This window comes from Nocardia sp. 852002-20019_SCH5090214 (assembly GCF_001665865.1).
In the GTDB taxonomy this organism is placed as follows: Bacteria; Actinomycetota; Actinomycetes; order Mycobacteriales; family Mycobacteriaceae; genus Nocardia; species Nocardia nova.
The window spans coordinates 1-56,709 of record NZ_LZMK01000368.1 but is presented as its reverse complement, the minus strand read 5'-3'; the positions used below and the strand labels follow the sequence as shown (position 1 = coordinate 56,709).

General features: G+C 65.6%; 55 protein-coding genes and 4 pseudogenes (1 of these 59 only partly in view). 25 read left to right on the top strand and 34 right to left on the bottom strand.

What is annotated here, in order from left to right:
- From A5780_RS28705 to dhaL, 5 genes are all read left to right on the top strand, one after another.
- On the top strand, positions 1-1,239 hold the 3' portion of the coding sequence (locus A5780_RS28705; protein ID WP_197521907.1) for an amino acid permease. The gene continues 174 nt to the left of window position 1, outside the view; only the last 1,239 of its 1,413 coding nucleotides appear in the window; its start codon lies off the left edge, out of view; the stop codon is at positions 1,237-1,239.
- Positions 1,240-1,264: 25 nt separating this feature from the next.
- Positions 1,265-1,750: a hypothetical protein gene (locus A5780_RS28700; protein WP_064910370.1), complete on the top strand. Its 486-nt coding sequence runs from the start codon at positions 1,265-1,267 to the stop codon at positions 1,748-1,750.
- A 19-nt stretch (positions 1,751-1,769) separates the two neighbouring features.
- Positions 1,770-2,885: a CHAP domain-containing protein gene (locus A5780_RS28695; protein ID WP_064910369.1), complete on the top strand. Its 1,116-nt coding sequence runs from the start codon at positions 1,770-1,772 to the stop codon at positions 2,883-2,885.
- A gap of 116 nt (positions 2,886-3,001) precedes the next feature.
- Positions 3,002-4,006 (top strand): dihydroxyacetone kinase subunit DhaK, encoded by a 1,005-nt coding sequence (locus A5780_RS28690; RefSeq protein ID WP_197521906.1) that lies wholly within the window; start codon positions 3,002-3,004, stop codon positions 4,004-4,006.
- The gene (gene dhaL, locus A5780_RS28685) at positions 4,003-4,671 is read left to right on the top strand and encodes a dihydroxyacetone kinase subunit DhaL (protein ID WP_082976786.1); all 669 of its coding nucleotides are present in this window, start codon (positions 4,003-4,005) and stop codon (positions 4,669-4,671) included. Before A5780_RS28690 ends, dhaL begins: the two co-directional genes overlap by 4 nt.
- A 163-nt stretch (positions 4,672-4,834) precedes the next feature.
- Here the strand turns inward: dhaL and A5780_RS39520 are convergent, their stop codons facing one another.
- Both A5780_RS39520 and A5780_RS28680 read right to left on the bottom strand, forming a co-directional pair.
- Positions 4,835-5,584, bottom strand: a complete 750-nt coding sequence (locus tag A5780_RS39520) for a nucleotidyl transferase AbiEii/AbiGii toxin family protein (RefSeq protein WP_082856803.1) — start codon at positions 5,582-5,584, stop codon at positions 4,835-4,837.
- The gene (locus A5780_RS28680) at positions 5,574-6,146 is read right to left on the bottom strand and encodes a type IV toxin-antitoxin system AbiEi family antitoxin (RefSeq protein WP_369817505.1); all 573 of its coding nucleotides are present in this window, start codon (positions 6,144-6,146) and stop codon (positions 5,574-5,576) included. Before A5780_RS28680 ends, A5780_RS39520 begins: the two co-directional genes overlap by 11 nt.
- A 464-nt stretch (positions 6,147-6,610) precedes the next feature.
- On the opposite strand from A5780_RS28680, the gene A5780_RS28675 reads away from it, so the two are divergent.
- The 4 genes from A5780_RS28675 (at position 6,611) to A5780_RS28660 (ending at position 11,855) form a co-directional block, all read left to right on the top strand.
- On the top strand, positions 6,611-8,128 hold the full coding sequence (locus A5780_RS28675) for a DHA2 family efflux MFS transporter permease subunit (RefSeq protein WP_064910365.1): 1,518 nt from the start codon (positions 6,611-6,613) through the stop codon (positions 8,126-8,128).
- A 250-nt stretch (positions 8,129-8,378) separates the two neighbouring features.
- Entirely contained in the window at positions 8,379-9,362 is a 984-nt protein-coding gene (locus A5780_RS41410; protein ID WP_197521905.1) for a GNAT family N-acetyltransferase, read from the top strand.
- A complete protein-coding gene (locus A5780_RS28665) occupies positions 9,359-10,135 on the top strand; it encodes a GNAT family N-acetyltransferase (protein WP_064902902.1) in 777 nt (258 codons plus the stop codon). The genes A5780_RS41410 and A5780_RS28665 overlap by 4 nt, the downstream gene beginning before the upstream one ends.
- A gap of 127 nt (positions 10,136-10,262) precedes the next feature.
- Positions 10,263-11,855, top strand: a complete 1,593-nt coding sequence (locus tag A5780_RS28660) for an HD domain-containing phosphohydrolase (protein ID WP_064910363.1) — start codon at positions 10,263-10,265, stop codon at positions 11,853-11,855.
- 218 nt (positions 11,856-12,073) lie between these two features.
- On the opposite strand, the gene A5780_RS28655 is transcribed toward A5780_RS28660, so the two are convergent.
- Positions 12,074-13,891, bottom strand: coding sequence for an ATP-binding cassette domain-containing protein (locus tag A5780_RS28655; RefSeq protein WP_064910361.1), 1,818 nt, complete (start codon positions 13,889-13,891; stop codon positions 12,074-12,076).
- A 479-nt stretch (positions 13,892-14,370) separates the two neighbouring features.
- On the opposite strand from A5780_RS28655, the pseudogene A5780_RS39515 reads away from it, so the two are divergent.
- Together A5780_RS39515 and A5780_RS41405 are read left to right on the top strand one after the other, a co-directional pair.
- Positions 14,371-14,637 (top strand): annotated as a pseudogene (locus tag A5780_RS39515) (IS21 family transposase); the annotation flags it as partial.
- Positions 14,629-14,843, top strand: a pseudogene (locus A5780_RS41405) (ATP-binding protein); the annotation flags it as partial. The pseudogenes A5780_RS39515 and A5780_RS41405, both read left to right, overlap by 9 nt.
- 74 nt (positions 14,844-14,917) lie before the next feature.
- Here the strand turns inward: A5780_RS41405 and A5780_RS28645 are convergent.
- The 8 genes from A5780_RS28645 to A5780_RS28610 form a co-directional block, all read right to left on the bottom strand.
- Entirely contained in the window at positions 14,918-16,129 is a 1,212-nt protein-coding gene (locus A5780_RS28645; protein WP_064910357.1) for a hypothetical protein, read from the bottom strand.
- 259 nt (positions 16,130-16,388) lie between these two features.
- Entirely contained in the window at positions 16,389-17,252 is an 864-nt protein-coding gene (locus tag A5780_RS28640) for a TIGR02391 family protein (RefSeq protein WP_064910355.1), read from the bottom strand.
- A gap of 341 nt (positions 17,253-17,593) precedes the next feature.
- Entirely contained in the window at positions 17,594-18,988 is a 1,395-nt protein-coding gene (gene xylB, locus A5780_RS28635) for a xylulokinase (protein WP_064910353.1), read from the bottom strand.
- Positions 18,989-19,969 carry a zinc-dependent alcohol dehydrogenase family protein gene (locus tag A5780_RS28630; RefSeq protein ID WP_064910351.1) on the bottom strand — a complete coding sequence of 327 codons (981 nt, stop codon included), beginning with the start codon at positions 19,967-19,969 and terminating at the stop codon, positions 18,989-18,991.
- Complete coding sequence (locus A5780_RS28625; protein ID WP_064902894.1) at positions 19,970-20,977, bottom strand: glycoside hydrolase family 172 protein; 1,008 nt, start codon at positions 20,975-20,977, stop codon at positions 19,970-19,972.
- Positions 20,970-22,451, bottom strand: coding sequence for an FGGY-family carbohydrate kinase (locus A5780_RS28620; RefSeq protein WP_064910350.1), 1,482 nt, complete (start codon positions 22,449-22,451; stop codon positions 20,970-20,972). The genes A5780_RS28625 and A5780_RS28620 overlap by 8 nt, the downstream gene beginning before the upstream one ends.
- Positions 22,452-22,453: 2 nt before the next feature.
- Positions 22,454-23,866, bottom strand: coding sequence for an L-fucose/L-arabinose isomerase family protein (locus A5780_RS28615; RefSeq protein WP_064902892.1), 1,413 nt, complete (start codon positions 23,864-23,866; stop codon positions 22,454-22,456).
- Positions 23,867-24,004: 138 nt separating this feature from the next.
- Positions 24,005-24,853 carry a family 43 glycosylhydrolase gene (locus tag A5780_RS28610; RefSeq protein WP_231983133.1) on the bottom strand — a complete coding sequence of 283 codons (849 nt, stop codon included), beginning with the start codon at positions 24,851-24,853 and terminating at the stop codon, positions 24,005-24,007.
- 375 nt (positions 24,854-25,228) lie between these two features.
- Between A5780_RS28610 and A5780_RS28605 the strand changes: the two genes are divergently transcribed.
- On the top strand, positions 25,229-26,020 hold the full coding sequence (locus A5780_RS28605; protein ID WP_169812383.1) for an alpha/beta fold hydrolase: 792 nt from the start codon (positions 25,229-25,231) through the stop codon (positions 26,018-26,020).
- A gap of 135 nt (positions 26,021-26,155) precedes the next feature.
- Here the strand turns inward: A5780_RS28605 and A5780_RS28600 are convergent, their stop codons facing one another.
- Positions 26,156-26,446 carry a DUF427 domain-containing protein gene (locus tag A5780_RS28600; RefSeq protein ID WP_063011656.1) on the bottom strand — a complete coding sequence of 97 codons (291 nt, stop codon included), beginning with the start codon at positions 26,444-26,446 and terminating at the stop codon, positions 26,156-26,158.
- 111 nt (positions 26,447-26,557) lie between these two features.
- On the opposite strand from A5780_RS28600, the gene A5780_RS28595 reads away from it, so the two are divergent.
- Positions 26,558-27,046 (top strand): hypothetical protein, encoded by a 489-nt coding sequence (locus A5780_RS28595; protein WP_227462872.1) that lies wholly within the window; start codon positions 26,558-26,560, stop codon positions 27,044-27,046.
- Positions 27,047-27,083: 37 nt separating this feature from the next.
- On the opposite strand, the gene A5780_RS28590 is transcribed toward A5780_RS28595, so the two are convergent.
- The 5 genes from A5780_RS28590 to A5780_RS28575 form a co-directional block, all read right to left on the bottom strand.
- Positions 27,084-27,560, bottom strand: a complete 477-nt coding sequence (locus tag A5780_RS28590; RefSeq protein ID WP_063011652.1) for a hypothetical protein — start codon at positions 27,558-27,560, stop codon at positions 27,084-27,086.
- 56 nt (positions 27,561-27,616) lie between these two features.
- On the bottom strand, positions 27,617-28,231 hold the full coding sequence (locus A5780_RS28585; protein ID WP_064910349.1) for a hypothetical protein: 615 nt from the start codon (positions 28,229-28,231) through the stop codon (positions 27,617-27,619).
- Positions 28,232-28,501: 270 nt separating this feature from the next.
- Complete coding sequence (locus A5780_RS28580; RefSeq protein ID WP_231983132.1) at positions 28,502-29,944, bottom strand: lipase family protein; 1,443 nt, start codon at positions 29,942-29,944, stop codon at positions 28,502-28,504.
- Positions 29,945-30,304: 360 nt separating this feature from the next.
- Entirely contained in the window at positions 30,305-30,802 is a 498-nt protein-coding gene (locus tag A5780_RS39510; RefSeq protein ID WP_082976783.1) for a hypothetical protein, read from the bottom strand.
- Between the two features lie 193 nt (positions 30,803-30,995).
- Positions 30,996-32,039, bottom strand: a complete 1,044-nt coding sequence (locus A5780_RS28575) for a YdcF family protein (protein WP_063011646.1) — start codon at positions 32,037-32,039, stop codon at positions 30,996-30,998.
- Between the two features lie 498 nt (positions 32,040-32,537).
- Between A5780_RS28575 and A5780_RS28570 the strand changes: the two genes are divergently transcribed.
- Positions 32,538-33,170 carry a hypothetical protein gene (locus tag A5780_RS28570; RefSeq protein WP_064910348.1) on the top strand — a complete coding sequence of 211 codons (633 nt, stop codon included), beginning with the start codon at positions 32,538-32,540 and terminating at the stop codon, positions 33,168-33,170.
- Between the two features lie 144 nt (positions 33,171-33,314).
- Positions 33,315-33,878, top strand: coding sequence for a dihydrofolate reductase family protein (locus A5780_RS28565; RefSeq protein WP_064910347.1), 564 nt, complete (start codon positions 33,315-33,317; stop codon positions 33,876-33,878).
- A gap of 49 nt (positions 33,879-33,927) precedes the next feature.
- Here the strand turns inward: A5780_RS28565 and A5780_RS28560 are convergent, their stop codons facing one another.
- Entirely contained in the window at positions 33,928-34,935 is a 1,008-nt protein-coding gene (locus tag A5780_RS28560) for an RNA polymerase subunit sigma-70 (protein ID WP_063011785.1), read from the bottom strand.
- Between the two features lie 603 nt (positions 34,936-35,538).
- Positions 35,539-36,522, bottom strand: coding sequence for a serine/threonine-protein kinase (locus tag A5780_RS28555; protein WP_064910346.1), 984 nt, complete (start codon positions 36,520-36,522; stop codon positions 35,539-35,541).
- 433 nt (positions 36,523-36,955) lie between these two features.
- Between A5780_RS28555 and A5780_RS28550 the strand changes: the two genes are divergently transcribed.
- Positions 36,956-37,324 (top strand): VOC family protein, encoded by a 369-nt coding sequence (locus tag A5780_RS28550; RefSeq protein WP_040830063.1) that lies wholly within the window; start codon positions 36,956-36,958, stop codon positions 37,322-37,324.
- A gap of 102 nt (positions 37,325-37,426) precedes the next feature.
- Here A5780_RS28550 and A5780_RS39505 read toward each other — a convergent pair whose 3' ends face one another.
- Entirely contained in the window at positions 37,427-37,561 is a 135-nt protein-coding gene (locus A5780_RS39505; protein ID WP_369829559.1) for an SDR family oxidoreductase, read from the bottom strand.
- A 276-nt stretch (positions 37,562-37,837) separates the two neighbouring features.
- Between A5780_RS39505 and A5780_RS28545 the strand changes: the two genes are divergently transcribed.
- On the top strand, positions 37,838-38,533 hold the full coding sequence (locus A5780_RS28545; protein WP_064910345.1) for an MBL fold metallo-hydrolase: 696 nt from the start codon (positions 37,838-37,840) through the stop codon (positions 38,531-38,533).
- A 122-nt stretch (positions 38,534-38,655) separates the two neighbouring features.
- Here A5780_RS28545 and A5780_RS28540 read toward each other — a convergent pair whose 3' ends face one another.
- Both A5780_RS28540 and A5780_RS28535 read right to left on the bottom strand, forming a co-directional pair.
- Positions 38,656-39,318: an HD domain-containing protein gene (locus tag A5780_RS28540; RefSeq protein WP_064902205.1), complete on the bottom strand. Its 663-nt coding sequence runs from the start codon at positions 39,316-39,318 to the stop codon at positions 38,656-38,658.
- A complete protein-coding gene (locus A5780_RS28535; RefSeq protein ID WP_063011634.1) occupies positions 39,315-39,959 on the bottom strand; it encodes an HD domain-containing protein in 645 nt (214 codons plus the stop codon). The genes A5780_RS28540 and A5780_RS28535 overlap by 4 nt, the downstream gene beginning before the upstream one ends.
- 113 nt (positions 39,960-40,072) lie before the next feature.
- Between A5780_RS28535 and A5780_RS28530 the strand changes: the two genes are divergently transcribed.
- Both A5780_RS28530 and A5780_RS28525 read left to right on the top strand, forming a co-directional pair.
- Entirely contained in the window at positions 40,073-41,056 is a 984-nt protein-coding gene (locus A5780_RS28530) for a GlxA family transcriptional regulator (RefSeq protein WP_231983131.1), read from the top strand.
- Between the two features lie 174 nt (positions 41,057-41,230).
- Positions 41,231-42,187, top strand: coding sequence for a glycoside hydrolase (locus A5780_RS28525; protein WP_231983130.1), 957 nt, complete (start codon positions 41,231-41,233; stop codon positions 42,185-42,187).
- 202 nt (positions 42,188-42,389) lie between these two features.
- Here the strand turns inward: A5780_RS28525 and A5780_RS28520 are convergent, their stop codons facing one another.
- Positions 42,390-43,070: a DUF4232 domain-containing protein gene (locus A5780_RS28520; RefSeq protein ID WP_156769704.1), complete on the bottom strand. Its 681-nt coding sequence runs from the start codon at positions 43,068-43,070 to the stop codon at positions 42,390-42,392.
- A 369-nt stretch (positions 43,071-43,439) separates the two neighbouring features.
- Entirely contained in the window at positions 43,440-43,877 is a 438-nt protein-coding gene (locus A5780_RS28515; RefSeq protein WP_064902500.1) for a nuclear transport factor 2 family protein, read from the bottom strand.
- A gap of 46 nt (positions 43,878-43,923) precedes the next feature.
- On the opposite strand from A5780_RS28515, the gene A5780_RS28510 reads away from it, so the two are divergent.
- Complete coding sequence (locus tag A5780_RS28510) at positions 43,924-44,439, top strand: helix-turn-helix domain-containing protein (RefSeq protein WP_064910341.1); 516 nt, start codon at positions 43,924-43,926, stop codon at positions 44,437-44,439.
- A 355-nt stretch (positions 44,440-44,794) separates the two neighbouring features.
- Here the strand turns inward: A5780_RS28510 and A5780_RS28505 are convergent, their stop codons facing one another.
- The 4 genes and pseudogenes from A5780_RS28505 to A5780_RS28490 form a co-directional block, all read right to left on the bottom strand.
- Entirely contained in the window at positions 44,795-45,406 is a 612-nt protein-coding gene (locus tag A5780_RS28505; protein WP_064910339.1) for a dihydrofolate reductase family protein, read from the bottom strand.
- 72 nt (positions 45,407-45,478) lie between these two features.
- Positions 45,479-45,874 carry a helix-turn-helix domain-containing protein gene (locus A5780_RS41400; RefSeq protein ID WP_197521901.1) on the bottom strand — a complete coding sequence of 132 codons (396 nt, stop codon included), beginning with the start codon at positions 45,872-45,874 and terminating at the stop codon, positions 45,479-45,481.
- A gap of 171 nt (positions 45,875-46,045) precedes the next feature.
- Positions 46,046-46,126, bottom strand: a pseudogene (locus A5780_RS43275) (hypothetical protein); the annotation flags it as partial.
- A 1,158-nt stretch (positions 46,127-47,284) separates the two neighbouring features.
- Positions 47,285-47,827, bottom strand: a complete 543-nt coding sequence (locus A5780_RS28490; RefSeq protein ID WP_030518910.1) for a TetR/AcrR family transcriptional regulator — start codon at positions 47,825-47,827, stop codon at positions 47,285-47,287.
- A gap of 129 nt (positions 47,828-47,956) precedes the next feature.
- Between A5780_RS28490 and A5780_RS28485 the strand changes: the two genes are divergently transcribed.
- Positions 47,957-48,883, top strand: a complete 927-nt coding sequence (locus tag A5780_RS28485; RefSeq protein ID WP_064910335.1) for a triacylglycerol lipase — start codon at positions 47,957-47,959, stop codon at positions 48,881-48,883.
- A gap of 626 nt (positions 48,884-49,509) precedes the next feature.
- Here A5780_RS28485 and A5780_RS28480 read toward each other — a convergent pair.
- A complete protein-coding gene (locus A5780_RS28480) occupies positions 49,510-50,115 on the bottom strand; it encodes a TetR/AcrR family transcriptional regulator (protein ID WP_064910333.1) in 606 nt (201 codons plus the stop codon).
- A gap of 100 nt (positions 50,116-50,215) precedes the next feature.
- Here A5780_RS28480 and A5780_RS28475 point away from each other — a divergent pair, with 100 nt between their 5' ends.
- The 3 genes from A5780_RS28475 to A5780_RS28465 are packed head-to-tail and all read left to right on the top strand — an operon-like array spanning position 50,216 to position 53,413.
- Positions 50,216-51,547: a S9 family peptidase gene (locus A5780_RS28475; protein WP_064910331.1), complete on the top strand. Its 1,332-nt coding sequence runs from the start codon at positions 50,216-50,218 to the stop codon at positions 51,545-51,547.
- The gene (locus A5780_RS28470) at positions 51,544-52,509 is read left to right on the top strand and encodes a fumarylacetoacetate hydrolase family protein (RefSeq protein ID WP_064910329.1); all 966 of its coding nucleotides are present in this window, start codon (positions 51,544-51,546) and stop codon (positions 52,507-52,509) included. The genes A5780_RS28475 and A5780_RS28470 overlap by 4 nt, the downstream gene beginning before the upstream one ends.
- A gap of 7 nt (positions 52,510-52,516) precedes the next feature.
- Positions 52,517-53,413, top strand: a complete 897-nt coding sequence (locus A5780_RS28465; RefSeq protein WP_064910327.1) for an MBL fold metallo-hydrolase — start codon at positions 52,517-52,519, stop codon at positions 53,411-53,413.
- 31 nt (positions 53,414-53,444) lie between these two features.
- On the opposite strand, the pseudogene A5780_RS39495 reads toward A5780_RS28465, so the two are convergent.
- From A5780_RS39495 to A5780_RS28455, 3 genes and pseudogenes are all read right to left on the bottom strand, one after another.
- Positions 53,445-53,561 (bottom strand): annotated as a pseudogene (locus A5780_RS39495) (transposase); the annotation flags it as partial.
- 50 nt (positions 53,562-53,611) lie between these two features.
- Positions 53,612-53,863, bottom strand: a complete 252-nt coding sequence (locus A5780_RS28460) for a hypothetical protein (protein WP_064910325.1) — start codon at positions 53,861-53,863, stop codon at positions 53,612-53,614.
- 557 nt (positions 53,864-54,420) lie between these two features.
- Entirely contained in the window at positions 54,421-54,675 is a 255-nt protein-coding gene (locus A5780_RS28455; RefSeq protein ID WP_064910323.1) for a hypothetical protein, read from the bottom strand.
- A 164-nt stretch (positions 54,676-54,839) separates the two neighbouring features.
- On the opposite strand from A5780_RS28455, the gene A5780_RS28450 reads away from it, so the two are divergent.
- Positions 54,840-55,451: a DUF2249 domain-containing protein gene (locus A5780_RS28450; RefSeq protein ID WP_064901853.1), complete on the top strand. Its 612-nt coding sequence runs from the start codon at positions 54,840-54,842 to the stop codon at positions 55,449-55,451.
- A 27-nt stretch (positions 55,452-55,478) separates the two neighbouring features.
- On the opposite strand, the gene A5780_RS28445 is transcribed toward A5780_RS28450, so the two are convergent.
- Positions 55,479-56,015 (bottom strand): universal stress protein, encoded by a 537-nt coding sequence (locus A5780_RS28445; protein ID WP_063017162.1) that lies wholly within the window; start codon positions 56,013-56,015, stop codon positions 55,479-55,481.
- A gap of 103 nt (positions 56,016-56,118) precedes the next feature.
- Entirely contained in the window at positions 56,119-56,553 is a 435-nt protein-coding gene (locus tag A5780_RS28440; RefSeq protein ID WP_064910321.1) for a hypothetical protein, read from the bottom strand.
- Positions 56,554-56,709: the final 156 nt, after the last annotated feature.

The window sequence follows — 56,709 nt, the reverse complement described above, 5'->3', positions numbered from 1 at the left end:
GTGGTGCTCGTCATGCGGATGCTCGCCGAACTCGCCACCGCCCACCCGGCCACGGGTTCGTTCTCCGCCTACGCCTCACGGGAGCTGGGTTCGTGGGCGGGCCTCGCCGTCGGATGGCTCTACGCCTACCACTGGTGTGTCACAGTGGCTTTCGAGGCGATCGCCGGCGCCGCGATCGCGCACCAGCTCGCGCCCGCGGTGCCCACCTGGCTCGCCGCCCTGGGCTTCATGACCGCCCTCACCGCGGTGAACTTGACCGCGGTCACCTCGTTCGCTCGGTTCGAGTTCTGGTTCGCGCTGATCAAGGTCACCGCGATCGTCTTGTTCATCGGTATCGGCGGTGCCGCGATTCTCGGGCTGCTGCCCCATCACAGCTCACCGGGCACCACGAACCTGCTCGGACACGGCGGATTGTTCCCTCGCGGCGGGGGCCCCGTACTGGTGGCCGTGCTGACGGTGTTCTTCTCCTATTTCGGCACCGAACTGGTCACCATCGCCGCCGGTGAGGCCGCCGATCCCGGCCGCGCGGTCAGGCGCAGCATGCGCAGTGTCGCTTGGCGTATCGTGATTTTCTACGTGGGTTCCGTGCTCGTCGTGGTCACGTTGCTGCCTTGGAATGCCGCCGTGGTCACCGAGAGTCCCTATACCGCGGTTCTTTCCACACTGGGGCTCCCCGGAGCGCGGACGGTGATGAATCTCATCGTGCTCACTTCCGTACTGTCGTGCCTCAATTCAGGCATCTACTCGTCCTCGCGGATGTTGTTCTCGCTGGCCCAGCGCGGGGAGGCGCCGGCGCTCCTCGGCCGCCCAGGAGCATCCGCCGTGCCCGTCGCGGCGGTGCTCGCCGCCGCCAGTGCGGGATTCGTCGCGGTCGGCGCCAACTACTTCCTGCCGACGGGCGCGGTGTTCACCTTCTTGTTGAACTCGTCGGGCTCGGTGGCCGTCGTGGTCTATCTCTGCATTTGCGCCACGCAAATCGTCTCTCGTCGCAACGCGCGAGCCGACGTCGATTTCGAACGCGGAGTTCGAATGTGGGGGCACCCTTACCTGTCGTATCTGGTGGCCGCGGCGCTGGTCACCATCGTGGCGGCCATGGCCTTCACCTCCGCGACGCGAAACTCCCTGGCACTGACCACAGTCGTGACCGCAGCGGCGATATGCGCGGGGTTGGTCCATCAACGACATCGCCGAACCACATCTGTCCCTTCCGCTACGCCCAGCCACACCGTCGGCGGGTGAGACCCGTATCCGAAAGGCCGACCGCATGCCCCGACACACCGACAAGGACCTGGCGGTCCGCCTGATGTCGGTAATCACCGACCGGATGGAGCACGGCGACATCGACTGGAACTGCGACAGTATCGATGAAATCGTTTCCGCCAGTAGCGATCCCACCGGCCCGCTCGCTGCGATGATCGAGGAACACGCACGCGATTCGGGCCGGCCGGTGGAACAGGTCATCCCCGAGATCCACGCGATCGTCGATCGCATGCTGGGCAGTCGGCTCACCTTCGGCCCCGACGACAACCCCGCCTACTACATCGGGACGATGCTCGACGGGTATATCGCGGCCGAAGCACCGCTGCTCGGCTGCGAGCAACCGGCGATATCGGAGGACGAGCTCAGATTCTCGATCACCGAACCCGCGCGATGCGGCACAGTTATCCTGTCGGGCAGCCAAGTCGACGCGCTGATCGCCGGGTTGCTCAGGTGGCGCGCCGCTCACCCCGACCGCCGACCCCGATCGTGACTCTCCCGCAGGTAACACGATGAGCCCGAGCACATTTCACCTCAGCGACATCACCCTGACTCCGCCGGCCGGAGCACACAAGGGCCTCATTGCCGTTCTCGACGCGGTGCAGACGGCGCTGCGCCGATCGATCGGTTTGCTGGCCTCGGGAAAGCCGTCCGAACAGCCCGACCTGCTGTACCAAATGGGCAAGCAAGGACTGCTCCACGACGGACTCGACGACAAACACGACTACGCCGCCCTGGTCGACAGCCACGCCGCGACGCTGGCGAAGATACGCGCCGCCAAGGTGGCGATCAGCGGCCACAACGACGACGTCCGTAAGGCCTACTACTCCACCTTCGACACCTCGAACGGGACCTTCACCGACTGCATGGCCAAGGTGCACCGCCTCCAGGGCACACTCGAATACGCGTCGAAGATGAACGAGAGCCATCAACCGTTGGCACCAGGTGACGAACTGCGCCTGATCACCGCCGCCCTCGACGCCGTCAGCTATGTGCACGGCAAGGTCGGGTCTGCCGCGAGGCAGATCCAGCACCAGAAGCGAACCATCGAGAATTCGGTCCCCACCTACCGCCCCACCGCGACATATCCGTCCGGCGGCACGCCGAGCGCCGGTGCGACGCCGTGGTCGACGCTCGGCACGCCGGTAGGGCCGGGAAGCATTGTCCCGCTTCCGTTGGCGCCCGGTGCCCCTGGCGCCATCCAGGCCGCCCTGAGCCAGCTCAACGTCCACGAAACAGGCGTCAACCACCTGCCGGGCAAGCCCTACAACATCGACGGGCCGTGGTGCGCGGCTTTCGCCACCTGGGCCTGGAAGCAGGCGCACATCCCGTTGAATTGGACCGCCACCGACAGTCACGGGCTGGCCGTCAGCGTGCCCACGATCTGGGCAGACGCACAACGCCACGGGCTCGCCGACAAAGCCTCCCGCGCCCAGGTGGGCGACCTCATCGTCCTGAACGGAGTCGGCCACATCGGCCTGGTCGAGAAGGTCGATGCCAACGGCACGATTCACACGATCGAGGGCAATTCGGGTGACGCGGTGCGTGAGCACACGTACTCGCCGGGCAGCAGCTACGTGAACGGGGTAATTCATCCACCGGCGCAGAACAATGGTGTCGAGGCGTAGTCCCAAGGCCGCTCGATTGCGGGCCTGTGGTCGGTCCGAGCGAACACCTGGGAACACGACTTCATCCGGCCCCGTGATACTGGACATCGCGCCGTCGATCGACGAGGAGGATGTCTGTGCCCGCACTGTTCCTACACGAACCAGGCCAGGGCCCCGAGGTTTCGCTGCAAGGTTTCGTGCGCCGAAACCCGTGGGTCCGGATAGCCACCGACCCACTGTTCGTGCACCACGATCGCGGTGCGCCGACACGGCGGGTCGCCCTCGTCTCCGGCGGCGGTTCCGGCCACGAGCCGATGCACGTCGGATTCGTGGGAATGGGGATGCTCGACGCGGCCGTACCGGGAAAGATCTTCGCCTCGCCGCACAACCGCCAGGTCTACGAGGCGAGCAAGGCCGTCGCTCGTGCCGGTGGGGTGCTGCACATCGTCAAGAACTACACCGGAGACAAGATCAATTTCGGCATCGCCGCCGAACGGCTCGCCGCCGACGGTATCGAGGTCGGCCGGGTCCTCGTCGACGACGACGTCGCCACCGAATCGAATGAGACGGCGACGGGACGACGCGGGACCGCCGCGACCATCGTTGTCGAAAAGATCCTCGGCGCCGCCGCGGACCGCGGTGACACGCTCACCTCGCTCACCTCGCTCGGCCGCGAGGTGGCCGAGCACAGCCGCAGTATCGCGGTGGCCACCGAGGCGCTCACGTCACCGAATACCGGGGCGCGCGCCTTCGAACTCGAACCGGATCAGCTCGAATACGGGGTCGGAATTCACGGCGAACGCGCCTCGACCTCGATTACCAGGCCACCACTCGGGGAACTTGTCGATCGGATGCTCACCGATATCCTCGCCTCACTGCCCGGTGATCCTCGAAAGCCGTTGTTACTGTTGATCAATGGGCTCGGTGCGACGACGGAACTCGAACTCTGCACAGTTCTCGAGCTCGCGGCGCGCACCCTCACTGCCCGAGGTCGCGAAATCTCGGCGGTCCAGGTCGGCACATTCGTCGCAGCACTGGACATGAGCGGCTTCTCGATCACCCTCACCCAACTCGCCGACGGCTGGCTCGATCTCTGGCACGCCCCGACCGGCGCACCCGCCTGGAAGGACACCGCACGATGACCAGCGAGGCACTGACGACGCTCGACAGCACCGTCGCCCGACTGCACGAGGTGTTCATCGCCGCCGAGCCCGCACTGACCACGCTGGACGAGATCACCGGCGACGGAGATTTCGGCGTCAATCTGCGCGAGGGCTTCGCCGAGGTCGCCGACCGCCTCGCCGCACCGGACTCCCCCGCACCGTGGAATACGCTGCGAGCGGTCTTCCTCGACGAGGTCGGAGGCACGAGCGGCCCGCTGTTCGGACTCCTGTTCCAATCACTCGGCGCCCGGGCGACACGCTCGGATTCCTATATCGACGCCCTCAGGATCGGTATCGAGGACGGTCTCGCCGCCATCCAGCGCGTCGGCGAGGCGGAAGTCGGCGATCGCACCATGGTCGACGCGCTCGCTCCCGCCGCCGAGGCGCTGAATGGCGATGCCGATATCGCCGCGATGGTGAGCGCCGCAGTGGACGGAGCCCTGTCCACGGCGACCCTGCGGGCACGTCGCGGTCGCGCGAGTTACCTCGGCGAACGCGCCGTCGGCCACCCCGACCCGGGCGCGGTAGGCGTGGCGCTGCTGCTGTGTGTGCTCGCGGAGCCGGTATCCGGAACAGAGATATCGGACGGGGAGCGCGAGCGTCTGCTCGAAGCGATATCCGTGCCGGCACCAGGCAATCATTGAAGCACAGCCATTTTCGAATTCCCGAGCCTATTCGGGCGGCAACGGAAACCCTGACGCGAGCGGCCGAACGATGTATGCGCAAGTCGGACTCCGGACGGGCGGCTGCCACTTCATCCGCGGTCGGACGACGGGCGAGATGGCTCGGAGAACCGATGCTTCCGAGTCACTTCGCAATACGAGCCCAGGCATCTCGCACCGTATGCAGTGCCGTCTCAGCGCTGATCGCCAACCGAGTCTGCCCCGCCAGTTGTGCATTCCAGTCGTCTTCGCCTGGTGCACGATCGAACAGGTGCGAACTAGGGAGCCGACCAGTCGGACCCCACCTCCGGTACAAGTCTCCCGCAACGCTATCGATAGCGCCGGCGTCGCTCAGCGCCCAGAGATCCCATAGGTCACGCGCAGCGCGTCGATCGTGCCATGTTGCCGTCTTACCGGCGGCGAAGGCAGGCAAGGTGGGCACGAGCAGCTCCGCAGGTGGCGCATCGCTGTATCGCTGCTCGAGGCTGCGAAGCTCGGTCGGCCACACCGCTCGTCCGCGTGGCGACAGCAACTGGATCTTGACGGATATGCCGGACGCGGAGCGAAGATTGGCCGCACCAGTATCCGGGACATTGCTCAGCGGCGGTACCCATTCGAGCCGTCCATAGGTCCGCGCCACTGATCGCGGCAAAGCGGCGTCGAGTTCCGCCGCCAGTGCGGTTCGGTTGTCCAACGCAACCAGATCTATGTCTTCGCTGAGTCTGCCGTTCACCAGATGGGTACGAGCCAGAGCGGTACCGCCGATGAAATGTAGCCGATCACCGAATCCTCGGCTGATCGCCGCCAGCAGATGAGAGATCAGGTGGTCGCGCTCGACCTGCTCCGGGGAGACGCCGAATTGAACTGCGACACTTTCAAGTTCGTCATTTACCATTCCCCACCCAACCCTCCACACGTCGAAGCGCAGCACCGAGACGCTGGTCCGCAGCCAGCTGTGTAAGTATCGCCGAATCACTACGGCGGTAGAGCGTCTCGATCGCCGAACGAACCTCCCCCTCGGCATTACCCAGCCGCGGCCGGCGGGCGAGGTCGAGCACAGTCTGTTCCGGCGTTGTAACCAGCGCCGGGCCCAGCGATGTGTCGATGCGCTCGGCGTCGAGTACGTCGGTGTCACGGCAGACGAACCGGACGTGAGCCGAACGGTCGGTCAACGAGATAGGCCGATGCTGGCTGGGAACCGCGACAACCGCAGTCGCCAACGCACGCGGCACGGCGCCCAGCATGCGAGCCGCGCTGACACCCATGACAATGGCCCGATCTGCGCCGTAAATCGATGACGCGATCCCCGCGGCAGCCGGCTCGAGGCCGGGCAGCCAGGCTCTGCCGACGTACTCCGGCGGGACGACGATGTAGTAGCCGTGCGCGACGCGGTGCAGTACGCCCCGATCCACGAGCCGCGCGATCTCAGGACGCGGCTGAGCATAGATACCGGTCAAGTCCTGCGGCCGGAGTGTTCGCAGCGGGACGCGCCAGAGCTCACTCGGCAGTACAGGGCTGCGGGCCCCAGTCATCAGCACCACCTCAGAGATTATGCATATAGTTGGCTATAACCCAACTAATTGCATAGTAACACCGCATACGTCGACAGGAAATCGAGGTCGGGGGCACAGCAGTGGGAAAACGACCTCGGCTTCCCGACCCTGAGCCACCTGAACCGGCCGACTCGTTCCAGACATCTCCATCCGTCGACCTCCGGCATTCTCATGCCACCGAAAGACCGTGTACATGTGTCGTGGGTCGGCGGAGGTATCACCCACCCCGGCTCGTCCGATCTCCCCCTCGGCGATGAGGTCTGTGACAACCTGCGGAATGACAGCGCCGCAATAATCGGCCACACGACGGGTAGTCGCCGGGTGTTGTCGCCCGGTCGAGTCCTGGCGCCTTCAACGAGGGAGCTGATATGGAAGCCACCACCGCGCAGCAGTCGGGCAAGCTCGACCGCAGCGTTATCGTCACAGGACTCGTCATCGTGTCCGGCATGATCATGGTGGTTCTCGACACCACCATCGTGAACGTCGCCCTGAAGTCGTTGAGCACCGAACTCGGCGCGACCCTGTCCACGACGCAGTGGGTGGTGACCGGTTACCTGCTGGCGGTGGCGCTGGCCATCCCGGTCACCGGGTGGGCGATGGATCGGTTCGGTTCCAGACCGGTCTGGCTCACCGCGGTAAGTCTGTTCGTCGCGGGCTCGGCTCTGTGCGCGACCGCCTGGTCCATCGAAAGCCTGATCGGCTTTCGCATCCTGCAGGGACTCGGCGGCGGCATGCTGCTGCCCGCCGGGCAGGCGATCATCACCCGAGCCGCGGGCGCGCAACGCCTCGGCAGGGCCATGGCCATCCTCGGTGTCCCCATGCTGCTGGGACCGGTATTCGGCCCGGTGATCGGCGGCCTGCTGGTGCAGTACACGAGCTGGCACTGGATCTTCCTCGTCAACGTCCCCGTCGGCGCCCTCGCCCTCGCGCTCGCCGTCTGGAAGCTTCCGCACGGCGACACCCTGCCCGAGCACGGCCGTCTCGACCTGCGGGGGCTGATCCTGCTCTCCGGTAGCCTCGTCTGCCTGCTCTACGGACTTTCCGAGGCCAGCTCACACGGTGGTTTCACCGAGTGGGGCGTGCTCGGCTGGCTCATCGGCGGCGTCGCGGGCTTGGCCCTCTACACCTGGCACAGCCTGCACAAGGGAGCCGACTCGATCGTCGACGTCCGTCTGCTCACCAACCGGCTCTTCGCCGGCGGAACCATCGCGGTCTTTCTCGTCGCCATCGGATTGTTCGGCGGCATGCTGCTGCTTCCGCTGTACTACCAGACCGTGCGCGGGCAAGGCCCGCTCAACGCCGGCCTGCTCCTCGCACCCCAGGGATTGGGCGCGGTCGTGGCGATGGTGATCGGCGGCCGGCTCACCGACCGCATCGGCGCCGGCTATGTCGTTCCCGTCGGCGTCGTCCTCGCCCTGATCGGCACCCTCCCGTTCACGCACGTCGGCACCGACACCTCGTACGGCTGGCTCTGCGTGGCCCTGTTCGTCCGCGGTATGGGCCTCGGTTCGGTGATGATGCCGACCATCGCCGCCGCTTACACGGAACTGGGCAAGGACGCCCTGACACGCGCCGCACCCACACTCTCGGCCATTCAGCAGGTCGGTGCGTCGCTCGGCAGCGCCCTGCTGGTGACAGCGCTGACGCAACACCTCTCCGGAAAGCTGACCGAACACGGAATGCCTTCCGGCAGTGGTGGTTCCGGACAGATCAGCTCGATCCCGCCTCAACTGATGCCGGTCGTCGGACCATTGCTCGCCGACTCCTTCGGCTTCGCGTTCTGGGTGGCGTTCGGCCTCACGGCGGTGATCATCGTCCCGGCCATGTTCCTGCCCCGCCACGCGGCGCGTGATCGTGACGAGACACCGGTAGCGGCCGGTATCTGACCGATTCCGATCGCGAAACTTGCACCACCACAAGCTTTCCGGCCGCGTGCAGATCGGCCAGTGCGTCGCGTTCGTGGGTACGGCGCTCGGGCCGGCTCAGCCGACGATGCGCGGCGACGAGCAACTGCTCCGCAGCTCGAGGGGCCCGAGCGCGTCGCGGAAGCCATTTGACGCCTGGGTTCCGATCCCGGACCGTGATCACAGAACCACGGTCGGCACGACGGCTGGGACGACAGAAAGAGGTTCCGCCATGGACCCGTCTCGATGGCCTTCCGACCTCCCCGCACGCGCCATCCGGTTCGCCCGGGGCACCTGGCTGCTGTCGGAGTCGAGCAGGTTCTACCGGGAGATTGTCGGCCTGCCGGTGCTTGCCGAGTTCCATGATCACGACGGCTACGACGGCGTGGCCTTCGCCCTGCCGGACAGCTCCACGCAATTGGAACTCGTGACACCGCCGCGCCCCGCCGCATCGTCGGAGCAACCCGACCGGGAGCATGCCATGGTCGTCTACCTCGCCGAGCCATCCGCGGCGGAGACGATCCGCAGCCGTCTGTGTTCCTCCGCCCTGCACCCCTTCGTACCCGAGAACCCCTACTGGACCCGGCGAGGTGCGTTCGGTGTGCTCGATCCCGACGGCTGGCCGGTCATCTTCGTGCCCCCAGGGGACGAGCAGGACCGGCCGAGTGTCGGACCGGCAACGGAGGTGCGGGTCGGACCCCCGAATCCGGCGCGGGACGCCGCCGACGTCGAAATCGTCGAATACGAAGGGCCGCATCGGGATTTGATCGATCTGTTCCGCCTCGCCGAGGACTCCCCGACCGTCCTGGACGGATATATCGACCTCGGAACAGTATGGGTCGCACGAGATGTCGACGGCGCCATCGTCGGACACCTGCACAGCGTCGTCCGGGATGGTGGGCAGGTCTGCGAGGTCGTCAACACCGCCGTGGTCCCGGCCTGGCGCGGGCGAGGGGTCGGCCGCCGCCTCCTGGAACACGCCATCGCACAGGCATGTGGTGCGGGGGCATCCCGCGTGGAACTGGCCACAGCCGCCGCCGATATCGGGAACCTCCGTTTCTACCAGCGGTGCGGTTTCCGGATGAGCCGTGTGGTGCGGGACGCGTTCGTTCCGGCGACCGGGTACCACGAGCCGATTCGGATCGACGGCATCCCACTGCGGGACCAGCTCTGGTTCACCCTCGACCTCTCCGACGACGACCGAGAGCGATCATGACCACCACCACGAGTGATGCGGAGCTGTTCCGCCGCGGCATGCGGACCCTGGTCGCCTCCTGGGAGGCGAACGCGCTCGGCGCGGCCGATGCCGCGGTTCACCATCTCGACGGGGTTGTCGCCGCGGTGTTCCCGTCCGGTCCGGAACGTGACGTCTACAACAACGCTGTTCTGGGCCAAGGTCTTTCGAAGGCGGGTCGCGCCGAGGCGATCGAGGCCATGGAGTCGCACTACCACCGGGCCGGGGTGGATCGCTTCGCTGCCTGGGTGTGCGAGGACGACACCTGGATGCGTGAGGATCTGGAGCGCCGCGGCTACATCGTCAGCGAGACCACCCGGGCCATGGGCCTGGATCTCGATCGGCTGGTCTCGCCCAGGCCGCGGGTCGATGCGGCGCCGCCGGCCTGGTCGGACTACCAGCGGCTATTTCTGCCGGACCGGCTGCTCGCCGGCCTGGATCCCGCCACCTATCGGGTGGCCCTGGCCCGGCTCGGCAACGACATCGTGGCCGCCGCGATCTGCCTGGACGTGGGCGGGGACTGCGGGATCTACAACGTGGAGACCCTGGAGCCGGCCCGGCGACGGGGGCTGGCCACGTCCCTGACCCTGCTCCAGGTGTACGACGCGCGGGACCGGGGCTGCACGACAGCGAGCCTGCAGTCGACGCCGATGGCGGAACGGGTGTACGCGGCGATCGGGTTCCGTGGCCTCGGCCGCATCATCGAATACGTTCCCCGCTCCGGTCGACTCGCCACTGGTCCGCCATCGCTCTAGTCGAAGGAAGCCGATCTCCAGGGTGCAGTTTCCCCGAGATGTGTGCGCTGGTGCTCATGCGGTTCATGAGGCCGGTGGTCTCGTCTTCGCGTCGACATGGCCCTTGTTCGAGGTGAACAATGGGAAAATGCACCCGCACGGGACGCTGCCGGGCTCGGCAAAGGGTCTGAGCAGAGCCGAACTGCTGGCCGCGATATCGCTTGCGATCGACCTCGGTCTGGGTCAGCCGATGGAACACATGCTTCGGTCGTCCTTGATCGCGACACGGATCGCCGAGCGGATGGGCCTCGACCTCCAACAGCGAGCGACGGTGTACTACGCCAATCTGGTCGGGTGGATCGGTTGTCACGCCGACTCCCACGAACTCTCGGCGCTCTTCGGCGACGACATCGCCTTCCGGGCCGACACCTACGCGGTGGATATGACCGGCCTGCCGTTTCTGCGGCTGATTATGAGTCATGTTCGACGCGGATCGCCCGGCTGGGAGCGCGGCATGCGTGCCACCGCCTTTCTGGTCACGGCTCGCAGCCAGGTCGCCACACTGATCCAATCGCATTGCAGTTCCGCCGGGGTTCTCTCCGATCGGATGGGCTTGGACGGGCAGGTCGGAAAGGCGCTGGCCTACGTCTTCGAGCGCTGGGACGGCCGGGGGTTGCCCAACGGTACTCGTGGAGAGGATATCCCGGTCGAGATCCACATCGCTCACGTGGCAGACGTCGTCGAGGTGCACTTGCGGACGGGCGGGCTCGAGTACGCGAAAAATGTTCTCCGTTCTCGGTGCGGCAGTCAGTTCAGCCCGGCCGTGGCGGCGGTGTTCGATCGTGACGCGGCGGCGATTGTGGACGGGTTGCTCGAAATGGACGTCTGGGCAGTGGCGTTGGCCCAAGCACCGGATCGTGACCGAACCCTGACGGACGAGGAGAGCGACGAGTTACTCGAGGCCATGGCTGATTTCGTCGATCTCAAATCTCCGTTCACCCTGGGGCATTCGCGTGGCGTCGCGAATCTGGTGGCCGGGGCAGCCCGATGCCTGGGCATGTCGCCGTCGGACATCAAGCATCTCTACCGTGCCGGCCTCGTGCACAGCCTCGGCAAAATGGGAGTGTCCAACCAGATCTGGGAGAAGAAGGGGCCGCTCACTACGGCTGAATGGGAACGGGTACGGATGTATCCGGATCTGACCGGCCGGATACTGAGCCGAGTTAACGGCTTGGAGTCGGTGGTGTCCGTCGCGATGAAGCACCGGGAACGGATCGACGGGTCCGGTTTTCCCCGAGGTATTGCCGGCGCGGAGCTGACCACGCAGGACCGGTTGCTTGCCACGGCGGAGGCTTATCAGCGACTGCTCGAGCCACGTGCACACCGGCCGGCGCTCGATCCTCGCGGCGCTGCCGATCAGTTGCGAGAGGAGGCGCGCGCCGGCCGCCTCGACGCCAAGTCGGCGGCGGCCGTGCTTGCAGCGGCCGGGCAGCGTGTATCGCGGCGGACGCCCTGGCCGGCCGGGCTGACCGACCGCGAGGTCGAGATCCTGCGACTCGTCGCGCAGGGCCGGTCGAACCGAGAAATCGCCGCCGAGCTGTTCATCGCCGAGAAAACGGCCCGCAACCATGTCGAACGTATCTACGCCAAGCTCGGCGTCAACAACCGCACGCAGGCCAGTCTCGCCGCGATCGATCGGGGTCTGATGAGCTTCCCGGTCACTGCGGCCGGGGGAAATTGAAACATTCGCTGCGCCAGGTACTTCAGCTCGGCAACCACCAATGATGCTGCCCGGTGCGAGATTGACGTCACATGGCTCAGTGGGTGGTCGACGCGCGTCCGGGTGGACGGGCCGTCTGAACGTCAGGCTGTGCGCTCGGAAGGCCGAACATCGTTGGTGCCGCACGCCGGCCCGCCGATATCTGTTCAGACATCTGGCGGACCGACTGTGCGGGGTTGTCATCGCCGGGATGCGCCGGGCCGGGACCGCCGGTCCAAGACCCACACCGTGGCCAGCATGAGGCCAACGGCAAACGAGGCGAGCGCGATGAGACTGGCGCCGGTGCCTCCGTGGAAGGTGTCGCGGTAGGCGGACATGGCCGGCAGCGTGGCGGTGTACCGGTCGAGATCCAGGTCGCGACCCAGTGCTTCGAATGCGTGACGGTTGGATAGGCCGAGGCTCATCAGGCGCCCCGGGAGGGCCATCTTGTCAACGGGGACTATGGCGCCACCGAACAGAACCTGAGGGAAGCAGAGCATCGGCAGGGCGAGGGCGGCCTGCGCGGCGTTGGAGACCACGGCCGAGGCGAGCAATCCGAGGGCCAGTGCCGAGGTCGCCTCGATCACAATCGTCACGAAGAGGGAGGCGAACGCGTCCCATCCAACGGCGGGGAGCCGACCTAGCACCCGCAGCACACCGAGGAGCACCGCGCTCACTCCAGCCAGCACCGGAAGCAGCGCTGTCATCTTTGATGCCACGTAGGCGCCCACGCTGAGCCCGGCCAGGCGCTCCCGCCGGAAGACGGCCATCTCTCCGACGATCTGGAGCAGGCCATAGGTAAGGCCGAAGAAGAAGCCTGCGAACGCGATCCAGAACACGATCTGAGCCGGGCCGAGGTCGGCTGCGCTACGTGGATCGAACGCGCCGCGCTTGAACAACGTCGCCATCATCGCAGTGACCAGTACCGGTGAGCCGAGCAGGACCGCGAGGGTCAGCCGGTTGCGAAGGAGAACATCAACATTGCGTCGTGTAAGTAGCCACCATTGCCGGACCATGCCCGTGCGCTCGACGTCTGAACGGGTGGCTGGGATGGGGGGCAGTAGAGCCGAGCCAGGCCGGGCTTTCGACTTCCCACCGCTGTCCGCGAATCGCTCCGCCCAGATCTGAGGGGTGTGCTCACGAGCCAGTCGGTCGTACACCTCGGCGATATCCTCCACGCCGAAGTAGCATCGAGCCTCGGTCGGGCTGCCGATGAAGGCCAGGTGGCCGTCGCGCGCCAGGAATACCACCCGGTCACACTGGTCGATGCCGGCTGGCTCATGTGTCGTGAGAACGACTGTGACCCCGCGCTGGCTGAGTCGGCGCAGCAGGCGCATCACGTCGGCTGCGGTCGACGGATCGAGCCCAGAGGTGGGTTCGTCGAGGAAGAAAAGGTGTGGCCGGGTCAGTAGTTCCACGGCGATACTGGCCCGCTTGCGCTGGCCGCCGGACAGCGCACGGACCGGCACTTCGGCCCGATCAGCCAGGTCGAGGTCATGCATGGTCTCCTCGACTACCCGGTCCGCCTCGGCCGCCGATGTGCCTGCGGGCAGCCGTAGCCGCGCCGCGTAGCGCAGCGTGCGGCGCAGAGGCATCTCGAGGTGGATGATGTCATTCTGAGGCACGTAGCCGATACGGGAATCGGCGCTGACTCGGCCCCCGCGAACGACGCCGTCATGCCGAACCTCCCCGATAGACGGTGGTCGCAGTCCCGCGAGGATCTCCAGCAGTGTGCTCTTTCCTGCTCCACTGCCGCCGGCGATGGCGACCAACTCGCCTGGTTCGACCGACAGCGACAACTCCTGGAGAATCTGCCGCGCCCCGACGTGCTGGCCCACGTTGACGGCATCGACCCGCCCGCCGCCCGGCACTTCGTGTGGGTGATCTGAAGTGCGCGTACCGAACCGCTCGACGGTCGGTGGTTCGAATGTCGAATCGGTCATGACCGATGATCTTCGTGATTCCTGAACTCGCTGTGTCATGCCCTGATCATCGGTCCGTCGCCTCCGTGGTCGCATGAGGCGTTTGCCTCAAATCGCACCCACCAGGAAGCAGGGATCGTCTGACCAGCCTGTGGGGTGTTATGTGCGTTCGGGCGCGGTGGGGTGGCGTGGGTGCTCTTCGGCCGCTACGAGACAGGTCTACGGGCGACGGCCCTCCGGCCGGAGTCTGCGGCACACCAGCAAGGCCAATTCGACACCCAGACGGTTGGGTCGCTTTTTTGGGAACGACCACTGGGATCAACACATCCTCAACAGCCTTGATCGCAAGGTCCCAAGCATCCGAGGGATCGCCGTTTCTTCCGTACGCGTTCGTCCAGGCTTCTCTAAACCCTCCCGTTCACGCACGTCGGCACCGACACCTCGTACGTCTGGCTCTGTGTGGCCCTGTTCGTCCGCGGTATGGGCCTCGGTTCGGTGATGATGCCGACCATTTCGGCTGCTTACACGGAACTGGGCAGGGACGCCGTGACACGCGCGGCGCCCACACTCTCGGACTCACCGCGGAATGCCAGGCCTTCCGGGGAACGCTGGGCACGAAAGTGCTCGTCTGCAAACCAGCTGATCCGGAAGCCAAAGGCATGATCGAACGGGCCCATGACTATCTCGAGCGCTCCTTCCTGCCAGGTCGAACATTCAGCAGCCCAACCGATTTCAACACTCAACTCGATGATTGGCTCGCGTTGGTCAATGCCCGACGGCGGCGGGCGCTGGGTTGCGCGCCGACCGATCGGATCACCGCGGACAGCCAAGCGATCGTCTCGTCCCGTTACGAACGCGCCTCACTGATCGTGACCAGCAACAAAGTCTTCGGCCAGGGGCCGAGGTCTTCGGCGACGACGTCGTCGCTGCGGCCATGATCGACCGCCTCGTCCACCACGCCGAGGTCATCGCGCTGAAAGGCGACAGCTACCTGCTCAAAGACCGCGACCTCGGCCGCGTCCCCACCGCCGGCACAACTGAAGAGTGAAACCACCAACCGACCCGATGGTCCAAATTGACCTTCGTCAAATGGTCCAGATTCGCGTTCCGCTGACAGCGCAATTACCACTCAAAGTTGACCGCTTGGTCGTATCGAAATTCCTCCTGAGCGATATGCATTGCTACGGTTCCATCCCGCAAATGTCGAAGCGCAGTCGCTACTGCTCGACCCTCAAAGCTGACCGGAAGCCCGCGTTCGATCCACGGAAAGTATGGCAGCGAGTTGAACCAGGATTCGATCCTATCGATCCGCACCAGTATGTCCCTAGCTTCATGAGACGTTACCGCCGGCTGCCATAGCATGAACTGATCGGTGAACTCCCCGCGCTCAGTTACGATCGAGTGATAACCAGGAGCCCACTCGACGATAATTCCATCCGAGAGCCTCCCGCCTCCACCATGGAGAAGGGAGTTCCGATAAGTCTTCGCCAAATAGGATAAGTCGCTCCGCGCGACTTTATCATCCTCAGCCCCTCGACCCTTCATGGCGGCGTCGAACTGTTCTGCCCACTTCGATCTCTCAAGCAATTCGTCGACGGAGAAGTCGTCATCGAGCACTCTTGGGGAGAATCCGGTTAGCAGGATCAAACGATGTTGAATCATCGAGAAATAGCCCGCCAGTAGAGCAGTTGCGAGATATGCAATTTCATGTGCACGTTCAATATCTCGATGGACCCCACTCAGCACGTTCTCCAGATCGTGCACAAGGTCTCCACCTCCCAAAGAAGGGGAGACTTCAATTCGAAACGGCTCCGGCTCTGACAATTCCGCCCCATCAATAGCTCCTTCGAGCTTCTTTCTGAAGTAAAGTACTAGCCCCTGGTATCGGCTATGTTGATTTACAATTTCCACATTATTGACTCTTCTCTGCTGGACAATCTGCGGCTCCACAACTCGTTCTTGCATATTCCTCACCGCACTACGAAGCCGATCGACTAATTCCTCACTCAAAGAAGTTACGGGCACCTCTGGGCCGCCAGCAATTTGCGACTGCAATTTGACGCCGAACTTAGTATGCATGAGGGTGAAGGGCACCGATTTATAGGTGAACTCTACCTCCCACAGGGTCTTCTCAATGATCGGCATATCACGGGCGCCCCTGCTCAGCAGAGCAATGCGGAGAAGGTCGCTCATAGTCGCGAAGGTGCTGTCCAGACGGGATTCAAAAATCGTCCCGGAGCCTTCTTCTGTCTCGTGCAGCGGCGCTCCAAAGTCTCGCAGTTGCCGTATGGCTAAGTACTCCAACGTTTTCGCAAGATCGTCAATGGGGTTCACTAGCTCACCGCCTTTCTGGCTGTAATTCGTCGCACCGACCGTGCCAGATCAGTGGGTTATGGGTTCATGCCTGCAAGTAGTGGCTCCAGTCACGACCTGCGATTCTGCTCCAGCGCGCTCGCGGAGAACGGTGCTGTCGTCCAGTTTCCGCGGAGGACGTACCGCAACCTTGTGGAAATGGAGATCGAGAGCATTTCGACCTTCGGACCACTCTGACCTAGAGTCATCGCAACGGACCAACCGGGAGGCAGATCCCTCGCTAGGTATCTGATTCATCGTCTGCACGGCGGATCTCACACTGGTCGAGGAGCCTTGCAAGATAGCTGTATGCCGCCAGCCTCTCCAGAGCTTCCTGCTCGGATAGTTCTTGACGAGTGTGCGTCGCAACGTTGCGAACAGTCAGATTTAGCCCCGTTGCCAGGTCATTGAGCGCGCGTGCCATCGGTTCGAGTCCGCCGCGCATGTTGCGGACCGTTTTGTCGGTGCGATCGCCAGGCCAGTGCAGTTTCGGGCGCTCAGGGGACGGCTCCCCAGGGGAGAGAGATTGTTGCCAGAACTCGGTGCCGCCAACATCGTTGCGGCCGAGTTTGGTCTTCCAATGGATCGTCAGCCCCTCAGCGGCTTCGACCACCGCGGCACGATATTGATGTGACGTCCAGTGATCAGCTGCGGATGACCAGATCATGGGATGCAGTTGAGAGGGCACGAACCCCGGAAGACCCGACTCCGACGCAGATTCGGCTTCAGCGATCAGCATATCGAGCCGCCCGCGAGTGGTGGCTGCAGTCATGCGAATATCTTTAGGGCTGAGCGGGGCCTTCGGGCTCGCCATCATGAACCAGTTGGCAATCGGGTCGATGACTCCGATCCCCGCTACGGCAATGTAGGTTCCCGTCACAGCTACAGCCTTTGCCGCGGCTCCGGCGGTTTCCGCGACCTTGAGCTCAAGGCTGATAACCTCGGCGGGGTCCTGCCGGTCCTTCACCCAGACCGTGGGGAACAGGCCCCGCGCCGACATGTGATCGGACTCGACCTGAGTTTGCATCCACGCTTCGAAGGCGCTGCCGAATTCAGTCACCGCATCGCGCAGTCGCTGAAGGTAGTCGCTGCTGTAGTTGGCCACGGCTCATCTTCGCAGGACCATCTTTTGCGAAACACCGAATTTCGATGGACTGCCCCCGATCTCAGGTCTGAACCGTCCCTGGTTGTGGGCACTTCCTTCTCAAGGACAATGCTTCCCATCATGTCGATGCGTTGTCCAGCCGAAGTTTGTGACTACGCCGCGTGTGCCCGCTATTCCGTGAGCGGCCGCCCGTCGTGCGCTCGCATGACAGCCGAACACGGTCGGTGAGGCATGGATTGAACCATCCTGATGGGTGCGCCTATGCCGGTTCTCTACGCGTTCGCGCAGAAGAAGTTCGTCCGCGGCATCGCCTGTCCGGACTCGGTGACCAGCGATACGACTCAGTTGCCGTACAAAGCTTCTCGTGCCTGCGCATAGGCGCTGCGAATAACCAAGCCAACGGCACCGTTGTCAGGCGCCGGAATCTCGACGGTCGCGACCGCAGGCCACCGCTGCGGTTCGGCGCTGCCGCGCAATGCCCACACGGCCTGCCGGGCGGCACCGAGCGCGACGTACTCCTCCGGCTCCGGCACGGTCACCGCCGCACCAAAAATCTGCGCGGCGGTCTCTGCGACGAACTCCGAACGCGAACCGCCGCCGATCAGCAGCACTCGCCGGGGTGTTGCGCCGGCCGCACGGAGCCGGTCGAGCGCGTCGGCCATGTTGCACAGCATTCCTTCGACTGCGGCGCGAGCCAGGTATGCGGGGCGCATTGTCTCCGCTCGCAATCCGTGCAGGCTGCCCGTGGCGTGTGGCAGGTTCGGGGTGCGCTCGCCAGACAGGTACGGCAGCAGGACGAGACCGTCCGCGCCTGGTGGTGCCTGTCGCGCCAGCGCATCGAGTTCGCCGATGCCGATTCCCAGGGCGGTGGCCGTTGCCTCGAGCACTCGGGCGGCGTTGAGTGTGCATACCAGCGGAAGGAGTTGCCCTGTCGCGTCGGCGAATCCATTGACGGCTGGATCGGTGTGCAGCTGCGAGGTGCGCGCGAACGCCGTCCCGCTGGTGCCCAGCGAGATCACCACATCGCCGTCTCCGATCCCGAGTCCGAGCGCCGCTGCCGCGTTGTCCCCCGCGCCCGCGGCGACCAGTGCGCCCGATGCGGTGCGTCCGGCGCTCTCGGACGGTTCCAGCACCCTCGGAAGTTGCGGGGACCGGTCACGGAAGGCCAAGGCCAGCAGGTCTTCTCGATACCGGCCCTCCACCGCGGACCAGTATCCGGTGCCCGAGGCATCGCTGCGATCGGTGGTGGGTGCGGCATCACCACCACCAAGCAATCGCCAGGTGAGGTAGTCGTGCGGCAGCATCACCCGGGTGACCCGGTCTGCTAGTTCGGGCTCGTGATCGGCCATCCAGCGCAACTTCGCGGCGGTGAAGGCGGCGACCGGGACGCTGCCGACTGCGTCCAGCCACGCCTGCGGTCCGCCCAGCTCCGCGACGAGGTCGTCGGCTGCGTCGGCGGAGCGGACGTCGTTCCACAGCAGGGCATCTCGCACCGGGCGGTGTGAGTCGTCGAGTGCCACCAGGCCGTGCTGCTGGCTGGCGATCGACACCGCGTCGACGTTGTCGAGCAGCCCCTCCCCCGCCTGTTGCAGCGCGGTCCACCATGCCTCGGGCGGGACCTCGGTTCCGTCGGGGTGCGGCGCGGATCCCCGTGCCAACACCTCACCGGTGTCCGCGTCGCACACCACGACCTTGCACGATTGGGTGGAGCTGTCCACTCCGGCGACGCTTGCCATCTATCCGCGCGGGGCGATCTGGATCTTGCGGCCGATGCCGTCGCGGAAGGCTTGCAGCGCTTCCGAGAACTGGTCGAGTCCGAAGGTGTGGGTAATCATGGTGTCGGCATCGATCGCGCCCTTGCACATGAGGTCGACGGCGCGGCCGAAGCTGTGGACCACTGCCATCGAGCCGACGACGGTGATTTCGTCGTTGTAGATGCGGAAGGGTGAGAAGGAGGCGGTCGCCTCGCCGGGGGCGACGCCGAACTGCTGGTAGGTGCCGCCGCGGCGGACGCGGGTGAGGCCGTCTTCGATCGCCGGGATCGCGCCGGTGCAGTCGATGACGACTTCCCAGCCGTGCGGGCGGTCGAGCTCGTCGGCGTTCGTGGCCACCGCGTCGGCGCCGAGTGTGCGGGCTACCTGCAGGCGGTCGGTGTTGAGGTCCACCACCGATACCGAGGTCGCGCCTGCGGTCACGGCGAGTTGTAGCATCATCAGGCCCATGGTGCCCGCGCCGTAGATCAGGTAGTGCGCACCCAATGTGCGTGGTAATCCGTCGAATCCGTGCACCGCGCACGACAGCGGTTCCACCAGCGCGCCGTGTGCGGCGGGCAGATCGGCCGGCAGTAGATAGCAGTTGGCCTCCGGCACCGCGACGTATTCGGCCATCGCGCCGTTCACCGTGTCGCCGATCGCGCCCCAGCGTTCGCAGAGATTGCCGCGGCCGATGCGGCAGTAGTGGCAGGCGCCGCAGAACAGCGACGGGTCCACGGCCACCTTCTCGCCGGACCGCGGACCGTCGACGATCTCACCGCAGAACTCGTGGCCGGGGACGATGGGATAGGGCGTGGGTGGGAATTCGCCTTCGACGATGTGGATGTCGGTGCCGCAGATTCCTACCGCGGCCACCTCGACGACCACCTCTCCGGGGCCGGGGGTCGGGTCGGGAATTGTCTGGACCGAGTACTCACCGGGCTTTTCGATCACCAAGGCACGCATTCACCGTCCCCTTTCCTGGTACCACCATGCGGTGGTGGCGATATCGGCGTCGGCCAACGGCAGATACCGCCCGCCGTCCTGCCATCCCAGTGCTTGCAGCGTGACGCGCAGTTCCTCGTGGAAGCGGATCGGGTCGCGCACATGCCAGCGGTACATGCCGAATCGTTGTTGCGGCGTGTAGATCTCGTCGTGCGGAAGTACCTGGTGCAGGCCGAGATACGGGCTGGAGTAGTCGCGGTAGGCGCCGTCGAGGTCGAAGTTCCAGGCGCCGCCGAAATAATCCTCGGTGCCGGTGCCGCAGATCGTCGGGAACTCGTCGTCTCCGTCGAGATGGAATTTGATCTCGCCCTCGCCCCACCAGCCCGGGGCGTTGGGGGCGATCGCCAGATAGGTGCCGACATAGCGTCCGCGGCCCCGAATACCGTCGACGATGGTGTGTACCGCCGGAGTGCCCAGCGGATTACTGTGTCGCCGTTGGCAATGCAGGTAGCCGGCGTCCTCGCCTACCTCGGTCTCGTCGTAGGTGAGCTGATAGTAGACCGGCACCGGACGTTCGGTCGGATTATGCAGGGTGACACGGACCCGCTCGCGAAAAGGCATGGGCCAGTAGCTGTTCAGGCCACCGGCGGGTGCGACCACGACCATTTCCGAACTCACCAGTGCCAGTTCGTCCCAGCCGTTGCAGAAGAAGTCGCCCAGCGGCACGTCGATCGACGGATGTGGGTCGTCGTCCCAGGTGAAAGTCAGCCTCAATCGGCGCAGCAGTGTGCGGTCGGTGGTCAGCCAGAAGTGCCGGATGACACCCGGTCCGGATACGTCGGCCAGCGTCGCGGTGGATCCGGCCACGAGGTCGATCGACGGGGACACCTTCCACCCCACACCGAGATCGCGTGCCGCGCCCGCGCCGGTGCCGGTCTCCGCCCGTGCGCCCGCGCCCGGCGCGCCGGTCGGGTTCTCGGGGCTGATCGAGCGTGTCCGCGCGCGATCGAGTCGCCAGAGCTCAGCCATTATTCGCCGCCCGATGTTGTTCGGTAGCAAGGAAATGCGCGATATCCGCAGTCGATTCGTAGAGTTCGCGGTAGCGCCGGTAGTACTGGTCGTAGACCGCCTGCCGTTCGGCGTCCGGCTCGACGATCGACGTCACCGGGTTCCAGCCGGAGGTGTCGACGCCGGACGCCTCCGCGGCGAGCATGGCGTCGCCGAGACACGCACCGACGGTTTCCGCCGGCAATTCCTGCGGCAGACCGGTCACGTCGGACACGATCCGGGTCCACAGCCCGCCCTTCGTTCCACCCCCGACCGCGACGAGACGTCGAGCGCGGCCGCCGGCGTGGGCCATCGCGTCCAGGTTGTGCCGCACCCCGTATGCGGTTCCTTCCAGCGCGGCGCGGTACAGCTCGCCGCGGCCGTGGCTCGTGGTGAGACCGGCGACCATGCCACGAGCGTCGGGATCGAACAGGGGCGTTCGTTCGCCGGCGAAATACGGCAGCATCAGCAGTCCCCGACTGCCCGCCGGAACCTTGCCGGCCTCCGTGACCAGGTCGCCGAAATCTCCGCCGACCAGACGGCGCAGCCAATCGGTCACCACGCCCGAGGTCGCCATTCCCGCTGCGAGCGAATAGGTTTCGGGCCAAGCACCGCAGGTGCCCCACAGACCGGGATGCGGACGCGGCTCGGTGAGGATCTGGACCAGGAACATCGTCGTGCCGTACATGACCATCGCATCGCCGGGAGCGCGCACGCCGACGCTGGCGGCTTCGGCCCACGCGTCGACGGTGCCGGTGGTGACCGGTAACCCCTCCGGAAGACCGGTCGCGGCAGCACCTTCCGCAGTCACGCGGCCGACTATCTCTGTGGGCCAGGCGAGTTCGGGCAACGGCAAGCCCGGAGCACAATGCTCGGCCCAATCGCTCGCCCATTCTCGTTTGCGCAGGTCGTACATGGGCACGCACTGGCTCGCGGACTGATGGTCGAGCACGTATCGCCCCGTCAACCGATGCACGAGAAAGGAACTCGCCATGAGCAGCATGCGCGTGCGCTCGTACACGTGCGGCTCGTGCCGCGCCAGCCACCGCAGCTTCGGTCCGACAGCCTGACTGGTCAGCGGCGACCCCGCCCGTTCGAGCACGGCCGCAGCGCCCAATTCCTTTGCCAGCTCGGCGATTTCGACTCCAGACCGGGTGTCGACGCCGTACAGGATGGCCGGCCGCAGCGGATTGCCCTGCGCATCGGCCGGCAGCAGACACGGGCCGATACCGCTGATCCCGAGCCCCTCCAGCCGAGCACCGGCGGCGGCATCGACCAGTTCGCGAGCGATGGCGACGAAATCCGCCCACCACACGGTTTCCGCGTCGTGCTCGACCCAGCCCGGTCGCGGCATCGACACCTCGTGCGGACGCTCGGCACGGGCGAGGACCTTGCCGTCGGCGTCGGTCAGCACGCCCTTGGAACCCGATGTGCCGATGTCGATTCCGAGGAACATGGTCACCGAGTGAATTCGTCCACGGTGACACCGAGCAGATCACACGCGGCGCGCACGGTCCCGCGATGGTCACCGGGCACGGCGTGGATGTGGTTGGCGCCGAACCGGGACAGAAAATCCTCGGCACGAGCGTCCAGCCGCGCGAACGCGTGCGGCCATTCGCGGGTCGACTGGCGCATCAATTCGTCGTTGGTGGCCTCGTCGTAGGTCTCGAAGTCGCCGAGCATCAACTGCATTCGATAGTTGCCGTCGTTGCGCGTGAGCCGGGCCAGCGTCATCTGCCCCGGGGCCGCGAGATGATGGACGGACGCCCCGCCGGCGGGGAAGAAGAACACCTCGGGGAACAGATGCACGCGGGACAGGTTCTCCGCCGGATCGTCGCTGCGCGCTGCGAACCAGGTGGCGTGCTGGCCGGAGTTGCACAGATCCCAGATGTCGCGGTCCGCGTGGTAGTGGCGGACGTCGGCGAACAACACCGGCGTCCCCGAGATCTGTTTCAGCAGTTGCATGGTCAGCGCGCCGTCCATATCGGCTTCGGTCGCGCACACGTGCGTCGGTTTCGGACCGTTCCAGTCGTACGGGTCGTTGAGGAACGCCTCCGTGACGTCCATCGTGGCGAAGTACTGGGTGAGCTCGGGCTGCCCCTTGATGCCGGAGAAGTCGATATTCCATTCGTCGATCAGCTCGCGCACCGCGAGGTAGGACCGGATCTGGCGCTCCAGCAACTCCGGCGTGAGTTTGTCACCGTCGTAGTGCACGCCCGCGGTGGTCTCCTCCAGCCAAGTCCGGGCCTTGGAGACCTCCGCGGCATCAGCCAGCTCGGCGCGGCGCACGATCTCCCACTGGTCGATCTCCTCGACGTCGACACCGAAGATGCGTTGCCACTGATCGGTATTCGCGACAGCGGTGTTCATCCCCATCGGCCGGCCGCCGAACCGTCCGAACGTCGAGCCGCGCAAGCTCGACACCGCCGACGCCGCCACCGCCTGCACACCGATCTTCTCGATCAGGTCCGGGTCGGCCGGGTCGCCCCACAGCCGGGTGTGCGTGCGGCCGATCTGATCCAGCGCTCCCCCGGCCGCCAGCATCCCGACCATTCCGGGCTGGACCGGGTCGATATTGGACAGCAGCAGCAACGCTCCCGGCGTGGCTCCCTGGACGAGCATCGTGAAGTGCGGGAACGCCCACACCGCGTAGTGCAGAACGGTCAGATCCACTCCGGCCGAGGCGACTTCGCGAGCCACCGAGACGGCGAGAGTGTTGGTACTGACCGGCGCGGAGCCGCGCACCACCTCGTGTCCGGCGGAGGTCAGTTCGGCGACGAGCCGGTCCTCGTTGGTACGGATGAACTCGGCTATGCCGTCGTGCACATAGTCGCGTCCGTCGGAAATGCTGATCACACCGATACGTGCCACGCCGGATCCCTTCCAGAGACGAACGGTCGGACTACTCGCTGCTGTGCCCGATGGTGGTCCGCACGGTCCTCGGTGGTAACGCAGGCTGCCGCCTCCGGGCCGCGCTCGCACCACTAGAGATATCACTCGGGGGACGGTCTACGGTGCGGTTCTGCCGATCTCGAGGGAAGCCAGCGACACTCCGCCCTGACCCCAGCCGCAACTGGTGATCCACAGATCGCCGTCGTCGATCACCTCGGCGGCATGCACGGCGATGTGGCCGACACGGTCGTCGATCCGGAAGTGGTAGGGACTGTCGCCGCGGAACACGTCGGTGCCGACGTAATCGGGTCGCGGGCCGATGAACAGATACCAGGATCCGTTGTGGGACAACACGAACGGTGATTCGGTATTGCCGGCCTCGGTGCCCGACGTGGGGTCGGTGAACGCGATGTGCCGCTCGCTCCAGGTGCGCAGGTCGGTACTCGTGCGGTATGCGACCACGTAGTTGCCGCCCGTCGGCGAACTCGTCGCGGCGTAATACATCACCCAGCAGTCGTCGATCCACACGACCATCGGATCGCGGGCGTCGTACCCGTCGCGAAACACCGGCCCGGTCGGTTCGCGGGTCCACTCGAACAGGTCGTCGGAGGTGGCCACGCAGATCGCCGCCGCGGTGCGGTCGTCACCACCGCCCGCGTAGAACATGTGGTAGCGGCCGTCGGCGCGGATCACGTACGGCGCCCACAGGTGCGTCTCGCCGTAGTCGCGGTCCACCACCAGAGCCGACGGGTGTTTGGTCCACGGGCCCTGCAGATCGTCGGCACTGGCGTGGGCGAATTCGATCTCGTCGAACGGATCCGCCGGTTCGGGATGGGTGATGCCGAACAGGTGCCAGCGGCCCGATTCGTCGCGAATGATGGTGTGGTCGTTGATGTACCACCGCTGCGACTCGCCGGCGCTCGGGTCGTAGATCGTGTGGAAACGCCCGGCTCGAACGCTCACCATCCGGCGTGCCGATCGCCCCGGACGAGCAGGCTCGGTGACGGTCCTTCTCGACATTCGATCTCGGTCATCTGCCACCGCTCTCCTCCGTCGCGTTCGCCGTACCGGGTGTGACGCTGCCGGGGACGCCTACTGCGGATCGGCTCGCAGGCCGGTGAACGACCGTCTCGGCATCCCATGACACGGTAGATGACACCGCGATGGAGAGCGGCCACATCGCGCTGCACTGCGCCGGCAAGATTCACCACCCACTCGCAGCCGGCCTCACCCCGATCACCCGGCGTCGGCCACGAATCCCTGCGTGTAGCGGAATCGGCGACACCATTCCCATCGGTGGAGACAATCTCGGTATCGCCGCTTCCGAATAGACTGCGCCGCATGCGGACAGCGATGACGCTCGACAGCGGCCAAGTCGTCAGTTATGTCGACCACGGCGGTTCCGGCCCCGCCGTACTGCTGTTGCACAGCTACCTGATGGACGCGGACATGTTCGCCCCGCAGGTACGTTCGCTCGGCCAGTCCTACCGGTTGATCGCCATGGATGAGCGCGGCCACGGCGAAACGCCCGCCGACGGCCCCTTCACCTATTGGGACGTGGCCCGCGACGCACTCGGATTGCTCGACCACCTCGGAATCGCCCGGTGCGCGGTGCTGGGTACGAGTCAGGGCGGATTCATCGGTTTGCGGATGGCCCTCCTGGCACCGGACCGGGTGGCCGCGCTCGTGTTGCTCGGAACGTCGGGCGCCGCCGAGGACCCGCAGGTCGCCGACGCCTACCGGCAGGCCGCTGCGGCATGGCGGGAACTCGGTCCGACGCAGGACCTGCTCGACATGAACGCCGCCATCTGCCTGGGCCGGCACGACGCAACCGAGTGGCAGGCCAAGTGGCGCAAGCTTTCCGGAGATCACATCGACCGCGTCCTGACCCCACTGGTCGAGCGGGACAGCATCCTCGACCGAGCTTCCGAGATCGACTGCCCCGCCCTGGTCCTGCACGGGTCGGCGGACGCCGCTTATCCGGTCGATCGGGCCGTCGAGTTGGCCGCGGCATTGCCCGACGCCGGACCGCCGGTGATCGTCGACGGCGGCGCGCACTTCCTCTCGCTCACCGATGCGGACGCCGTGGAACCGCACCTGCTGGAATTCCTGTCGAAGTCGCTACCCGGGTGATCCCGAGCCTCCGTTGACCCGCGCAGCAGCCGGCGCGACCGGTTGCGTTGCCGATCATGGACCTGTCTCGCCTACCGGCCCCGGAAGCGACTCTCTGCGCGTCCCCGCAACATCAGTGCCGGCGGACGAGGTGGATCACTCGTGGATGGAGACCTTGTTCTTGTAGAAGGCGACGTGACCTTCTATGTTGGCCGCCGCCCGTTTCGCCTCGGGGTAGTACCACGCGGCGTCGACGAGGGGATTTCCGTCACCGACATCCACGGTGTAATAGCTCGCACGACCCTTCCACGGGCAGATGGTGTGCGTCTCGGTGGGCGTGAAGTACTCCTTCTTGATCGCTTCCGGCGGGAAGTAGATATTGCCCTCCACTGTTTCGTAGTGGTCGGACTCCGCGATGGTGACACCGTTGACCGTTGCCTTTGCCATGCGTCTATTCTGCCTCGATCGGCGAGCGGGTCCCAGCGGCGACCAGCTGCGGGAGGAGATCGTGGTAGCCCCGTCGAGCCGGGCCCCGGCGGCGTCGACAATACGAACTCGGTGTTCGCGGAGACCGATGCCGATGGAACGACCACGCTGTCGGCGAAGGACGACCGGCGGTACAGGGGCGGCGCGGGACCGTCCACCACGCGGCGAGGCCAATTCTGTTGGCGCACTCTACGATCGGCCGGTGACGCTTTCCCCGCCGATCTGATCGGCTATGTCGACGGTGGCCTCGATGCCGATCTGGGCCGCTGGTTCCCCGACGCCGAACCCGTCGTGGTGCCGGATCGAACCCGTTCGGTCACATCGTTTCTCGCGCGCCTGGCCCCGACGGACGGGGCCGCGCTCGCCGCGCTGGATGCCCGGGTGCGCTCGGGGGTGATGCCACCGTTCCTCGACATGTTCGTCTGGTCGTTCCTGCGCTACCGCGCGGTGCGCGCGGGCCGCCGCGATGTCGACGCCGTGGAGGCCGATTTCCGTGCCCTCGGCCAGGACGGCGCACTGGAACCGCAGCTCGGCCTGTTGCGCCTCATGTCGCGATCGTGATTCGACGCGGTCGAGTAGCTGCCCGGGGCCGTGCCGGTTACGGCCGTGCGGTGTGGTCCGGACGCCCGCGGGTGCGACGCTGTTCCTTCATCTCCGCTTCGAAGACGTGGCGCCGGCCTTCGACTAGCTGATCGCGCACCGTGCGTTCCATGTCGGCGAATGCCGCGTAATACCCGTCGTCGTATTCCTCCACGATCTGAAATGTCCATCGGCCCGATAGCACGTTGCGACCGATCAACTCGCTTCGCACCCGCTCCGCCAAGTCCGGGCGGCCCGCGGCGACGAGCTGATCGGCAGCGCTGTCCAACAGCAGATCGGCACGACCGGTTAGGCGGTGAAACGCGTACAAATTCCCACGCGCCTGTTCGATCGTCTCCAGCGCTTCGGACAAGGTCCCGGCCGCCCGGACCGCGTCGTCGCCGGCATCACCGGGACGACGATGCCGGGCCGCGGGCTGCTCCTCGGTGGCCAGGCCGCTGTCCGCGACCTCTTTCGTGTCGGTGTCGTTGGTCATGTAGTGGCTGTACCCATGCGCCCCGCTTCGATGCACAATCGATGCATCGATCTCCGTCACGGCTCGAGTTCGCGTTCGCCCAGGACATCCTGGAATCGCCTCGCGTACGCTTCGCGAAGCGGCTGCGACGCCGCCAGCAGTGCACCGAGGCGGTCGGGGCCGATCGGCTCAACTAGGCCGTCCACCGCTCGCAGGTCGCTGATCTGTCTCGCAGTCTCGAGCTCGGCGAGCTCCCATGAGCTAGGGGTCCGGGGATCGTCTTGCAGCATTCCTGCCAGGGAGTAGCAGGCGACCAGGACGTCGAAGCATCGCGAATCGCCGGCATCCGGCTCGTTCCACATCCTCACGACGTAATCCGCTATCGAGACCACATCGATGTACCAGGCCGCGACACCGTCGGGCTCCTCGAAAGGCAGATCATCAGGGCCGAGAATGTCGCGGAATCGCGTGGCCAGAAGCTCCGGGCCGATCCGCGGTGGGGCACCGACCGCGCGAGCGCGACAGTATTCGAGCGAGTCGTCGATGAGCCGGCAGAGTCCGGCGACCTCGCGGTCGGCCCGATCGGTGGCGGCGAGAACGGCCGCTCGATTCAGGCACAGGGTAGCGACCAGCGCGCGCTGGAACGCATCGGCCCGCTCCACCGAATCTCGCACGAGATCGTCGTCGAACATGCCAAACATCTCCCACGCTTGTCCGATCGTTCCCGCACCCGGATCCGATCTACGACGCCGCCCCGAGGGCACCCGCAAAGATACTCGGCCACAGCGAATTTCGTGAGCCCGTAGACGAGGATCAAAGTGCCGAACAGCACGACACTCATGCACCACGCCTGCAGCAGGTGGTTGTCCCGGCTGAACCACCGTTTTTCCCGGCGGGGCAAGCGTTCTCGTTCCACGGTGAGTGCCGAGCGGAAGCCGCCCAGAGCGCTGCGAGGCAGGAATCTACCTCCCGGGGCATTCACTCGGTGCCGGTTCGCCGCGCAGCCGGCCGTCTATCCATTCGCTGAGTCCCGGATAGCTGGTGACGTAACTGCTCAGGTGTTCGCCGGGCACTGTGCGGAAAACGGCCGGAACGCCGCGGCTGCATTGTTCGCCGTACATACGCTGAGCGTCCTCCAGGGGAATCCAGGGATCCCACGCACCGTGATAGATATACAGCGGCACACCCGACGTCCGGTCGGACAAATCCAGTTGGCGAAACAGATTGTCGGCCATCGGACTGTCGAGTGGGTTGCTGATATTCGTCGCCACATCCATCGGAATACCGACGACGCCGAGCGGTCCATCGGCGTCACCACACAGATCCCGCGTCGGGGATGTCGTCACCCACTGCGCGAGATGATTCATGTACTGGAGCACCTCCGGATGCTCACGCGCTATCGCCGTCGACACCGACAACAGAATGCCGGAGGCGATCCCGCCGTTGAAACGGTGGGCGATATCGCGGTAGTCGGCCGCCAGTCCCCCCGAGGCCACGCCCACCAGAACGTCCGACAGATCCGGCGCGTACTCACTCTGCAACATCGCGGTGGCATACGCGGCGATCGCTCCGCCCGAGTAGCCCTCGACCACATAACGACTGTTACCGAACTCCGGCAGGGCATTACGCACGGCGCGAATCGAATCGAGCATCATGTGCCCGGCCACATTCGTCTCGCCGTACGCCATCAGCGGGCCCTCATGGTCGGGCAGGAGAACCGCGTGCCCTTTGTTCAGGGCCGACCAGATAGCCGGCAGAAACCAGACCAGATCCGTGTTGGTCCGATCGAGTATGCCGTGCGACAACTGATAGCCCGGCGTGCAGTGCAACCCGAGTGCGTTGATCGGCATCGCGTCCACCTCCACCGGACGGGGCCCCGGACCGTTCCACGACGCCGCCGGGACGATCAATGTAGCGGTGCCGAAGGAGGGCGTGCCCGTCGCCGAGGTCGAGCGAAACTTCAACAGCACCGCCCGCTCGATCGGCGCCGCCATGTGCTGCGCTGTCGTCGCCGTCACGTCACGCGACTCGAAGATCTGCCCCGGCTCCAGCGCGGCCAGATTCGCAGGCCAGGCATCGAAGGTCTGATCCCCGGTCGGCGACGACAAAATCGCCCGCCACAACGCCGCCTGCTGATCAGCGGCGGACTGCTCGGGGCCGGCGGTCAACTGCGGCGGTTTTATGTTCTGGTCGATCCAGTTCTGCATTGGGGAGGGCGGATTTCCGGGCGATGACTGCGTGATCGGCCCGATGGGCGGGCCTTCGTCCGCCCGAGCAGACTGTTCGCCCAAACACGCACTGGCGACGAGAACAGTGACCACAGCTGCCAGAAACCCTCTCACAAGCGACATCCTTTGTTCGGACGAAACTGCCGGGAGTCTCCCCTGCCGGGGGGGTTGCGCCAAGCGACTTTAGCAAGCGTCTGCGATCCTGACCACGAAAGCGGGTTGCGAAATCGACACATAATTCGTGGTCGCGCAAATATCGGTGCTTTGTGCGCGAAACGGTGGCTGAAGTGCAACGGAACTACTCGACGGCGGCTGATGAGTGGCAGCGCCGACGGTTGTGAAAAATCTCGATGTCGTCGAGGATTGCGTTCACGAATCGAGGCGAATCGTGCATTTCTGGCGGTCGAGTAGTTCGATATGCGTCGAAAAACATAACGATTCCGTCATCGCGTCCGGACCGTCGCCAACGATGCCGACCAAACGCGGCAGAGGGCTCCTCGCCGACAACCCGCGAGGTGAACCGACTCGCCGTAGCGATTATTGCGGCCGTGATTCCCGAGGCTGGTCCTCGGCTCTGCGCACGCCGCCGTGATGTCCTCCCTCGGCCCCTTCGTCGGCGCCCTCGGTTTCGGGTGCCTGCGATGCGGGTTGCTCCTCGGCCGGGGAGGCGGTGGCCCCGCCGGAAGTCTGGCCAGGCGCAGAGGATTTGAAATTCGGGTCGGTCACCGGACGTGTCGCGCCGGCTGTCCTGGCGCCGCTCCCCGCTCCGCCGGTGCCGGTTACCTCTTCCGCGCTCGTCCGGCGGCCCTCATAGGGCGGCACGGCCGGTTCAGCGTCGCCGGGTGGACGCGTCCCGGTCGTGGCGACGTCGTCTTCGGACTGGTTCTGATCACGGGCTGACGTGACTTCTTCTTGGTCGAACGTGCCGGCCGGGCGATCGGTCGGGCCGCCGCCCGGCACATCCGACCCGGTATCTCGCGAGCCTTTGGCTCCCCGCTGCGATTGAGGCTCTTCGGACAGATGTTCGCTGGACATAGCTCCATCGTCTCCTCGAGTGAGCGCTGGATTATATACTCTGCGTTCAAGCCTGGTGCCCGATTCCACTGCAGTCAAGCAAACTCGTGGGCCGCATCACTCACGAACAGCAGCAAACGCACAGGTCACACCGGTTCACCGGGCAGAACTGGCCAGTCATCTCACCCGTCCGGCGTGAAGCACGGCCCGATGTTCAGGGCAGGACCATCACGGCCAGCAGGACGACCAGAAGCGAGACCGCGACCGTGATGTGGCTGCGTCGGTAATGGGTCGCCAATACCGCGACGAATTCGCGCAAGAAGGCGGCGGGCAGAAAATAGGCGGCGGTCCGAGACCCCAGGACCTGGGCATCGATGCCGAGGCGGCGGGTCAGCCCGGCCGTCCGGAGAACGTGAAAGTTACTGGTTACCACCGTGATTCGGAGCTGCTCCGGATCGATACCGCGCCGGTTCAGTTCGCGCAGGCAGTTACGCAGATTCTCGGCGGTATTGCGCGAGTGCCGTTCTCGGACGATGGCGTGTCCGCTGACGCCGCGGGCGGTGAGGTAGCGCGCCATCGCGTCGGCTTCGGTCGTCGCCTCGTCGGGCCCCTGTCCACCGCAGGTGACCAGGACCGGCTGGCGTCCGGACCGCAGCGCTGTGCGGTAGGCGTCGATACCGCGGTCCAGTCGCGCGGCCAGCAGCGGCGTGACCGATCTGCGATTCAGGCCGCAACCGAGAATCACGACCGCATCGGCTTCGGGGCGAGCCGCCAGGCTGCCGTAGATCAGTGCGTAGCCGCCGAACGCGATCAGATGCGCCACGAAATAGACCGCGACCGCGGCGACCAGAACGATGGACTGAATGGCCCAGCCCGGCATCGCCGGACCGGACGCGACCGTGACGACCGCGGCCACCGCGCCGATCAAGCCGGCCCCGAGCACGACCGGCAACGCGGTGGTCGCGGCGATCCCCTCCCGTGACATCAGCTCGATTCCGTTGACCAGCAACGCGATACCGGCCACGGCGAACGGAGCCGTGAGTACTACGACCACCCCGAACGACGAAGGCGCGTCGGGGCCGAGTCCGACGACCGCGGTCGCGCCGCCGACGCCCAGCAGCGTGACCGCCGCCAGCAGGACGAATCCCGTCGAGAGCCGGCGGGGCTCCAAGGCCACGCGGATCGCCGCGATGAATGCCAGGACCGCCCCACTCGCCACCAGAAGCCCGCCGATCGACAGGTACGTCGCCGTCTGCATCCGCCCGAGACTCCTTCCGGCCCCTGCCGGGCCGCCGCGCCGAAGACACTACGAAGTCGTCGGCGCGACGAGAAATTCGCGGCGACCGGTCGACGTACCGACGATTTCCCATTCCGGAGCGCCGGAAACAGACCAGTGGCGCGGCCCCTTCCCCGCCACTCCGCCGACATCGAGATACGGGCGAGTTGGCTTGTGGACCATGGGTTTCCGCGTGTACACGACAGGTGCCCCACACTTTCGAATCGCGCTGGCCGATCTGGCCCGCGGAGCGGCGACGCACTGGATGGCTGCCTCGCGCGGAAACAAGAACCGCTACGCGACAGCCCACGCGTTGGACCGGCTGTGTAGACGAATCGACACAAAGCAAAATAGGCGGAATCGCGAAATAGGCGGCGCGGGTGGATGTTCGCCGAGGAAGAGGAGTCTGTCTTTGGCAGTGCGGCATGGAATTATCCGCGATGGATCGACAAGCTATGAAACACGGATAGGCCGAACTCGATGACGCTGACACGCAATGACGCATTGGCGCTACTCACAGACTCGCTCTCGACGCGACGACGACGCGGCGCAAAACGGCTGCGCGCGCTCGCAGACCCGACAGCAGCGGCTCGAATCCGCACCGCGCTCGAACACGAAGTGCTGGACAAACGCACCTGGGAGACGCAGTACCAATTGATCATGGCACTGGGTACGACCGGCAGCGGCGCGGATGTCGAGCTATTGAAAAAGCTGGCGCTGCAACCACGATCGGCAACCACGGTCAACGCTGCGCTCAACGACGCCATCGTCCGCCTGGGCCGCGACGCCGACAACGACCCTGCTCCCGCCCTGTGGTGCCTGCAACAAGATGTCGAGCTTCTCGCCGACGGCGCGCTGCGCGCGGTCGCGATGCTCCGACTGAAATTCCCCGACTCCGCGGTCGACGCCGTCCTCGACTACGCCGAGGCCAATTTCCACGATCTCAACCACAAGTTCCTGGCGTACTGGCCGGCGGTCGCGGCAGCCGGTTGGTCCGGGCCTCGTGTGCGGATGTTTCTGACCCGATGTTCGCAAGACAGCCGCGAGATCATCGCCGCAGCCGCAACGGACGCCCTGAACGGTTGTTACGGAAACTATATGAGCGTGCTGTAACCGGCGTGGTGCTCGAGCTCAACGGAGTGCGTCGGCTGAGTCGGTTATGCGAGGACCACATGCGGTCGCAGATCGAGCGCAGATTAGGTTTTCGCGGCGCGGCAGTCTGTACGTGTGAGATCGACTCACGAGAGGCTGGCAACAATGCGGAAAATAGTCTTCGGCATGAACGTGACACTGGACGGCTACATCGCCGCGCCTGGCGACGACATCGGCTGGAGCGAGCCGAGCGACGAACGGTTCCAGTGGTGGCTCGGCCAGGAGCGAGCGCACGAGGTGTCGCTGTACGGGCGCAAGCTGTGGGAGACCATGAGCTCCTACTGGCCGACCGGTGACCAGCAGCCCGACGCCACCCCGGCGCAGATCGAGTTCGCGCGGAACTGGCGGGACACGCCGAAGGTGGTGTTCTCCTCGACGATCGACAAAGTCGACTGGAACACCCGCCTGGTCACCGGCGACACGGTCGCCGAAATCACCCGGCTCAAGGCCGAGGGCGGCGGCACGATGGGCATCGGCGGCGCGACGCTCGCCGAGGCGGCCATGCGTGCCGGGCTGATCGACGAGTACGCGATCGTCACCCATCCGGTCCTGGTGGGCGGCGGCACATCGTTCTTCCCGGCGCTGGACAGCTGGGTGAACCTGAATCTGGTGGAAACGCGGACGTTTCCCGGCGGCGTGGTGCTGACCCGATACGAGACGAGGCGATGAGTACGGGCCAGAGTGAGGTATTGACCGACTCGCTGGAGATACCTCGGGATCACAGTGTCGGGGGCAGGCCCAGCCATGGTTTGTCGGTGGCGTCGAATCCGGTGAGCGCAGCGATCTTCCCGTCGGCGATGTGCAGGACCGCGATGTTCAACAGCCGGTACTCCGGGTCGTCGGGGGTGCGGAGGTAAAGCACGGCGGCAGGCATTCGATTGACTGTCGTGGCGATACAGCGCCAGTCGTCGTAGCCGCGCTGGAAAAGCCCACCGGAGACCCAGCCGTCCACCGCGTCCTGAGCCCCGATGATCACGGTGCCCGGATCGGGCAGCATCGCGAAGCGCAGGTCGTCGCGCAGCAGGGACATCAATCCGTCGAGGTCGTTGCGCTCATGGGCATCGATGTAGGACTTCACCACGCCCCGCTCGTCATCCGACAGCTCGTGAGTGGCAGGGCTCCGCCAATCGAGGCGGCGGCCGGGCAGTTGCTCGCGCATCGTCACACGCGCCCGCTGCAGTGCACTGGTCACCGATGCGACGGTCAGCTCGAGGGCTTCGGCGGCCTTCGGCGCCGGCAATCCGAGGACGTCGCGCAGGATGAACACCGCTCGCTGCCGCGGCGGCAGGTGCTGCACGGCGACGATGAACGCCAGCTCGATCGTCTCGCGCGCCACGACCGAATCCTGCGGGTCGTCGGGAAGCATCCGGTCGGGGTACGGCTGCAGGTACAGCACCTCGGAGCCGGGGTCCGACAGCCCGTACGGTACGGGTGTCCGGTCGTTGCGCTTCTCCAGGAAGTCGAGGCAGGCGTTGGTCGCGATCCGGTACAACCAGGTCCGCAGCGTGGCGTGGCCTTGGAACGACTCCCGCTTGTTCCACGCTCGCAGAAACGTCTCCTGCGTCAAGTCCCGGGCGTCCTCGTAGTTCGCGAGCATCCGGTAGCAGTGCACCTGCAGCTCACGCCGGTGGCGCTCGGTGATGTCCGCGAACCGCGCCGTGTCGCCCGAGCGGGCCGCCTCGATGAACGTGGCCTCATCGGCGCCCAGCGCTCCGGCGTCGGTCATGGTCATCAATCCTTCCACTGTTGCGAGGGGCTACCAGAGCTGACGACGTAGCGGAGGATTTCTGATCGGTGACGTGGTGTTTGCGTGTGTGTCGGGCGTGCGTGCGGTGCGGCGGAGCCGCCATGTCGGCAGGTCCGCTACCCAGCCGGCAGTGGTGTCGGCGAAGGGGTGGTGGACACGATGGATACTGGAAGCCACAGCGGCAGTGAGGTTTTCGTGTCAAATTGCCGAAGAGCTTCTTCGGTGATGGCGCCCACAATTCGAAACTGCCGGGATCGTGCGGAGGCGTCGAACACCTCGTGCAATACGACTGCGACGGCGGCGAGACTGGTGGCGATGCGGCGCACCGCCGTCTGGGTTCACCGATCGGGCGCCTGCCGGAACGGCGAAATCACGGATCCGCAGGTCACGCCGCTTCGCCGGACAAAACCACGTCGCCGTGAGCAAGCGCTGGCTCACTTTCCAGTGGCGCCCGGGGCTCTGAGAGCAGAATGCACAAGCCGATATAGCTGCCCGTGATCCAGATGTCGATGAGCACCGCGATGCCGATCGGACCGCCGCCGGTATGCGTGAGGGAGGCGTCGAATCGCCGGCGCGGCGGGATCAGAGGTACCCCGACCTACCGCTATGCAGCCCCGGAACCGGCTTGGCGCCCGGTCGCCTTTCCTTTGTCCGTCCGAGTGTGGAGTTCAGCAGGTGCGGTCGGGTGAGTGCGGCTTTCAGACGGTTCAGGGCGGGAGCGAGGGGACGGGGATCGATGTGCTGGAGTACTTCGGTAAGCAGGTGTATGGGTTCGCTGCACGAGTCATAACGGGCGCCGGGATCCTTGTCGAGTGACCGGTGCAGGATCGGGTCGACTTCGGGCGGGATCCAGGGTTGACGTTCGGAAATCTCCGGCGGTGGTTCGCGCAGTTGCGCCTGGGCGGTGGCTATGAGGTTCTCGCGAGGGAACGGCGGACGGCCGGTGAGCAACTCGATGGCCGAGCAGATCAGGGCGTACTGGTCGGTCGCTGGGGATATCGCGTCCGCCCGCAGCAGTTCGGGTGCGGCATACGGTACCGACACGACGACGAAACCATTGGTGGCCAGGGGCGGTTCGGGCCGGTGCAGCCACCGGCCCTGATCGAAGTCGGAGATTTTCACGGTAGCTGCGCCGAACAGCACGTTCGCCGGTTTCACGTCGAGATGGACCACCCCCTCGGCGTGCGCATAATCCAATCCAGCGGCCACGTTTGCCAGCACGTGCAGCACCCGCCGCAGATCCGGGCGTTGGTGCGGCATCCGAACCAGCTTCGCCACGGTCGCGCCGCGAACGTACTCGCGGGCGGACCAGAGCTTGCCGTCGATTTCACCGTGTCGATACATCCGCACGATGTTCGGGTGCCGCAGGGCGGACAGAATTTCGAACTCGTGCACGAATCGTGCCCGTGCCTCGGGCGACCGGCTGTCGTCCGGTCCCAGAATCTTCAGTGACACAGGCCGCGATGCTTCCGGATCCTCGGCCAGATACACCGCGCTGCTGCCGCCGTGCCCGAGCCGGGCTTTCACAACGAATCCCGCGAACTGGTCACCTGGCGCGAGCGGCATCGTCCCACGATAAGCGCTCTCCCTTGGGGCGTTGTTCTCACCGATGCGGAGCCGGCGTCGTGATACGGACGCTACATGGTGAAGGCTCCGAGAGCGGAAACGGCCACGGCACGGGCCTCGAGCGGGGTCAATTGCATTCCCGCGCGGTGAGATTCGCGGGTCGCTGTAACCGGCCGCAGAACCGGCATGCCGACAGCGACATGAAGACACAACCGCGCTTGTCGCTGTCACGAAAAGCGGCTACGGGTTGAACCGTTTCTTCGCTGGCGGATGTCGCGAAGGATCCGGCATACGCGGTCAGTACACGGGCGTCGGCGGACCGCTTGCGGCCGCCGCCGATCCCGGGCGCGGCCAGTGTCGCGTTTTTGCAATCGCCTTCGGCGCCGGTATTGCAGTCTGACTGACAGTAATTTTGTTGCGGAGAGGAAACCCCATGGCCGTTGCCACGTTGAAAATGCTCACCCTGGACAGTGCCGACGCACGGCGAGACGCCGAGTTCTGGGCCGCGGCGCTCGGTTGGAAGATCGCGCACGCGCAGGACGAGTACGCCATGCTCACAGGCCCCGATCACGCGCTCGGATTCGGCACAATCCCCGACTATCAGGCGCCGACCTGGCCGAACGAGAACGGCACCAAGCAGTTCCATCTGGATTTGGCGGTCGAAGACCTCGAGATCGCCAGTAAGCAACTGGTCGAACTGGGCGCCACGGTGCCGGAGTTTCAGCCCGGTGAGAGCTGGCGCGTACTGCTCGATCCGAGCGGCCACCCGTTCTGCCTCACCCTGGCTGCCAACTGGGGGTAGTCCACGGCCGCGCAGTTCGGGCGCGGCCCTGTGTCAGGTGCGGCGGCCTGTGCGGAGCGGGTTGTGAAGTGCGTTGTGCGGCTTCATCAGTGGATGGCGAGCTCAGTGCGCGGTCCATCCACCGTCGACCGGTAGTACAGCGCCGGTGAGGTAGGAGGCCGCAGGACTTGCGAGCAAGACTGCCGCACCGACGAGTTCCTCCGGGTCAGCCCACCTGCGCATCATCTTCGCCGGCACCGCGCGGGTAGGCACCCTCGCGTCCCCAGTCTCGATCGACCCTGGCGCGCATGGCAGTTGGGCCGCCGATGTCCCGCATGTGTATCAAGCGCTCGACGAAGATGTCGAAGCCTTACTGCTCGTCTGTTGTCCACGATGAGAGGCGTCGGTGCGGCGGCCCATCGAAAGCGCCGATATGGTCCGCGCGAATGCGGCGCGGTACTCGAGATGCTCGATATCTCTGCCCAGAGCAGATCAGGTGTGAACGCTCCACCGACTCTCGATAGGGTCCCGCCCATGGAGATCATATCCGTGCTGCCGCAGTTGACGGCGTTGCGGTTTTCCCAGCCCAACGACGTGAATGTTTACGTGTGGAGCGATCCCGAGGGGGTGACTCTGATCGACAGCGGTCTGCCAGGCGCCGCCGGGGAGATCGAAAGAGGCCTTCGCGCTCGGGGATTGACCCGCGACGACGTGCAGCGGGTAATTCTCACCCATGCCCACGACGACCACATCGGTTCGGCGGCCGACCTCGCGGAGTGGGGAGCCGAAATCTGGGTGCACCACGCCGACGCCGACATCGTGCGAGGCGAACGTCCGCAACCGGCTCCGGTCCTGCGTGAGTGGGAACACCCGATCGCCGAGGCTCTCGAACCGGGCACACCCCCGCGCCCGGCTCCGGTACACCGCGAGCTACGCGACGGCGAAGTGCTCGATTTCGGCGGCGGCGCAGAGGTTCTGGCAGTTCCCGGCCACACCGCGGGCAGTCTGGCGCTCCATATGTCGCAACACCGTGTGCTGTTCACCGGCGACACGCTCGCCAATGTGCGCGGTGTCACCATGCCGGGTGTGTTCAACCTTGACAGCACCGCCGTCGACGCAGCCGCCCGCCGCCTGGCCGAACTCGACGTGGATGTCGTCTGCGTCGGCCACGGTGATGCGCTTACCGGCGCACCCCTGCTCACATGGCGAGGCCACGGATCGGACGGCTGACGCACGCCCGCATCGGCGGGTCGCTCCTTGCGGCGGATGCCGTCGGGTGAGAACGCGAGAATTTCAATGCTGTCCTCGCGGGGCTGCACAAAGGGGCTGCGGCATAGTGCGGCGCTTCACCGTCACCCCCGCGTTGTAGTTGTCTGCTTCTGGGCGTGGGGGTGGTGGTGTTCGAGTCGGTTGGTGATCAAACGAGTGGCGAGGCCGTTCGCCAACGCGGTGGCCGCGCTGGTGTGGGGCTTGCGAGCGGCTTGATCCCGGAAACAGTTCGTGAACTCCTCAGCCAGCCTTAGTCGCGGCCAGCGCGCCAGGATTTCGCCACGTAGTTCGGTTGTGAGAGTGTCGATCTCGCGACCGGAGATGTCGATGCCGGTGGAACGCTCGAGTAGGTGCCCCTCCGGGTCTGCGTCCGACTCGACACTGGGCCACATGTGACGCACGATGATCTCGTGCAAGCGGGTGCGGCGCTGAGGTGACCATCCGAGCCCGGCGGCGAACACCTTCGCCAGATGCCCGCCCGCCTCCTCGAATGCCAGACGGTGGTTGTCGAACGCTTCGACCAGCCCCACATCGTGGAACATCGCTGCGACCCACAGTAATTCGGGATCGAACTCGATCCGCTCCTGACGTGCAAGTGCCGCAGCCCAGAGGTAGGCACGAACCGAGTGATGCAACAGAGCCGGCGAGGTGTATTCCGCGGCGATCTCGTACGCGCGGACGGTGGCGGTGGACTCGGGAATCGCCAGCTGCCCCGTGTTGGTGACTCTGAAAGCGGCGCTGTTCATTGTGCCCACGCAGAGTTCTTGATTACCTCGACGAAGTCGCCGCGCTCGAACCCGGGCACGTAGTGCGCCAGCACGTCGGCCTTGACGTTGCCGAAAGTGGTGTCGGGTCGGTGCGCGATGCCGTCGGTGAAAGCGGCCAGAATGCGGTTTTTGAAATCGGGACGCGGGTGCGCGGCCACGATCTGCTCGCGCTGGGCGTCGCTGATCGTGTCGTAGCCGATACCGAGTACGTCGAGTTCGACCCCGCGAGTCACCAGTGCGATCTCCGCATCCATGTGCAAAGGGATCTGCGGGGTGGTGTGCAGGGCGATCGCGGTCCACACCCGTTGCGCCGCAGTGGTATCGACACCGTGCCGCAACAGGAACCGGCGCGCTTCGTCAGCACCGTCGATCTCGAATCGCTGGTCATCACGCCGGAAGGTTTCGGTCAGTCCGAGGTCGTGGAACATCGCCCCCACGTACAGCAGCTCGGGATCGAAATCCACACCCAGCTCGGCTCCGCGCAGCGCCGCGAACAGGAACACCCGCCGGGAATGGTCGTAGACCAAAGGTGTCGCGGCCTCCCGCACCAGCTGGTCGGCCTCGCGCGCCATCGCGCTGTCGGGGATCGCTACCCCCGCGATCGTGGTGACGGTCGTCATCGGATCATCGCTCCTTCCGGGTGTTTGCTTGTCTGTGCTTGTCCACTCTGACGCGCGGCGATACCCTGACGCCATGTCCAATACGACAAAAGAACCACAGATACGGACATGAGGTGAGCGGCGAGACAACGGCTCATCGAATAGCGATCCTGGTGTTCGACGGAGTGACGCTGCTGGATATGAGCGGACCGGGCGAAGTGCTGCACGAAGCGACCGCGCTGGGCCACCCCTACGAGGTCGATATCGTCTCTCCTGCCGGGGGAATGGTCACGACGTCGGCAGGTGTGCGGCTCTCGAGCACCGCGGCAGCCGATGCCGCGACACCGGAGACGCTCATCGTCGCCGGCGGCGCGCTCACCGACGGGGCGCTCGACTCCGCCCTGCTCACCGCCGCAGCCCGGCTCGCCGACAGCGCCCAGCGGGTGGCCTCGGTCTGCACGGGAGCGTTCGTGCTCGCCGAGCTGGGACTACTCGATGGTCACCGCGCCACCACCCACTGGCGCCACACCGGCACCCTCGCACGCCGGTTCCCGCGCATCCAGGTCGAGACCGACGCTTTGCACGTGCACGATGGCCGCTATCTCACCTCCGCGGGTATCAGTGCCGGTATCGACATGACTCTCGCGCTGCTCGAGCACGACCACGGAGCCGGCGTGGCCCGGACCGTGGCACAGGAATTGGTCATGTTCATGCAGCGGCCCGGGGGCCAGTCGCAGTTCTCCCACGCCCTGTCCACCCCGCCCGTGCGCACCGAGCCCCTGCGTGCGGCCATCGACTCCGTACTCACCGACCCCGCCGGTGCGCACACCACCGCCACCATGGCCGCGGTCGCAGGCGTGAGCCCGCGACATCTCACGCGACTCTTCCACGCCGACATCGGTTCCACACCCGCGCGCTGGCTCGAACGCGTGCGTGTGGAGCACGCCCAGCAACTGTTGCTGCAGGGATACACCGTCACCGCCACCGCGCACCGCAGCGGGCTGGGCACCGACGAAACCCTCCGTCGCGCCTTCGCCCGCCACCTCGGGTTGACCCCCACCGACTACAAGCACCGCTTCATCACCACCGCACCAACGAACACAACCCTTGCGCCCTGACGCACCAGAGGTAGACGGCCCACTCGGCCGTTCTTTCGCATATCGACCTACTCACCACGCGCGGTGTGTCAGCAATCATTCAGCGTTCACGGGCTGAATAATCCGTATATGACGTCGATCGGGCTGTCCCGCAGAGCGATGCTCGCCCTGGCAGCGAGCGTACCGTTGAGCGCTGTGGCATCCCGACGCGCCGTGGCCGCCGCCCCGCCGATCCGATACACGATGACGGCGTTCACCAACGCCAGCCAGACCGACATGTGGGTCTACGAATCCACCGACGCAACGAATTTCCGGCTCGTCCAGGCCGACGCCTACCGTCCGCCGGACGCCGACCCCGCCGACACCCCGGCAGCGGCGGCCACCACCAAGAAGGGCTTGTGCCGCGACCCCAGCGTCTTTCGTCACATCGACGGCGAGTACTACGTGACGTACACGACCGCATGGGACGGCAACACCATCGGGTTCGCGCGCAGCCGCGACCGGATCAACTGGGAGTTCCTGTACGAGTACACAATTCCGTTCGATGGTGTCACCCATACCTGGGCGCCGGAATGGTTCGTCGACCGTGACGGCACGGTCAGCGTCCTGGTGAACATCAACGACGGCACGGTTTTCCGGCCCTGCGTCATGACCGCGACCACCTCATCGCTGAGCCGGCTGCATTGGACCACGCCCATACCGCTGGCAGGCGTCATTCCCGCACCGGGCGGCCTCGGCTACATCGACACCACGGTCAAGTTGTCGCAGGGACGCTACTACGCGTTCGTCAAGAACGAATCGACCAAGAACGTCGAGGTCGCGGTGGCCGACCGCCTGGTCGGCCCGTACACGTTCGCGCGAACCGGGAACTGGGCGCGCTGGGGCGGACCGGGCCCGGGACAACCGCGCGAGGGACAGTGCGTGATCCCGCTCCCCGACGGCCGATGGCGGATCTACCTGGATGCCTACGACCTCGACGAACCCACGCACGGTCACTATCTCTACAGCGACACCGTCACCGGCGACCTGCTCGGCGAGTGGACCACACCCAAGGACCTGCCCGTCCTGTCCGGTTTCGTCCGCCACTTCACCGTGTTACCCGAACAGCTGAACACCGGCCCGCAACCGGGCCCGAAGCCCGTCACGCGGTGAGGACGATCGGGCCGCGGCCGGTCTGCGGGCCAGACCAGACCGATCTCGCGAAAAGCGCACGGGTGCAACGGCTTGCCGTCCCGACATCACCTTCCGGTTGCCGCACCGGCGATCGCTGTGGGCACCGCCTGCGACCTTCCCGCACAGGCAACGGGAAGGCCGGGATCCCATCGTGGGAGGAAGGACCTATCAGCAGCAGCGCCTACAGCGGCGTGATCGCGCGGACGACGAGCATGCGCTGCGGGCTCGGGCAGATCAGGTTGTCCCAGGGCAGCCACAGCGATTCGGTGTTGTCGGGCGGGTAGACGCGCAGGGTGGTGGTGCGCAGGGCTGCGCAATCGTTGATCTGCTTGGGATAGGTGATGAACTCGAATTGAGCTGCCCCGCCCGGTGTGAGCGTGACCGGCGCGGGCTTGGGCGCCTGCGGACCCTCGTCCCGCACGGCGGGCTCGCCCACCGGGTCATCGCTGGGGCCGTTGGTTTGCGAGACACCCGGGAAACCTTGCAGGACACAGGTTCGCGAGCTGGAGTTGATGAACCGTAGGAACCAGTCCCCTCCCACCGGGCCGCCGACCCCCTTATCCAGACGGAGTTGGGCGGTCACACACTTCGGGAATGCGGTGTCGGCGGGAGTAGCCGGGTCGGCGGCGGCGGTTCCGGGCGCCGGCACAACCGTAGCCTCGGCCGTCTCGGGGACGCTGCCGCCGGGCTCGGTCGCGTGTCTCGATTGGGCGGGTTGTCCGGTTCGTGCTGGCGGCTGCGAAGTTTGGGCCGCCGGAGTGGTTGTGGACAGCGACCCGGGAGTGGAGGCCGGGCCGCAACCGCTGACGGTGATGGCGACGCTCGCCGCGAAGCCGGCAACAATCAGTGACTTGGTACGCATGAGTCCCCCTCGAGTCCGATACCGCAACCGTTCGCACGGGTATCGATCCGTACCAGCCCCCCGTTACGCCGCGGCGTCAGCAAGAATTCGCGTAAGCCGCTGCCGTCCAACACAGTTCGCCCCGGGCAGTCACGGAATCGCCGAATTCCTGCGGACCTGCGAGGCTCTCTCGAATGGGCCGCACGACCTTCGAGCCTGGGCTGACTGCCGATCGGTGGCCCCGGCCGGATTTGCAGGTCTTCGTGCTGGGTTCGCGCCGGCCCGAGGCACTCCCGACGATGTCGTCGTCGACGATGATGATCCGGTGCGGCTGCTGAGCGGCTTCGTGGTGGCGACGTGGAGGTCGTCGATCGGGTGTTGCCGACCGCCTCACAGCGATCGGGCGATCGCCCCGTCTGCCTGCTGCCGGCCGAGGGCGCGTTGCAGGGTCAGGGTGTCCTCCAGGACCAGATCGTCCACCAGCTTGCCCCAGCGCAGGGTGAGCCACTGCATCGCGGTGTTGCGGTAACCGCTGCCGTCGGCCAGGGTTCCGCTCACCTCCAGCTGGACCGCGACCTTCGTTCTCCAGGGCGGGCCGCCGGAGACCACATCCACCAATTCCAGGCGCAGTCCGGGCAGCAGTTGATCGAAGCGAGCGAACCAATCGCGGAACGCCTCCGGTCCGCGCAGGTCGGCACCGAGCGGGGTATCGCCGAGAAAACGGAATCGCAGGTCTGGCGCCGCCATCGCCACGGCGGCCTCGTGATCGCCCGAGCCGGTGCGGCGCCACGTTCTCCGGACCAGGAACCGTACGATGGTGTGATACATAAAACGACTGTAAGCAGCTAGCTTGCTTAAAGCAAGGGACTGGAAGATGGGGCGAAAGAACTTCCACGAGATCGCGTGCTCGATCGCGCGTTCGGCGTCGATCGTCGGAGACTCGTGGACCCTGCTGATCCTTCGCGATGCGGCACTGGGCCTGCGGCGTTTCGAGGAGTTGCAGCGCGACCTCGGTATCGCCACCAACGTGCTGAGCCAGCGATTGCAGCGGCTGGTGGACCAGGGAGTACTGCGCCGTCACCGGTACGAGCAGCGGCCCGACCGATACGAATACCACCTGACCGACAAGGGTCAGGAGTTGATTCCGGTGCTGTTCGCCCTCATGGCGTGGGGTGATAAATGGGAATCCGGGGCCGAGGGGCCGCCGCTGGTTCTGCACCATCGCACGTGCGGTCATCGAGTCGAGGCGAAGGTGACATGCGATGGCTGCGGCGGCGAGCTGACGCCGGAATCGGTTGTCTATCAGCCGGGTCCGGGCGGCCGCACCGGCGAAGGTACCGCGCTGATCGCGACCGTGCTGAATTCCACGGGCGACCACACAACACCGTGAACGAGATCGGCGCCAGAGCCGAACCTCACCACACACGTCAATTCGTCTGCAATCGACTACCTTTCGACCACGCAGCGGCCTGAGTCCGCCCACACCCTGCACGGCACCGGGCAGAGGCTGCAATGGCTCGACAACACCGCCCACGTCAGCGGCTGACCGGCACCGAGAGAGTCCGCGGCCAACCCCCAATAGCGCCAGAGCGGGCAAGGAAGAGCAACAGCCACAACCAATTCCACGATGGGCGACGGTCATGCGCTTGCAGCCGGCGGCGGGCGACCGGCTGATTACACCAGGCACGCACCGCACCGAGGAGGCGGGGATCCCATCGCGTGCGTGAGTTGCCCGGTGCACACGGCTAGTTGCGGACTCGGAACCCCAGGTGAAGTACGCCCTCGCCACGGATGATCACATGCGGATCCTCGAGGTGGTGTCGACCGTCGATGCCACCGAAATAGGGCTTGCCAGAACCGAATACGACCGGCACCACGTCCATCGCTACTTCGTCGACCAAGCCGGCCGCAAGGATCTGGCCGCCTACCTCGCCGGCATTCACAGCGACGTTTCGGTCGGCGGACAACTCGCGGGCCGTGGCTACCGCAGCGGTCACGTCGTCGACGAAATGGTAGGAGGCTTCGGGGTGCCAGTTGTCGGGTTTGGGGCGGTGTGAGACGACAACCACGTGCTCGCCCGCGGGCGGACGGCCCTCCCAGCCGTTCACCAGGTCGAAGAGGGTACGGCCCATGACGATGGCGCCGATCGATTCCCACATGGCGCGAACATATTCGGCTGAGGCGGCGGGGACCTTGAAGCGGCTGCCGGTTCCGGAATGGTCGAATACTTCGTCCATGCCGGCCGTGATGGGCGTGTCACCGTTGAAGTACCAGTCGTGCAGCGGGCCGACGTCGTCGTTCTTGTCGGCGATGTAACCGTCAACCGAGACGACATTGTGCATGATTACGGTACCCACTGATGCTCCTCGAGGCTCGTACGTTGTCTTATCCGATCTTGTCGAGCCCAGCGCGGTGCGGCTTGTAAAAAATCAATCGGCGGGCATCGATCCGAGATCGGGCGGAAAGCCCCGATCGACAGGGAACCGGCGACGCAGGGCCAAGTATTCGGTCGGGGTACGGCCGGTGAAGGCCTTGAACTCCCGACTGAAATGCGCCTGGTCGAAGTAGCCCGCCGAGTGCGCCACCTCCGCCCAGTCGACTGGGTGCTCGGCGTCGACGGACACTATGAGCCGCGCGAATCGGTAGATCCGCGCCATAGGCTTCGGGGTGATCCCGACATGTGACTTGAACTGTGCGGCAAGGTGATTGCCGCTCACGCCCATCGCGTCGATCAACGCACCGACCGACACGGTGCCGCGCGAAGCCACCAACCTCGTGCCCGCGTGCCGGACCAGGTCGAGGCCTCGAGGCCAGTCCTCGGGCAACCGCGAACGCAACTCCCGCTCCACTACCCCCAGCATCTCGTCGACAGATGCGCCGTCACCGACCTGATTTCGGATTCGCTCCACCGACCGTTGCCAGACAGCGTCGACCGGGACCCATCGGTCCCGCAGCTCAGTCGCGGGCATACCGATGAACGGCGAAAGTCCCCAGGGCTTGAAATGCACCCCCACAACCCGCACCCGGTCGGGATACTCGACCACGAACCGCCTGGTCCACACGCGCCCATGAACCATCCATTGACGAACAGGGCGGGCACCGCCGAGGAATCCGGATCCCACAGCCGAATCGGTCCAGCCAGGTTGAGAAACAAATGCGCCGATGGCATCGACGGCACATTCATCCGTCGGTGCCGCGGTACCCCCGTCAGACAGTAGATATCATCGACGAACTGATCCAACGGCGGCGCAGGAACTCGGCCGACGTAGTGCATAGGGCCAGTCTTGTCGAAGTCCGCCCACGGTTCCACCCACCTTGTGCCGGATGGAGCCCTATGGTGTTCACAGCCCTCCGCGACTCGCGACCATGGAGTTGCCCATGGCCACCGCCTCTGCACGGTAACAGGTGTATTCGGCGGCGCGCCTTGATCATCCGAACTCGTCGCTTCTCCGCGCGGCCTGGAGGTTGGGGCTCGTCATCGAGCTGATCGCCGATGCCGCAGAAGCGCTGGACTACACACACGCGCACGGAGTGCTGCACCGTGACGTGAAGCTGGCGAGTTTGCTGATCGAGCGCGACTCCCCGCATGGGCTGCACGCGTTGCTCACAGACAGCCGGCGGACGAGTGATGCGGAACCGATCGATGAATGCCCCCGGACGTCACGGCCCCTACCCCTCGATTCGCACCAACAACCGCGAACCCGCAGGTCGCGCCGCTTCGCCGGACAAAACCAACCGGTCATCAGTAGCATCGACTCCATGCGATCGATACGCAAATAGGCTGGAGCAGTTCCTCGTTCGGCCCGTTCTTCTCGGTTCTGACGAATCGCAAATCCGCAGTTCAACGGGATTCTCGATACGGCCGGAACAATCGGATTCAGTCGGGTCGCCGATTCACTCGGACCTACAGGACGTCGACAGGACGTCGCGGAATCACTGGGGATGAGGCAGCCTCCCTCCGAAAGGCCGGTCAAGCGATGTGCGACTCCTTCGCCCTGCGCACGATCTCGAACTCGCCGGCGTGGCGCTCGACCCGCACCGCATGACCACACGACCCGAGGAACCCCGAACCCAAACTCGTCGCCTACGCGAAAACCCGCAGCGGACGCAGTGACAGACTGGCCGGTGCAGACGTGCCCGAAGGGGCGGCGACGGCTCCCTCTGAGCCATACCGTTCGAGACCGAGGTCAGCACGAAGTCGGCGGTGTTGCCGGTCGGTGTTGCGCGAGCTGCGCCTACTCCCTGTTGATAAGGCCGATCACCGCTGAACGCAGAGTCGGCTGCGGCTCATCGGCATACAGTTCGGCCAAAGCGATTTCGGCGACCATCGCGACGACCAGGTGCGCGACGGCCGCAGGATCGTCCCACCCGATAGCCCGTAGATCCGGCTCGATGACTGCTGCCACTGCTCGATTGCGCGCATGGACCTCATCGAGCAAGTCGGTGTCGGTACGCGACTGAGCAAGAAAGGCTTTCGTACCGCGCGTCCGCAAACATGCATCCAGATACGAAGTGACGCCAGCGGCAAGACGGGAAAAACCCGGGGCGAGATCGCCGATTTCGGCGAGGATCGCTTCGGCCAGAACATCGTGGTAGCGGCGGTGCAGGGCGATCATGTAACTACGTCGGTCCGAAAAATGGTGATAGAAGCTGCCTTTGGACATTCCCGCCGCCGCAACCACAGCGTTGACCGATAGCCCCCGCAGTCCCGCACGCTCGGCCACCACAGAACCGGCGTCCAACAGCGCCCTACGACCGGGCTCCGAGGGTCGGGCCATGACCGCTCTCCTCTCTCAGGCTGCCGCCAGCGTATCCCGATGCTACATTATGACCGGCCGGTCGGTCATTCCTTCCGCGGCGGGGGCGGAAGGACTGCTGACCGGCTATACAAACGAAGGAGTGCGTCGATGCGACGAGTGATATCCGTTGCCACGCTGGCTGCTACGGTGCTCGTGACAACAGCCGGTCCAGCCGTGGCCGACGATCATGTACCCGATCCCGCCCCCTCCTACAGCTATCTGGGTGGTGTGCAGGCCGAGTTGACCGGACCGGGGCAATCGCCTCCTGGGGCCAACGATCGGTCGTGCCGGCAGACCGCAGCACATCCGAATCCCGTTGTGCTGCTCCACGGATTGTCGAACGACACCATCAGCTGGAATACACTGTCGCCAGTGTTGGCCGACGCCGGCTACTGCGTGTACACCACCACCTACGGATCCGAGGGGCTGGGCCCGATCGGCGCCACCGCTCCCGTGCAGGACAGCGCCACACAGATCGGCAACTTCATAGATCGGGTCGAGGCCGCCACGGGGGCGAAACAGGTTGACTTGGTGAGTCATTCGATAGGCGGGGCGGTGGCCTACTACTACCTGAGCCGACTCGGCGGGGCGTCGAAGATCGGCCGTTACGTCGCACTGGCCGCCCCCCTGCACGGATCGACGGTCAGCGGTCTCGCCGGTGTGCAGCCGCTGGTGGAATCCACCGGGAGCGGCGCGGCGGCCACCCGTCACTGCGGACCGTGTCAGCTGTCACCCGGGGCACCGTTCCTGCAAGACCTCGAACCGAACCCCGATGCCACACCGGCGATCCCGTTCACCATGATCGTCACCCGCTACGACCAGATCGCCACCCCCTACACCACAGGCCTTCTCGACGGCCCCAACGTGCACAACGTTGTACTACAAGATCTTTGCCCGACCGACTTCACCGAACACAACGAGCTGACATCGGATCCAGTAGCGATACACGAAGTACTCGACGCACTCGACCCCGCCCACGCCACCCCACCGACATGCACGGTCGTCCTCCCTCTCCTAGGGCCCCCTTCCCGATAGCAAAACCCAAACGCCCGAACTATCCGCGACACCCTGTCAGCGATCGCCGAGACCGTACCCTTCGGCACCGAAGGGGGCTGCCGCCGCGAACCCGAATGTGCCGCTGTCCGAGGTCGTCGGCGCTGCGCGTCGCCTTAAATCATTCTAGCCATTTGGCGCCACGCGAGGCATTAACACCTGAGCCGGAACAAACTTCGGCTCGCCCCCGCGCCTTGAGCCACCCGCAGGGTAGCGAGACTTCACATCGAGACGAGCGCGGCTACCAACCCGGGTTCCAAAGCAGCGTCATCGTTGCCAGCCCGACTTTGTAGCCCTACATTCGACCGACTGGGAATGAGGTTGCGGGACAAAGGACAACCGCTTCCCTTAATCCCCCAGCCGCTTCGGTTCGACCATGATGGTCTCCGCCTCGATCCAGCCGACGCGGAACCTGACCCCCGATAAGCGGGCGAATCGGAGGCCAGCGGCTGGTGAGCGTGTCGATGTCCGAAGCCGATTCCAGCGGTAGCCGAACTGCCGTTCAGTGAGAGTTATGACTTCCTGGACGTTCCGGCCGCGGGACGATTGATTGTCGGCCGAGATGTGCCGTCCTCGAGGCAGGGGCGCGCCCCGCGATCGGGCGTCGCTTATCCGGTCGGGTCGGATTGCAGTGCGCGGATCACCCGGGTGACGTGCTGGTCTACGAACCGGTCGTCCATCGGTTCGTGAGTGAGGAAGCGGCGGAAGTGGATCGGCGCGATCAGGGTTTCGATGACTGTCTTGGCGTCGGTGCCGGCGGGCAGCTCGCCGCGCTCGACGGCCCGGGTCACCATCGCCTGGTTGGCTTCGTAGCGTTTGTCCCAGAAGGCTTTTCGCGCTTCGGCGACTTGTTCGGAGTCGGTGATGAACGCGAGAGCGCGCGCCACGCCCGTGCCCAGCGGGGTGTCGAGGTAGGCGATGAGCGCGGTGGCGAAAAGGGTGAGGTCTGCGCGCAGCGAGCCGGTGTCCGGTAGCGGGAGCGTGCGTTCGCTGACGCTGAGCATCACGTCGAGCACCAGGTTCTCTCGTGTTCCCCAGCGTCGGTAGATGGAACTGTCACGCACGCCCGCGCGGCGGCTGATATCGGGGATGCCGACCTTGTCCACGCCGTGTTCCTCGACGGCTTCGAGCACGGCTCGATGCACGGCTTCGCGCACCTTCGCGGCCCGGCCTCCGGGCCGGCGCAGCGGCTCGACGTTCTCGGCTACCGACATAGCCCGATCTTAAAGCAGAACTTCTTGCTTTTGACTGGCGGCTGCGCCTACGCTCACAAAAGCAGAACATTCTGCATTTTCAGGATCGGGAGGCACAACAATGACGTCAGTGCGGGAGCTCGGCAAACGGGTGCTCATCAGTGCGCGCGCGATGACTCACACCACCGAGCGGGCGGCGCGCCGGGTCGGTGTGGCCGCGTTCCTACCCCGGTTGTTCGCCGACAGGTTCACCCACCTCGGGGGGATCGACCCCGAGGAATTCCGGCGCCAATTACATGAGTGCCGGTCGTTCGACGACGCGCGCTGGGCCGGGCATTGGGAAGGCTTCGCCCATCAGCATCTCGCGCGGGCCGACGCGGCCTTGCTGCGCCTGGGCGGACCGACGACCGAACAGTTGCTCGACCCAGCAGCGACGCCGGATCTGCCCGCTCTGGGAAAGTTGCTGGCACCCGCGGTGACGATCCTGGCCGACCGCGGGCCGGTGGCCGATCCCGAAGCGGTCGAGCGGTTCTGCGCTGCCCGTCCCGATGACGCCGATGCCGCGGTCGCGATCGACGGGCTGATCAAGGCGCTGACGTACGAGTTCGTTGCCGCTTGGCCCGGGTGGAGCCCGGCCAGGCTGGCCGCCTACGAACGTTCGTGGCGGCTGTGTGAGGTGCTGGTGGGTTCGCTCGATGCTGCGATGGGGGTGATCGAAGTGGTGCGGATCCGGGTCGGCACCCAGACCGTGCGCGGCATGCTGATGTTGCCGGCCGGTGCTGTGTCGGCGCCGACGATCCTGGTCACCAACGGCCTGGAAGGCACGGTCGCCGAGGCGCTGCTGCCGCTGCTGTATCTCCGCGACAGCGGGCTGGGTGTGTTCGTGATGGAGATGCCCGGCACCTTCTCCTACACCGAGCCGCTGACCACCGCCGCCGAGAACATCTACTCCGGTGTCATCGACCATCTGTGCGCCGACCCGCGGATAGATCCGCAGCGGATCGGCATGCTGGGCTTCAGCTTCGGGGCCTATTGGTCGACCCGCATGGCCGCCGTCGACCCCCGGTTGACGGTCGCGGTATCCAACGGCCCGCTCGCCGACCGCAGCTTCGGGCCGCTCAACGCGATCGGGATGCCCGAGATCATGGTCTCGACACTGGTCTCGACGCTCGGTGCCGGCAGTCCCCTGGACCTGTCGAGCAAACTGGCGGAATTCTCACTCGCCCGGCACTATCGACACATCGACATCCCGTTGCTGGTGATCAACGGCGCCCGCGACACCCTCGCCGACACCCAGGACTCGATCGATATCGCCATCGCCGCACCGCAAGCACAACTGGTGCTCTACGCCGACGACGACCACTGTGCCATGGGCCATGCCGAGCAGTGGACGGCACTGTCGGCGAAGTTCTTTCACGATCACCTGATCGCCCACGCCGAGGTCACCGCGTGAACCAACCACACGACACCGCCGTCGACCCGCTCCCACGGCTACGACGCGTCCTCAATAGAAGTGCACGCCACATCGACACCCAGGTCGACAGCGGCACCGGCTGGCGCACCTACACCGAATCCGATGCCGGTCAAGGATTCTCGGTGATCGAGCCCGCGTTCACCACCGCATTCGAAATAGCGCGCTACGACACACTCGGGCTGGGCGACGGCGCCGTTGTTCTGCCGATATGCCCGGCGTCCTTCCGCGACTTCATGATCTTCGAAAAGCACGCTGTCGATGCCGCACGCGGTCTGACCCGTCGTTTCCTGCCCGCGGCCGCACGTGTCGCCAACGCCTACGAGACACTGACCCGACGCACTTTTCCGCCCTTCCGGCCGCACGCGCTGTGGTACCGCGAACCGATCTACTACATGTCCAACGCCTTGACCATCGTCCCCTCCGGAGTCCCGGTCAGCGCCCCGACCTACACGCGGGCATTGGATTTCGAACTCGAACTCGGCGTCGTGCTCGGCGCCCCGCTGCGCGACGCCACCACCGAGGAGGCGGCCGCGGCAATCGCCGCCGTGGTAGTGATCAACGACTTCTCCGCCCGCGATGTCCAGCTGGCCGAGATGCGTTCGGGTTTCGGTCCGCAACGAGCCAAACATTTCCTCACCTCGATGTCGGCGACCGCGGCCGCCGGGCCGGCCCTCACCACTCGCCTCGACCGACTGACTGCCACGGTCATGGTCAACGGAGAAATCCTGGCGCGCACCGGAACACACGACGCCCGGTACTCGATGGCCGAGGCCATTGCGCACGTGTCCCGCAGTGAACAGCTCTACCCCGGAGAACTGCTGTCCAGCGGCACCCTGCCGGGCGGTTCCGGGATGGAACTGGGGCGATGGCTCACCCCCGGCGACCAGCTGCGCCTCGAGATCGACGGCGTCGGACTCATCGAACACGACATCCGCGAGTAGGGCCGACATGAAAATCGATCAAGTCTCCGATTCCGTCCATGTCGTAGCCGGCACCAACGTCAACTGGGCGCTCATCGACGACGGTAGCGGGGTCACCGTGATAGACGCCGGATACCCCGCAGACACCGCCGACGTCCTCGACTCGATCCACCAGATCGGGCGGCGACCGGCCGACGTTCGGGCCGTGCTCATCACCCACGCCCACCTCGACCACATCGGCGCGATCCCGACACTCATCGAACAGGCCGGCATGCCTGTCTACACCGGCGCCGAAGAGGTCCGCCACGCCAAACGCGAATACCTGCAACAGATCACCCCCACCGGCATGCTCAAACAACTCGCCAACCGACGCGGACGCCGCTGGGTCGCACACACCCTGCGCGCGGTCCGCGGCCACACCGGCATGGCCGTCCCTCGAGCCGAAACGGGCGAACCCGCAACGTTGGCGGCACTGCCCGGCGGGCTTCTCGCGATCCCCACCCCCGGCCACACCAGCGGCCACACCGCCTACCTCATGCCCTCCGAAGGCGTGCTCTTCTCCGGAGACGCCCTCGTCACCGGTCATCCACTGCTGCCTCACACCGGACCCCAACTCCTCCCCGCGGTGTTCAACCACGACGAGAAGCTCACCCACGACACCGCCCTACATCTCGCGATGATGCAGGCCCACACCCTCGTTCCAGGCCACGGCCTCCCCATCAGCTTCGACCGCACACATCGCCGCGACCTTACAGTCGCGACCAACCCATCGACGCGGACAATAGATCCGCACAACATCCGCACACGCACATCGAGACGGCTTCACGCCGGTCATTCGGCTGAACTGCGGTGCCGTGAGCCACGCGAGCTGAACAGGCCGCTACCGCATCGCCGGACAACGACCGGGACTGGGACTGTCGGATAACGGCTCTGGCTCACTTCCGGTGGCGGTCCATCTATGCGAGCAGGATCCGGTGTCGGAGTAGCTCAAAGCTGGCCCGCCCGTACATTTGTCGTTTGATCAGCTTGGTTTTCGTGTTGACGCCTTCGATCGGTCCGTTGCTGTAGGGCACACGTCAACAATACGAGACCCGACCGAACGGTCTGCCAAGCCGGGCAGCGCCTACGAGTCGACGACTGCCGGCCGATGCTCCGGCAGCACGGTCGCCAGGTAGGTGCCGCTTACCCCTCCCCTGCAGCGCACGAGATGCGCCACAATCCGGTCGGCGTCGTCGGGATGCCGGTGCACGCTGTCGACGATACCGGTGTACGTCCGTGCGGCGGGGTCGCCGGGTTCGATGGGGCGGCCGTCGATGTCGCCGCACCACTCGATGCGGTCACCGACCGCCCGCACCGACTCGTTACCAAGGCTCACTTCCGGCAGGAGAATGAGCTGTCGACGATCGCGGTCGTGGTTCGGGAGGACTCGGCTACCTCACACGACGTTGACGTCGATAGGGCCGTCCTGGCTGACCCAGCCGCCGCTGGTTTTGGTGATGATGACGTAGAGCCGGCGCCATTGCGTGTCCATTGGAACGACGCATTCGCCCCGCCGATACTGCCGGCCGCGGTCGCTGTCCCGACGGTCACCTCGCCACCGGGATTGGTGCGCTGGGTCAGGGTGGCGGTGTAGCCAGGGAATGCCGAGAAGGCGTTCACAGTGTTGATGCTGTCGATACCCAAATAGACTGGGCCACTTTGTCGCCCAGCCCGTTCTGCTCCGTTTCAACGAACTGAAAATTCGTAGTTCAACTGCACTTTTCGATACGGCGGGAACGATTGATTTCACTCGTGATCGCCGATTCACACGGACTTGCAGAACGTCGACAGGACGTCGCGGATTCACTGGCGGTCAGGCGATCTATCGCGGATCCCGACCAGCGGCGACGCCGGGCACTTCCGCAATTTGCGGATGGTGCAACCCGGCATCATTCACCGAACCGCTGCTGCGCGGTATCGAGTGCAGCCACGCCGGTAGGTTTGGCTCGGCTGGATGTCGCGGTCTTTGCGGGCGTCGATGACGTGAGTGAAGGCGAGATCGCCCACCGTCGTTGCCGCGAGCACGTCCCGCGGAAGTGTCGGAGCGGGTAACGCGGACACGGCGTCTTTCACCTGGCGGATCACGCTGACCGCGCGCTGCGGGATCTCGAGCGGGTGATGGATCGGGGGCAGCATCGCGGTGGTCATCGCATTCTCCTCGAATCTCCGGTATGGGCGGTTGTGTCGAGTCGCCGCTCGGCCGGGCCGGTGGGTCGTGGATGACGCGTGTCATAACCGGGGTGGCTTGGCTGGCGTGCATCGCAGGATTAGTTTATACAATAGAATATTGTAAAAAATAGGAGGTGGGTCACATGCCCGACACGGACCTGACACAGACGGGACCGTCGGAGTTGGATGTGCGGGAGTTGCGCAAGCCGGACAAGCATCCGGCGATCTTCGCGCGGTTCGACGCCCTGGCTGCCGGAGAGTCGTTCGTGCTGGTGAACAACCACTATCCGCGGCATCTGCGCGATGAGTTCGATGTCGAGCATCCCGGTGGGTACAGCTGGGATGTCGTCGAGGACGGGCCGCGTGTGTGGCGGGTGCGGATTGGGAAGCTGGCCTCGACGTCATTGCCGCGGATCCTGACCGACACCTCCGCCCTTGAGCCGGGGCATCCGGATACGACGGGAGCGATATGGACGTTGCCGGTGCGCCGACGCGATCTGGATGCCAATATCATTCGCCTTGCCGCGCGGGGGCGCATCGATGCGCACACCGGCCCGGACCTGGATGTGCTGATCCACGTGCTCGACGGCACGGGCACCCTCACCACCGAACTCGGTGAGCTGGAGTTGACGTCGGGTGCGCTGGTGTGGCTGCCGCGCCGGTCGCGCCGCGCGTTCACCGCAGGCCCGCACGGGCTGCGGTATCTGACCGTGCATCAACGCCGCCAGGCGCTGGCACTGGACCCGATCAGCTGAGGCGGATCGTTTGGCATCGGCCCGCTATCACGGCACCACAGTGACCGGACAGCGGGCCCGGCGCAGTAGCCGGGCGGCGGTGGACCCGGTCAGGCGGTGCAATCGGCCTCTCGTTTGGCCGACAATGAGGCTGTCGGCACTGTTCTCCTCGGCCAGGCGCGCCAGTTCCACCGCGGGGTCGCCGCGACGGACGGTGAACGACCACGGCAGGGGCAGGTCGTAGAGGATCTCGGTAGCCAACTCGCGGACGGTGGTGATCTGCTCGGCGGCGAGTGCGACGTCGGCGTCGGCGCCCATCGGTGCCAGGCTGGTCAGGTAGGCACCGGTTCCGAGCGTAGTGATGTAGGCAACCAGCAGGGTGGCATGCATGCGGCGCGCGGCGCCGGCGGCATAGGCGAGCGCATGCGGGGATGACTCGGAGGTGTCGATGCCGACGACGATGAGCGCCCCGCCTACCCTGTCGTGGCGATCGCGGCGATGCGCGATCTGTTCCATCAGCGCGTCGAGGTGCTGACCGCGGGAGCGTCGCGGATGTTCGGGGCGTGATTCGGCCGAGCCCGTCATGGTCGTAGAGCCAGGATGTGCACGACGGTGCCTGGCGTGGGGTGGTGGCCCCGACGCGGCGGGTGTGTCGTCGACACGGGACGGCCCGCGGTGCGAGGGGTGTTCATGACACGCTGTGGGCCAGTAGCAGGATGGCCCCGCCGAGCAATGCAGCGATTTTCAGGATTTCCAACATCACATACTCGTAGTGGCCGCGCGAGCGGGGCGCGTCGTGGCCGGCGAGCACGGCATCGCTGCGGCGGGTCAGCCGTGGCCGGACCAACGTCAACTGCACGAGCAGTGCTGCGAGGGCGACCATCAGGGCTGTGATGGCGCCGGTGCCGGGCGGGTCGATCGCGATGGCGACGACAATCGTTGCCGCAAAAACGATTTCGACGCTATTGAGGGCGCGGAAGACCAGCCGTCCGATTCCGAGCCCGATCGGCACCGTGACGCCGGGCGCCCGGAATTTGAGCGGCGCTTCCAGGAAGGAGATCGCCAGCACCATACCGAGCCAGCTGAGCCCGGTCGCGGTGATAACGGCCGCGGCGATGGTCATTGCGCTGATTCCATCTGCGTCGTGGCGGGCCCGGCGCTGCCGGTCGCGGTGAGATGGGCCAGGCACAGATCGGGTTCGACGAATGCCTCGAGCCGCTCGACTGCCAGCGGCGCGGCCCGGCCCTCCAGCACGCCCTGCATCAGGCCCAGATGGATC

Excerpts from the sequence above, each read along its gene's own strand:
- A5780_RS28700 (WP_064910370.1), top strand. The coding sequence starts at position 1,265 with ATGCCCCGACACACCGACAAGGACCTGGCGGTCCGCCTGATGTCGGTA.
- A5780_RS28695 (WP_064910369.1), top strand. The coding sequence starts at position 1,770 with ATGAGCCCGAGCACATTTCACCTCAGCGACATCACCCTGACTCCGCCG.
- dhaL (WP_082976786.1), top strand. The coding sequence starts at position 4,003 with ATGACCAGCGAGGCACTGACGACGCTCGACAGCACCGTCGCCCGACTG.
- A5780_RS39520 (WP_082856803.1), bottom strand. The coding sequence starts at position 5,584 with ATGGTAAATGACGAACTTGAAAGTGTCGCAGTTCAATTCGGCGTCTCC.
- A5780_RS28675 (WP_064910365.1), top strand. The coding sequence starts at position 6,611 with ATGGAAGCCACCACCGCGCAGCAGTCGGGCAAGCTCGACCGCAGCGTT.
- A5780_RS41410 (WP_197521905.1), top strand. The coding sequence starts at position 8,379 with ATGGACCCGTCTCGATGGCCTTCCGACCTCCCCGCACGCGCCATCCGG.
- A5780_RS28665 (WP_064902902.1), top strand. The coding sequence starts at position 9,359 with ATGACCACCACCACGAGTGATGCGGAGCTGTTCCGCCGCGGCATGCGG.
- A5780_RS28660 (WP_064910363.1), top strand. The coding sequence starts at position 10,263 with ATGCACCCGCACGGGACGCTGCCGGGCTCGGCAAAGGGTCTGAGCAGA.
- A5780_RS28655 (WP_064910361.1), bottom strand. The coding sequence starts at position 13,891 with ATGCGACCACGGAGGCGACGGACCGATGATCAGGGCATGACACAGCGA.
- xylB (WP_064910353.1), bottom strand. The coding sequence starts at position 18,988 with ATGGCAAGCGTCGCCGGAGTGGACAGCTCCACCCAATCGTGCAAGGTC.
- A5780_RS28630 (WP_064910351.1), bottom strand. The coding sequence starts at position 19,969 with ATGCGTGCCTTGGTGATCGAAAAGCCCGGTGAGTACTCGGTCCAGACA.
- A5780_RS28625 (WP_064902894.1), bottom strand. The coding sequence starts at position 20,977 with ATGGCTGAGCTCTGGCGACTCGATCGCGCGCGGACACGCTCGATCAGC.
- A5780_RS28620 (WP_064910350.1), bottom strand. The coding sequence starts at position 22,451 with ATGTTCCTCGGAATCGACATCGGCACATCGGGTTCCAAGGGCGTGCTG.
- A5780_RS28610 (WP_231983133.1), bottom strand. The coding sequence starts at position 24,853 with ATGGTGAGCGTTCGAGCCGGGCGTTTCCACACGATCTACGACCCGAGC.
- A5780_RS28605 (WP_169812383.1), top strand. The coding sequence starts at position 25,229 with ATGCGGACAGCGATGACGCTCGACAGCGGCCAAGTCGTCAGTTATGTC.
- A5780_RS28600 (WP_063011656.1), bottom strand. The coding sequence starts at position 26,446 with ATGGCAAAGGCAACGGTCAACGGTGTCACCATCGCGGAGTCCGACCAC.
- A5780_RS28590 (WP_063011652.1), bottom strand. The coding sequence starts at position 27,560 with ATGACCAACGACACCGACACGAAAGAGGTCGCGGACAGCGGCCTGGCC.
- A5780_RS28585 (WP_064910349.1), bottom strand. The coding sequence starts at position 28,231 with ATGTTCGACGACGATCTCGTGCGAGATTCGGTGGAGCGGGCCGATGCG.
- A5780_RS39510 (WP_082976783.1), bottom strand. The coding sequence starts at position 30,802 with ATGTCCAGCGAACATCTGTCCGAAGAGCCTCAATCGCAGCGGGGAGCC.
- A5780_RS28575 (WP_063011646.1), bottom strand. The coding sequence starts at position 32,039 with ATGCAGACGGCGACGTACCTGTCGATCGGCGGGCTTCTGGTGGCGAGT.
- A5780_RS28570 (WP_064910348.1), top strand. The coding sequence starts at position 32,538 with ATGACGCTGACACGCAATGACGCATTGGCGCTACTCACAGACTCGCTC.
- A5780_RS28565 (WP_064910347.1), top strand. The coding sequence starts at position 33,315 with ATGCGGAAAATAGTCTTCGGCATGAACGTGACACTGGACGGCTACATC.
- A5780_RS28560 (WP_063011785.1), bottom strand. The coding sequence starts at position 34,935 with ATGACCGACGCCGGAGCGCTGGGCGCCGATGAGGCCACGTTCATCGAG.
- A5780_RS28555 (WP_064910346.1), bottom strand. The coding sequence starts at position 36,522 with ATGCCGCTCGCGCCAGGTGACCAGTTCGCGGGATTCGTTGTGAAAGCC.
- A5780_RS28550 (WP_040830063.1), top strand. The coding sequence starts at position 36,956 with ATGGCCGTTGCCACGTTGAAAATGCTCACCCTGGACAGTGCCGACGCA.
- A5780_RS28545 (WP_064910345.1), top strand. The coding sequence starts at position 37,838 with ATGGAGATCATATCCGTGCTGCCGCAGTTGACGGCGTTGCGGTTTTCC.
- A5780_RS28540 (WP_064902205.1), bottom strand. The coding sequence starts at position 39,318 with ATGAACAGCGCCGCTTTCAGAGTCACCAACACGGGGCAGCTGGCGATT.
- A5780_RS28535 (WP_063011634.1), bottom strand. The coding sequence starts at position 39,959 with ATGACGACCGTCACCACGATCGCGGGGGTAGCGATCCCCGACAGCGCG.
- A5780_RS28520 (WP_156769704.1), bottom strand. The coding sequence starts at position 43,070 with ATGCGTACCAAGTCACTGATTGTTGCCGGCTTCGCGGCGAGCGTCGCC.
- A5780_RS28515 (WP_064902500.1), bottom strand. The coding sequence starts at position 43,877 with ATGTATCACACCATCGTACGGTTCCTGGTCCGGAGAACGTGGCGCCGC.
- A5780_RS28510 (WP_064910341.1), top strand. The coding sequence starts at position 43,924 with ATGGGGCGAAAGAACTTCCACGAGATCGCGTGCTCGATCGCGCGTTCG.
- A5780_RS28490 (WP_030518910.1), bottom strand. The coding sequence starts at position 47,827 with ATGGCCCGACCCTCGGAGCCCGGTCGTAGGGCGCTGTTGGACGCCGGT.
- A5780_RS28485 (WP_064910335.1), top strand. The coding sequence starts at position 47,957 with ATGCGACGAGTGATATCCGTTGCCACGCTGGCTGCTACGGTGCTCGTG.
- A5780_RS28480 (WP_064910333.1), bottom strand. The coding sequence starts at position 50,115 with ATGTCGGTAGCCGAGAACGTCGAGCCGCTGCGCCGGCCCGGAGGCCGG.
- A5780_RS28475 (WP_064910331.1), top strand. The coding sequence starts at position 50,216 with ATGACGTCAGTGCGGGAGCTCGGCAAACGGGTGCTCATCAGTGCGCGC.
- A5780_RS28465 (WP_064910327.1), top strand. The coding sequence starts at position 52,517 with ATGAAAATCGATCAAGTCTCCGATTCCGTCCATGTCGTAGCCGGCACC.
- A5780_RS28455 (WP_064910323.1), bottom strand. The coding sequence starts at position 54,675 with ATGACCACCGCGATGCTGCCCCCGATCCATCACCCGCTCGAGATCCCG.
- A5780_RS28450 (WP_064901853.1), top strand. The coding sequence starts at position 54,840 with ATGCCCGACACGGACCTGACACAGACGGGACCGTCGGAGTTGGATGTG.
- A5780_RS28445 (WP_063017162.1), bottom strand. The coding sequence starts at position 56,015 with ATGACGGGCTCGGCCGAATCACGCCCCGAACATCCGCGACGCTCCCGC.
- A5780_RS28440 (WP_064910321.1), bottom strand. The coding sequence starts at position 56,553 with ATGACCATCGCCGCGGCCGTTATCACCGCGACCGGGCTCAGCTGGCTC.